Origin of the sequence: Saccharothrix xinjiangensis (assembly GCF_039527585.1) — a bacterium.
GTDB classification, from domain to species: Bacteria; Actinomycetota; Actinomycetes; order Mycobacteriales; family Pseudonocardiaceae; genus Actinosynnema; species Actinosynnema xinjiangensis.
In genome coordinates, this window is sequence record NZ_BAAAKE010000029.1 from 1 (window position 1) to 57,671 (window position 57,671).

The following is a 57,671-nucleotide window of genomic DNA, read 5'->3' on the forward strand; positions in this document are numbered from 1 at the left end:
ATGGCGAGCTTGTACTCGGCGGTGAACGCTCGCCGCGACGGGCGCGGCGCCGGATCGGACCGCTCTGCACCGGACGAACGCGGCTGCTTCTCGGATGGCGTGGACACGCGCACAAGGATCTCCGATCCCGCCCTTGGTCAGGACCCCCACTCACACGAGGTGTCTCACAGCAGTCTGACCAAGAGGGATGTGGCGTTGGCGGGGATGGCCGGTGTTGTTAGTGGCTGTGGCCGGGATGTTGGCGGCATTGGCGGCGTCGGCCGTAGCTGTGGCCATCAACGTGGCCACTGGCGGCACTAGCCCTTGGTTCCCACCCCTCCAAACCCACCCCCTGCGCTGGAGCGCGGCGGGCACCGCCGCAGTAGCCGGTGCCGGAGTGCTGGAGTGGTGGGGTGGTGGGGTGGTGGGCCCAGCGTTTGGTCGATCGACGCCGCACCGAGTTGATCCCGGTGCCGCTGCGCCCGCTATCGTGGGTGGTGGATCGTCCCGACGAGGTCGAACGGATTGTCGTGGCCTTGCAAGACGAGGGGACGGTAGGGGTCACCACCGCAGTGCACGGGGCTGGAGGATTCGGCGAGACCACCGTGGCGCGGCTGGTGCAGGCCGACCTGCGGGTGCTGGACCGCTTCGACGGCCGCGTCTACTGGGTCACCCTCGGGCGGGACGCGCGAACCTCGGCGGGGATCGCAGCTAAGGTCAACGACCTGCTTACCCGCCTGGACCCAACCACGACGACAACGTTCACCGACTCCCGCGTTGCCGCACCAGTGCCGTCATCGAGGAACACCTGCAGATCAGACTGCGCCAGGGCAGAGGGAAGGTGATCACCGGCAAGGTCAGCCTCGGGATCGACGTACTCACCGCCGCGGAACGACGCTCGCCCATGTGCTGGACGACGTTCACCCTGCGAGCTTGTTCCACCAGGGCTGGGCCAGGGCGCCGCGGACTCGGTCGACGGCGGCGAACGTCCGTGGGCGCCGCATCAGTCGCCAGCGGCGTGATGCCGGCGGTTCTACAACAGGGTGTCGTAGGGAGCGGGTGGTCCGGTGTAGACGATGTGCTCCTCCAGCAGGATCGTCCAGGGTGGCCGGAAGGCCGGTGCGCGCCGGTTCATCTCCGTGTCCAGACCGCCGGGCAGGGACAGAATGTCCTCGGGCATCCAGTCGGGCGTGGAGTCGTACCAGCGCCGCACGGTGTGACCGGTCGCCGTGGTGTCCAGCCGCAGGTGGAACCAGCGCCCGTGATCGCGGTGGGCTCCGGCTTCTCGCAGGGCCTCGACCAGCTTGTACGAGCGGGTCAGGTCACGGGGTGCGTCGGGGTGGTGGACGAACTGGGCGCCGTGGTCGTGCAGCATGATCAGCAGCGCGCTGCGGCCGTCACCGGCGGGCGCGTGGTCGCGTGCCCAGGTCACCAACGCGTCCAGTTCGGGGACCTGCGGCGGGGCTGGGCGGGGGATTTCCCGGGCGTTGCGCATGGCCGCGCGCAGCAGCCGGGCGAGCTGGTTGTCGCTGAGCACCCGCACCCGGCGGGCGGGCACCGTGGCGGACGCGGGCAGACCGGGTGGGCGGGAGTCGGGGACCAGACCCGCCAGGGCCGCAGCCTCCAGCCCCGCGGCAGGGTCGAACGGCACCTCCAGCCGGCCCAGCAGGCCGGTGAGCGCCGTCCTGTCGACCCGGCGGGCATGGGCGGCGGCGAGCAGGTCACGGGCGGCCTGGACGATCGCGGGTTCCTCGACGTCGCCGTGTTCGTCGTAGCGTCCGCTGTCGTAGCTGCACCAGTCGATCACGACCTCGCGCAGCAATTCGATGGTGGCCTGCTCGTCCAGCACCGCTGCGGCGGTGTTCTCCAGGCCGTCGGTCATCTCCGACGGATAGGGCACGCGCGACCACGTGCCGTGCTCGTACCAATAGACGTAGCCCAGACGACGTTCCCGGTCGCGCCGAATCAGCACCGGCCATGGCACCCACACCGGCGCGTCGGCCAGCAGATCCAGCGGGGGAGTGGCCCACGCGGTACGGCTGGTCCCGCGGTCGTACCCGACCAGCACCGCCCGACCGCCCTGCACCGGCAACAACGACATGTTGCCACCACCGCCGTCGTCGTAGTGGGCGCCCTCGCGGTCGATCCACCACACCTCCTGCCGGCCGATCGCAGCCAACGTCGCGGCCAGCGTTCCCCATCGGGCCAAGATCACCTTGGGCGGCGGCAGGAGGTGGCTCATACACTCGATCGTAGGGGCCCGATCCGGACAGGTTCCCTCTTGGCGCGCATCAACGGGCATCCACTCCCGGCGGGCGGTCCAGGGTGGCGGGCGCGAGCCTCGGCACGACGTCGACGGCGGGGTGTGGCGGCTGACCGGCACCCCGGTTCGTGACCGGGCGGCGGGGCGGGGTCGGCGGGCCCGGCACGGCCGCGACCCGCTGGAGGCGCTGTTGGCCTGGTGGGGCAACCTCGCGGTCGAGACCGACCGCGAGGTCTCCCATTGGCGTGGCGGCTGACGGTCGCCGGGCCGACGCCCGCCTGGCAGCACGGCGGGCGCCGCGGTGCGCTGGCGTGGTGAGAACTGCACCGGGCGCAACTGGTGATCCTGGTCCAAGACCTTGTGGAGCGGCGGTGGTGGACGCTGGCCGAGGCCGCCAGCGGCTGGCGGAGGTTACCGGCTACGCCTCGGCGCAGCTCACCTGCCACGGGCTGGGCCTGCGGGCGGCCGAGTCGGCCCACCACAACGCGGCCGACCAGGACGACCCGAACCGCACCTCCGCCTACCTGCTGCACAGGAGCGTATTCACCGCTCGGATGGCGCAGGCCCGCAGCGACACCGGCGAACACCCTGGTGCTGCGTGCGGCCGGGCAGGCCGTGGACACCGCCCGCCGGTCCGGCGACCTCCACGCCCTGGCGACCGCGTTCGCCGCCCGCGCCCACGCGACGCTGGCCGCCCAGGCGTCCGACCGCTACGACGACGCCATCCACGACCTGCGTCAGGCGCTCGTTCGACACCGCTCGCCAAGACCCGCACGGCCAGGTCCTGTGCCACCGGCTCCTGGCGGCCGCTGGCCGGCAGGGGAGGCGCTGGCCGAGTTCGGCCAGGCGGCCGAGCTGCTGCGCCGGGCCGCCGACCTCGTCGGCCGCGCCGTGGCCACCACCGACGCCGGGCACCTGCTGATCGACGTCTACCAGGCCGGCGAGGCGCTGCCCTGACTGCGCGAAGCGCTGACCGTGCTCGACGTGCACGGCATGCCGTGGGAACGGGCTCGGGTCTACTGAGGTTCCCCCGATAGCTCGGTGGCTTTGATCCTCACCCCGTTTGACGGAGTCGGGTTGCTGGAGTTCAGGCTACTGGAGCGATCCTGACGTGTCGGAGTTCGTACTCGATCGGAGTGAGCATGCCGAGTGCGGTGTGGCGTAGCAGGAGTGTGATGGCTGGCCCGAGTCCGGCCGCCAACAGCAGCGACCCAGGCCCCACGACCCCATCGGTCACTGCGGCGATCGGTCCCAGGGCCAGCCAGCCAGCCAGCAGGCACCCGGTGTCCGCGACGACGCGGATCATGGCCGGAGGTGTCGACGGGTGCCGGCAATGCCACTCCAGCATCAGGCCGTCGCGGGGGAGTGCCCCCATTCCGGCGCCCAGGTACAGGGCGATGCCCAGCGCGAAGAGCACACCGCCGACCGGAAGCAGCGTCAAGCGCCATCCGAGGGCGGGCTGCGGGAACAGCGCCAGGGTCACGTCGCACACGACCGCGGGTACCGTCGCGGCGACGACCGTCCCGACCCCCGGTCGTATGCGCAGGGGAAGGTAGGTCAGCAGCAGGATCGCCTGGACGGCGAGGAACGCGCCGCCCATGGTCCATCCGGTGTGCCTGCTGATCGCGGTGTGGAGCACGTCCAGTGGCAGCAGACCCGCCCGTGCACGCACCAGCAGCGCGATCCCCAGCCCCATGGACACCGTTCCCGCCAGCAGGCGCAGCACCTGCGGTCCCTGCGCCCTGAGGCGATGGTCGGTCCCGGTCATGCTCGCGGCCGTCCGTCCGGGTCGAGTCCGGCACCGACGGGTCGCGGTAGAGCGCGGTGCCGAACGGGCGAACATGCGGAACCCAATAGGTGATCGCGCATCACTGAGCCTTTCACATTTCATTGCATGGAAACATCGACAAGTGTGTCGGGTGTTGGCGGCGCGTCCGACACGGTAGTCGATCGAAAGCTCTTCGGGAAGAGTTTCACCAATTGAAAACGGGTGTGATCGCTGTGGTCGGGCATGTTTCCGTGCGGTGGAAGGGGGGTCTTTCGTCGTGTGGAAGAGTTTTGCTCAGAGAAAACGCGACGGTAGTAGGCGGTGGATAGTTTGTGCAGGTAGAGGACCTTTTCAGGTTTTCTTGCATTTTTTGCGTGACGTGGTGCCCGTGTCTATGTCATCGTTTTCGAGGCAACCGCTTCCGTGGTTGTCGATGAATGCAAAAAGGCGGACGGCGTCGGTGGTCCGTCCTTACGATCCGGGCTGTGGTCGCAGGTCTCGCCGGTCGTGCTCGACGGATCAATCGCTTTCCGGTCATCGGGAGCGGTCGTCGCGCGAACGCCGGCGAAGCGGTCACGTCGCCTGCTGACAGGTGGACAACAGGGGGAACGAGTGCAGACACGTCGCGCACGGTGGCGGCACACCGTGGACGGGCAGTTGCTGGTGGTGCTGGGACACCGCGCCGATCCGGTGCCGCAGGCGGTCGCCGAGCGGTTGACCGGAGGCGAGGCGCACCGGCAGCTGACCGCGGACGCCGCCGATGACCTGGTGCTGATGGACGCGGTCCTGCGACGGGAGGCGGCCGAGGCGCTGGACCGGGTCGACGCCGCTCAGCGGCGCATCGCGGCGATCCGGCCGGTGTCGGAGTCGGGTTCCGGCCCACTGACGCGGGCGGTGGCCGAGCACAACGAGGCGGTGCGGGATCTGGACCACGCGCGCGCCCTGATCGAGCAGTTGCGCGAGTTCGTGATCGCGCTCGATCCGCCGGCGGGACTGCTGCGGGCGGCTGCCCAGGGGTGGCGTCGTTCACCGGAGGTGCCCGCCCAGGTGGCGGTCTTGGACGACGAGACCACCTTCCTCGGTCTGGATCCCCGGCGGGCCACGGTCACCGGGCTGGGCGTGTTCGCGCTGGACGGGGTCGAGGAGTGGGGGTGGGCCTGGCGTCGGGACGGCGACGACGACGACCTGTCCGCCGACCTGCAGCCGGACCGCTGCGGCCGGTGGGTGCTGGGCTACCTGCCGGGCACGCGGGAGATCTACGCGGTGCTGCGCGCAGCGGGACTGCCGACAAGGATCTGGTTGCTGGGAAGGGACTTCGCTCCCGACACCGCCTATGCCGTCCTCGACGACCTGGCGCCGCGGATGGCCTGTCCGAACTCGCTGATCGACGCCGCCGGGACGATCCACTCGGCGTCGCTGTGGCGCTCACGCGAGCAGAAGATCGCGCTGGCCAAGCCGGCGTTGCGCGCGGTGAGCGCCCCCGCCGACGGAAGCGACCCGCGATGAGGCGTCACCGGCGAACCGGCTCGTGGCTGGCGATGTCGGGCGGTCTGCTGATGATGGCGGCCTGCGCGACCCAGCAGCCGCGGGAGACCGCCGTATCGGGCACCGTCCCGGCGGGGCGTCCCGACCCGCGGGCGGCGACCTCGGTGGCGATTCCGCCTCCGCAGGCACGCGGACCGCTGATCACCGTCGCTGGCAGCGTCGACTGGACCGGCCGCCGGCCGGGCTGCGTCGTGCTGGAGCTGCCCAGCGGACAACGATTCCAGCTCACGGGCACGGCCGCCGACGACGGCGAACGGCAGGCCCGCGCCGGTGCCCGACCGCCACGACAGGACGTCGAAGCCACCGGGCACATCCCACCCGTGGGCGCCACCTCCTGTGGACCGATCCGGGCGTTCTGGGCCCGGCACCTGATCGCCCGCCAACGCTGAACCCGCCCTACAACCACCACATCGGTCTCCGCCGAGCGTCGGTTCGCACCAGCGCCCCGCTCGGCGACAACCACAGACCACCGGCCCCGTCGAGGGCCGGACTCTCACCGCCGACTGGCCGGTGAGCACCAGACCGCCGGTCACTCCCGACCGGCGGGGTGTGTCGCGCCGCCGTTGACACCCACATCCCCCCTGGGAGCGCGGCGAGCGGCGCGGCACACCATCCCCACCAGTAGCGAGGACACCGATGACACGCATGTTCCTCTTGCGGCTGCTCGGCATCGCCGGCGCGACGATCGGACTGACGCTGGCCGTCACCGCGGGAAGCGCCTCGGCGCAGATGGCCCTGGGCGGCCCCTACGGGCCCACCACCGCCACCGAAAGCAACCCGGGCTCGCAGATCCAGGTGCGGCCCGCACAGTCCGGCGTCTGGCAGGCGTCCCACGCTGTGCCGGGTTCGCAGATCCAGGACGTCGGCACGTCGAACTCCGGTTCGCAGATCCAGACCGGCGGAGTCGGTGCGCAGGGCGGTGTGTCCGTTGCGGCGTCGTGCGGCTTCTTCGTCGACAGGAGCGACCACCACTACGTGAAGTACAACCACTGCGGTTCCGCGTCGAGCATCAAGATCAGGGTCAACCTCTGGTACGGCTGGAGTAGCAGGGACATCTGGGTCGGCCGCTACGTGACCAACCTCAGCACCCACTGGCAGCTCCGGGGAGTTGGGATGATCACCAACGCATGGTGCATCGAGCGCTGCTGGTGAGCTGCTTGTCTCTCGCCATCCGCACCTGGGTGACGAAACGTGTGTGCACCGCCGTCGTCGGGGGCGTCCGGCGCACTACATCCTGATCCGTTCCGCAGGTCGTCGCACCGTCGCCAACGGGGGCGTCCTGTGTGCTTACCCACCTTTATCCCGCGGTGATAGCCGGAGACCCGCCGGTCCGTCCGGGGCCGGCCCGTTCGCGGCCCGCGTCGCCCCGCCCACGCACTGCCTGGCGCGGGGCGGCGTGGGCCGCCACACCATCCACGTTCGTCCACGAGAGGAATGATCATGTTCCGACGGCTTGCGGCCGTGCCGCTGCCGCTGCTGGGGGCGGCGCTGCTGCTGTCGGCCTGCACCTCGGGCGGCGATGCCTCGTCGCCCGCCGACACCGGCCGACCGCCCGCCACGCCCGCGGTCGAGCAGGCCGTGCCGGAGAAGTACCGGCCGACCGCGCAGGCGTTCGCGAAGTTCCGGTCCATCGACGCCTGCGCGTTGCACGACATCGCAGCGGCCCAGCAGGTCACCGGTGACCAGGGCGACGAGATCGTGCCCGGCCGAGACGGGCTGCACCAGTGCGTCCTCCGCCTGCACAAGTCGGAGTTCGAGAGCACCTGGACCTTCACCGTGGAAGTCGGCGCGTTGTTCGAGTCACAGCGGCGCCGTGACGCCGCCCCGGAGACCCTCGCGGGAATGGAGATGTTCATCCGCGAGGACGACCACGGCTGCACCGTGTCCAAGGCGCTGGACGACACCCACGCCATCGAGATGCGCACCGGCAGTGTCACCGACGCACCCCGCAGGCCCTGCGACGTGCTGCGCGAGTACGTCAGCAAGCTCGCCCCGCTGTGGACTGATCCGCCCGCGCGTGACAGCGGCGCCACCAGTCCGCGTCTGTCGCTGGCCGGGATCGACCCCTGCGTCACGGCCGCCGCCGTGCTCGACGACGCCGGTGCCGGTGCCGAGCTGCGCCCGCGTGACGTGTTCGGCTGCACGGTGATCCCGGCGCACGAAGCGAAGACCGCGCCGTCGAAGACGCGTACCGACATCGAGGTCGTGTTCACCCTGGACGAGGATCCCGCGGCCTTGGTCACGTCCGGTCAGGGGGCACGCGGGATCACCGTGGGCGGCCTGCGCGCCGTGATCCACGAGCGGGCCACCGGGTGCGCTGCCTACGTGGTATGGGATCCGGACACCACGGTCGTGGTCGACCGGCAGTCCGAGGACGCGTTGCCCAGCTACCAGGTGATTCGCGTGCAGGCCGGTACGTGCGATACCGCCCGGTCCGCCGCGGAGAAGGTCGTGGCGAAGGTGGGGTCGCGATGACGCGCGCGGCCGCAGTGGTGGCCTTGGCCGTCGGGACGCTGCTGTCGGCGTGCACGACGACGGTCTCCGGCAACGCCAACCCCGCCGGTGGTATGTCCGGCAGCAGCACCGGCGACGCGTCGGCGACCACCACCCCGTCCAACGGACAGAGCTCCGGCCAGGCCGTGTGTGAGCGCAGCTCCGAACCCGACGAATGCACGGAGTGGACCGACACCGAACCGGCCACCGGACAACAGCTGCTGACCACCGTCCGAAACAATCCCGCGACCGCCGCGCAGATGCTGTGCTCGGCGCTGACGCAGCAGCAACTGAACACCTACCTCGGCCCGAGGCATTACCGGTACGTCGAAGCGGGGACCAGCTGCGCGATGTGGTCGGCCGACGACCAGCTCGCCATCCGGGTGGGCGTCAACGCGCAGTACCCGCTCTCGGAGTACCTGGCCAGGTTCCGCAACGACGAGCGCCTGGCCTCCCAGGTCTCCGAGCTGACCATCGCCGGCGCGCCGGCGATGCGCTCCGGGCTGCCGTCGGCAAACGACGGTGTGGGCACCGACACCGAGGACCTCGTCATCGCCGCCGGTGTCCCCGAGCAGCCGGGGGTGATGCAGGTGCAGGTACTGCTTCGACAGCCGCGCGGCAAGTCCGACAGCACTCCGGTGGACCGTCGGCGCCTGGACATGCGCGACGCGGCCGTCGCAGACCTGCTCGACGCCCTTTTCCCGCAACGGTGATCCTGATTCAAGGGGGACTGTGTCATGACCGAGTTCAGCAGGCTGGTGCGCTCGGCGGCGATGCTGGCGACCACCGGCTCGTTGCTGCTGGGCGTTCCAGCAGTCGCCGTAGGCGAGCCGTCGAGCGGAGCCCTCGCTCCCGGCACCGCCTCCAATGACGGCGCGCGCATCGTGCTGGGCGACCTCGACCCGGTGGTCGACGCCGCAGCCGTCGGCGCGCCGTTCGACCCCTGCCGGCTGGGCTGGCAGGCGTTCCCGGAGCAGGTTCGGCCGGACACACCGAAGTCGCCGCGTCTGCGCCCGCCCAAGGACTCCGACATCTTCAGCACCGCCTGCCGCTACGACAACAGCGGCGCGGCGGTGTTCAAGCCGGGCGAGCAGGCCACGGCCGGCGCGGCGTTCATCACCGTGGTCGCCTGGGCCGCGGTCGACGACGGAATGAGCGCCAACCCCGCCGACCACTCCAACGCCGCCCCGGCGCGGTTCGGCGGCAAAGAGGGCCTGCTCAAGTCGGGCGCCAATGCCGGTAACGGCGCCCCGATGTGCACCGCCATCCTGTCCCTGGCCAACGGCGTCGCCGGCATCACCGTCACCAACGCGCGGTTCCCGGCCGTGGACACCTGCACGATCGCCCAGACCGTCGGCAATGCCGTCGCCGCCACCGCGCCGTGACCGGCCCCGACACCTGCTCCTCGACCGGGCAGACGGGTGGTGCGACCGTATCGATCGAGAAGACGGCAACGGAGCAGACCCGGCCGATGCCCGCCCTGACCCGCGGCGCGCTGACGGCACACCGGTTGCGTCGCTGGGCGCGCACCGGGGACAACCTGAGGTCGGCGGTGCAGGGTCTAGGCCTGATCACGGCGGTGACGCTGGTCGGGGCGGTGCTGCTGTTGCGGGAGGACACCACCGCCGGGGTGCGGGCCGGGCGGACGGTGACGGCGGCGACGACGGTCACGGTGACCGCGACCTCGCCGACGCCGGTACCTGCGCAGGCGGACCCGAACGCCGTCGCCCCGCGACCGGTGCCACCCGAGCAGCTCGCGACACTGCCGGTCGCGCTGGTCGGCATGGCACCCGGGCAGGCGATCGCCGACCCCGCGCCCGGAGACCAACCGGGCACCGTCGTGCTGCACCCCACCCGCGACACCGCGGTCTACGCCGCCCCTGGCGGGTCACCGGTGGCGGTGCTGCCGCCCTACCAGTTGCTGTCGCCGACCTGGGTGCCGGTCGTGACCCGACAGCCCGGCTGGGCGCTGGTGCTGCTGCCGACCCGCCCACACCCCGGCGGCACCGCCGCGGCCGGCTGGATCCACCTTCACCCCGAGATCCAGCTGGCCGAGTCCGACCGGCGGGTGGAGATCGACACCGCCATCGGTGAGGTCGTGGTCCTGGCCGAGCTGGGCCGCACCGGCAGCGTCCCACCGGTCACGCAGTCCCCGGCCGCCGCCGGCACCGGCGCACCCGGTCGCCGCAGCTTCGTGGCCATCGGCACCACGGCGATCCACGCCCACTGGCTGATGCGGCTGATCCGGCCCCTCACGGCGGATCCGGCACGACTGTGCACCGGCCCGCTGGGCGGGCTCGCCGTGCCCGGCCTGCCTACGAACTCCGGGCTCGGCCCGACCGACGAGGCCGGCTGCGTAAGGACCCCGCAGGCCGTACGCGAGTCGATGGGCGAGGTGCCTGCGGGAACCGTGGTGCTGTTGCGATGACCCGACCCCATGCCCGATTCGCACACCGACCCGGTCCCCACCGGATCGACCCCCGACGTGGGTGAGGCGCTCCGACGCCGTCGGGGGCGGACGCGCTCCACCCACCCCAGCCTCCCAACAGAGGCGAAAGGAGGTCCAGGTGAACGACGACGGCAACCGGTCGCACCGGGTCACGCCCGGACAGGCCCGGACAGGCCCGGCAGGCTGCTGAGTCCGCCCTGGACACCGTCCTCGCCGTGTGGCCCGCCCTCACTTCCCCGCAGGGCGGGCCACGCCCCTACCACCGCCGCACCCCCGGCAGGAGGAACACCGTGTCCCTGGTCGACATCGACATGCGCGGCAACACCGAGCACGCGGCAGTGGCCGCGGACGTGCACGAGACCGCAGACGAGGACCTGGAGGACAGGGCGGCGCGGCTCAAGCGGATGATCAACGTCGCCCCGAGCTACACCGCCGCCCTGTCCTGGTGGACCGGCCTCACCGTGCGCAGGACCGCACGGGTGCCCGACACACGCCGAGAGGCCGACGAGTTGGAGGCCACGCTGCTCGACGTGCCGCCCGGCACCCGCGTGACCGTGCGCGACGGCCACCTGGTGCCCGCCCTGGGCGACTCGACCGTCCGCCTGGCCGCGGTGACAGCGCTGGTGTACGAATCGGCTCTGCGTCTGGACCTAGACGGGAGCGCTGCCTTGCGCGAGGGCAGCGTCCCGCTGGGCGAGTTGCTCGGCGCGGCGGTGCACCGCGCCACCCAGGTCACCGTGCGCGTCGCCGGACCGGTACATCCGGATGCGCCGGTGCTGTACTCCCAGGCTCGCCTGCTGCTGGCAGGCCGCCCGGTCGCGGTGGTGACCGAGACGACCTACTGGTGTCCGCTGCTGCGACGCGCGCCCGCGACGATGCCGCGGTACGTGCAGGCCGATCCGTGGCCGACCCGTCCTGGACGACGGAGCTGAAATCATGCACGGTCCGGGACTGGTGGCGACACGCCTGTTGGCAGCCGACCGTCGCAGCATGGAGGACATGGTGGCGCGGTGTTCCGACCGCACCGTGCTCCACCGGTCCGGCGGTGGCTCTCCCGACAGCGTCCGCCGCTGGCTTCGGTCACTGCCCGACCGGACCGGGCACACCACGGTGGCGGGATGGCGGGACCGCCGGCTGGTGGGTATGACCACGGCCGTCCAGGACGACGGCCGGATCGAGCCGGCGGTCGTGGTCGAGGACGCGTGGCAGCGCCGTGGGGTCGGCACCGCCCTGGTCAGCCGGCTGTGGCCGGCATGGCAGAGCCGCTGCCGCTGTATGCGCATGTCGCAGTGGCCAACACCGAGGCCTTGGCCCTACTACGCCGCGTCGCCCCGACAGCGCGGTACGGCACGCCCGATGCCGGTGTGATCGAGATCGAGGTCACCCACGCCCCCCATGACCGTATGAGGAGCACCTCGTGGCAGTCGACCGGACCAGGCCCACACCGGAACGGATGATCACCCAGAACGCCTATCTTCGTCCGCACGGGATCTACACCTTCTCCATCCCCGCCCTGGCGGGCAGGTTCGACGACGGCACCCCCTACGTCACCTGCCCGGCCGCGGGTGTCTGTGCCGCGGTGTGCTACGCGCGTGTCGGTACGTTCCGCTTCCCGAAGGTGCTGGCCAAGCACCAGCGCAACCTGCGGCGCATCCTGTCCGATCTTCCACAATGGAGGCAGGACATGCTGGCCGAACTCGCCGCGCCGCGCTTCCGCGGAGGCAGGTACCTCAGGATTCACGACGCGGGCGACTTCTTCAGCGACGCCTACCTCGATGCCTGGCTGGCCATCGCCCGCGCCACCTCCGGCATGACCTTCTACACCTACACCAAGGAGGTCGCGCGGTTCAAAAGGCTGGTGGAACCGGATCCGCCGCTCAATTGGCGGTGGGTCTACTCCTACGGCGGCAAGCAAGACCACCTGATCGCCCCGGGCGACCGCGTCGCCGACGTCTTCCCCAGCGAAGCAGCCATCACCCGCGCCGAACACCACTCCAACGACGCCTCCGACCTGCTGGCGGTACTGGGGCCCTCGCCGGTCGGCATGGTGATGAACAACCACCCGCACCTGCGCAAGCGCATCGGCGAGCGGACATTGCGGGAATGGCAGGAGCAGAAGCGGTCCGCACGCCGACACGGACCGGGCCGACTGAACGCCCGACCCTGCCGGTCGGAGCAAACGCAGGCGTGCCACGAACCCGACCTGCCGGAGGAGCGGGCCGATGACCACTGACCCGTCACGATCGGCTCGCCGCGACTCCTTCCTGGAACGCTGCCTGTGCGTGCTGGAGGTCATCGCCGGTGAACCGGGGCCGTTGACGCTGGTCCGGATCGGCGAACTGACCGACCTGCCAGTGACCACGGTCCACCGCCTCGTGCGCGCCCTGGAGGACAGCGAGGTCCTGGAACGAATCGGCCGTCGATACCGGATCGGTGGGCGCCTGGTCGCGATCGCCACCCGCCACGCACCCGGCACGACGGGGTGACCCGGCGGGACGACACCGTATACCGCATTCATCGGCGTCAGGCCGGCGCATGTCATGTGGAGCGGGGTGTGCGGGAACCGGATGACGACTCCCGTACACCCCGCTTTCGGCACGTGAAATGTGCCGACGGTGCGAACGTGATGAATTGCCGACGCCCCCACGGCCCGGCTCTTCACCGGTCGTTCGCTTCCCCGACGGTGCGCGGACCCGGTCGCGCACCAGGGTCATCATGGCATGTCAGGCGTTTCATTGCACTCGATTGTGTTCGGATGGGGATTTTTCATCCAGTGACAGCGTGAATTTCCGATCCACGGGAAAAACTCTTCCCATTGGTCGGCGGCCGGTTATGGTTTCTGTATCGCGCCATGCGTCCGAGTTGTAGAGATACGGCCATGCGGTGTTCACAGGGGGCTTGATGTCTGCTCTTTTCATGAGGTTGTCGGTCGTCCGGAGGTGGGGTAGTGGCCGGTGACCTGCTGTGGCGGTTGATGGCGGGGAAGGACTACCGCCGGGTTCGTGCGCGTTGGCTCGGCCGACGCGTCGGCCGAGCGGCACGGGCCGCCGGCGCCACACTCGGCGCGGCACACAGGCATGCCCGCGTGACCGTGGGGCAGCCGATGCCGCGGGTCGACGGCCGGTGCGGGCCGCCGTCCCGGCCGCCCTCGGCACCGGCAGGTCCGGGAACGCCCGGTGTGCGGGCAGCAGCTCCCGGTGGGACTGGACGGTGGATACCGCCACACCCGATGCCGCCACCGCAGACACCGCTGCCTCCGGTCGACACCGTGTCGACACCGGGGACGTCGTCGCCGCGACAGGCCGCCTTCGACGTGATGGTCGACGGTGTGCGCGAACCGTGGTGGATACGGACGCGCCGCCTGGTGGTCCTGTCCGCGATCATCGTGCTGACGATCCTGGGCGCGCTCGACGTGATCACCACCGTGATCGGCCGGCTGCGCCCGTCGAGTCCGATCTCGGCACCCGGCATCGCCGACGGGGCGCTCGACGCGGTGGCCGAGGGTGTGGCGGTGGACTACCTGTCGTGGGACGCCGAGGACCGGGCACGGCGGGAACAGGTGCTGAGGCGGTGGGCGGTACCCGGTCGCGACGTCGACGGCTGGGACGGTCAGGGGCGCCAGTCCGCCGACAGCGCCACCGTGCTCGCGCGTGCCCGTCAAGACCTTGGGAACGCCGTGGTCACGGTGCGCGTGCGGGTCGTGCCCTACACCGTGGACGGCACCTCCGGGCCACCGGATCAGGCCCCACCGCAATCGCCGGACCACGATCCCGGCCCTTCCTCGCCGGACACCGAGCCCGGTGTTCCCGCCGCGCAGCCCGCACCGCAGACTTTGCCCGGGTGGCGGGCACATCCGGCCCGCTGGCTGATCGTCGCGGTGCCCCTCGCACTGCACGAGGGTCGTCTGCTGCTGGCCGCGTCTCCCGCTCTGGTCGGCGACCCCGGCACCGACGCGCCGGAACTCCTGCCCGCGGGGAACGCGACATCCGACGACCGGTTCAGCCGCGACACCCGTTCTTCCGTGCGGACCTTCTTCGAGGCGCTGGCCACCGGCGACCTGGACTTCGTCCGGGCACCACGGGCCCGGATCGCGTCGCTGCAGGGCGCGGCCGTACTCGTCGAGGTTCGACAGTGGCGCGGTGTCCAGGCACCACCGGGCAAGTCACCGGAGCAGCGCATGGGCGTGGCGAGCGTGGTCTGGCGCACGGTCGAGAACGCCGGGCAGCTGACCTGTACCTACCGCCTGAGACTGCATCGCCAGGACGACCGCTGGTTGCTGGCAGCCATCGGCATCGACACCGGGACATCACCGTGACAAGCATCGTGGGCGTCGTGGCACTGGCGCAGACCGTGGAGCTGGCGCAGACCCAGCCGCTGCAGCAAGTCAACCTGGAGGGCATCAAGCAGGCGATCTTCGCCCTGCTCGGCGTGCTGCTGATGATCGTGCTGGGCGTGCGGGCCTTCTGGAGCTACATGGAGGACAAGCCGGGCAAGATGGTCGCGCAGATCGTCGCCGCCCTGGGGTGCGGGGTGTTCGTGTTCTTCCCCGACACCGCCGAGAACATCATCAAGGGCATCATCCAGTCCGTGATCGGCGGTACGACGTGAGGCTGCCCACCGACACCGTCCACCTGAAACTCCGGACCCGTCAGTACGAGCTGTTCGGCAGGCCGCTGGGACGCGGTGTGGAACGGCGGATCATGCTCATCGGTGTGGTCGGTGCCGCGCTATGGTGGGCGATCCTGCTGTTGCTGGGCGTGCCGATCCTGCACCGCCTGGCGCCGCTGGCGTTCCTGGTTCCGCCGGTGGTGTTCGTGCTGTATGGCACGCGGCGTGAGGACACCGGCCGGATGGTGGTCGCGGCCTGGTGGGACTGGTTGCTGTTTCGCGCGCCGTCCCGTCGACGTGCGATCGGCAACCCGTTGCTGAGCCTGCACGGTCATCGAGCCCGACCGGTGCCGCTGATGGTCACCACACAGCTGGTCCCCACTTCTCCGGCATCCCGGCGGGACGGGGGTGCGTCGTGATGCGCAAGGCGCAGGCAACCCGCAGGATCGCCGATCCGCCTGTCGCGCCGTTGCTGATCGCCGACGGCATGGAGGTCACCGACGAGGCGGTGTGGACGTGGGCGCAGATCCCGGACGGCTCCACCGACCTGATGGAGGACGGCGAACTGGAGGCCGCCACCTGGGCCACGGCCGCGGCGCTGCACACCCTGTTGCCGGTCGAGGCCGAATACCACCTCAAGATCATGTGGACGCGGCACTCCGGTGAGGACTACCGCCGGAGCTGGAGGTCCCTGCCCGGAGTCCGTGCGCCGGGCGCGGACTACTACGTCGAGTTGGGCGCTCACCGCATCGACCGCAACGCCGAGGTCGGGCATTTCCGGCGTCGTGTCGTGCTGCTCGGCGTGTGCTGGCCCACCCGCGACACCGGATCGCCGTGGCAACGCCGCCGACAGGCTGTCGCCGCGCAGTTGCGGTCCCGCGCCGCGCTGCTGCGCGAGGCGCACGATCGTGTGGAGGAACTGCAGCCTGCGGTGCGGCGCTGGTTCGGCCAGGTGCAAGACAGCCCGCTGCGCGGTGTTGCGGCCCCGGCTGCGGTGATCGCCTGGGCGTATGCCCGTGAGCTGCGCCGCACCGCCGACCTCGCGCCGGTCGGCGAGGGCGATCTGTCCGGTGCGCGGCTGGTGTCGCTCATGCACGGCGAGGTTGTGCCCAGCGCCGACGGCCGTCACGTGATCACCCGGGATGCGGCGACCGGTCTCACCCGGCACGTGGCGGTCCTGGTTCCCGCCGTCAACGGCTTTCCCGTCGACGAGCTGGAGATCCCCGGAGGGGAGTGGCTGGCACTGCTGACCGAACTGAGCGGTGTGGAGGCCTCGGTACGCGGGGTCAACCACGGCCGCACCGGGTCGCTGGCCATCCTGCGCACCGGCCGCAAGTGGACCAGGTCCCAGAGCCTGGAGGCCGGTGAAGCAGGCACCGTCCCGCCGGAGGAGATCGACGAGGCCGAGCTCGCCCTGGCCGAACGCGACCGCGAGGTGCGGCGGCGCATCGACGTGCTGACGACCTCGCACCCGCGGTGGGTGGTGCACGCAGAGTCCGTGGAGGAGCTGACCGACCGCATCGAGGCGCTGCGTCGCCGCTACACCGGCATCGTGGCGCTGGAGCTCGCCCCGAACATCCAGGACCTGCTGTGGAAGGAGCTGCTGCCGGGCGATCGGGTGCGCGTGCCGGAGTTCGGGCAGGTCCAGCCCCTGCGCACCTTGGCCGGCAGTTGGTTTCACGGTGGCTCGATGGTGGGCGACCTCAGCGGTCCCTATATCGGAGGCAACCTCGGCGCGACGCCCGGACCGGTGCGGCTGCATCTGGTCTCCCGCACCGCCGAGGACCGGCGAATGCCCACGACGATGTCGTTCACCGGCCGCTCCGGGTCCGGCAAGTCGACCGCGGTGATGTTGACGGTGCTCGCCGCGTTGGCGGAAGGTGCCTGGTGCCTGCTGGCCGACCCCAAGGGCGACCTGGCCGGCATCGTGGAGGTCGCCGACCGCATCCTGGGAGTTCCGGTGCAGGTCGTCGACGTCACCGCGCCGGCCGCGGCCGGATCGATGGACCCGATGCGGTGGGCGCCGACCTCCGACGAGGCCCGCGCCCTGACCCTGGACGCCCTGTTGGGTGTGCTCAGCGGTGAGGACCGGCGAGGCAGCGAGGCGGCGTTGGAGTCCGCGATCGACCGGGTGCTGGCCCGCCCTCGTCAGCGGTGGTCGGTCGCCGCCGTGATCGGTGAACTCGTCGCCACCTCCGGCGACACGCCGGGCGCACGGTTGGCACGGACGCTGGGGGAGATGCTGGCGGTGCGTTCCCGCCAGTCCGACGTGCGCGCCGTGCTGGGCACCCCGGCGGAGGGGGCCGCGCCGATGCTGTCCGGCCGAGGCCTGGTGTACCTGCGTCTGGACGGCCTGGGGCTACCGCAGCCGGGCAGCGTGACCGATCAGTGGACGGTGTCGCAGCGCTGCGCCATGACCACCTTCCGGACGTCCACGGCGTATGCGCTGATGCAATCACGTCACGTGCGGGAGCTGATCAAGCTGGTCGCCCTGACCGAACTGCACCGCATCACCGCCTACCCGGAAGGCCGGTCGCTGGTGCAGTGGCTGGCCCGCACCGGCCGCGCGCTCAAGACCTACCTGCTGCTGGACTCCCAGTCCGCGGTCGAGATGGCCGCCATCGAGGGCCTGGTCGAGCAGTTGGTCATGTCGGCGGCGTTCGAGGCGCTGGGGCAGGAGGAACAGCGCGCCCAGGCGGTGCTGCTGCACCGGCCGGACGCGGGCCCTCGTCTGCGACAGGCACAGGGAATGCTGAGGCCGGGCGAGTGCGTGATGCGCGACCGGCACAACCGGCTCGGCCTGGTGGCCTTCGACCGGTTGACCGAGTGGATCGCCAGCGCCCTGTCCACCGACGCCGCCGAGGACTCCGCCGACCTCTACGCCTACGACACCAACACCGATCCGGCAGACACCGCCCATCGCGGCGACCGCGACGACGACCAGGGGAACGAGACCCCGGCCGACAACACAGCGCCCGACGAGGCAGTTGCCCACCACGGTGTCGAAGACCTGCGGGCCGACGAGCAGGAGCGTGTGCAGTGATTGCCGTCGCACCTGCTCGGGCGTCGATCGCAGGGCGGGGTGCCGGCTGGTTCACGACGGCGGTGTCCGTGGCCGCGTTGGCGAGCCTGGCCACGATCGCGGTGACGTGGCCCGAGACACCACCCTCGGCCCGCGCGGTGCCGCTGGACGTCGCCGATCCGGTGTCAGTGGCGCTGGTCTTCACGCAACGCCACCAAGCGCACGATCCGGACGCCTGCCTGCTCACGACGCCGCAGCAGCGTGCCCTGCTCGGCCGTCACGCGCGCTGCCTGCCCACCGGACACCGGTCGCGGCCGGAGGTCCGGCTGCTCAGCGCGAGCAGGTTCGCCGAGTTCGCGGTCACGATGATCACGGTCCGGGCGCATGACGAGGTGCTCCAGCAGATTACGGTCAGCCTCGTCCGCGCCGAGGACCGGTGGCTGGTCGACTCGATCACGCTTACTCCGGTGGAGGCGCGATGAGCAGCCACGTCATGTCCACTCGCCTCATCGGTTTCACGCGGGACGCGGGCCGGTACGCGCTGCTGCTGGTGGCGTCGGTGCGCGAGCGCGCCCCGCGTGCGCTGCGCTGGTTGTGGCAGCGGCCGGAACGCATGATGACCCTGGCCTGGCTGGTGGGGCTGCTCGTCGCAGGGCACGCGCGCGGTGCGGTGGCCGACGACGTGATCACCGGCCCGGACCTGGCCGGTCGCGGCCCGAAGACGCTGTTCGAGACCTACTCGTTCTCCGACTACGGCATCACGGTCAAACCCGATGACTCGGCGTCGGGCTGGCTCGATGTCGCGCTGCCCGTGTACCAGATCATGGGCGTAATCACGCTGCTGCTGATGTGGCTCGTGCTCGGCGTGCTGGAAGGCGCGCTGACCCTGCTGGAGTGGCTGCTCAACCTCACCGTCTACGCCGAGTCCAGCGACAGGATCGACCAAGCGGTGAACGCGGTCGCCTACCACGTGTTCTGGCCGCTGATCATGGCCACCGTCGCGATCGGCGCGGTCATGATCTACGCCCGCTGGCGCGGCGAAGGCAGAGGTTTCGCCACCGACCTGGGCTGGGTCATCGCCACCGCCGCCACCGCGATGCTGTTCGCCTCCGGCCCTTCCACCGTGATGACCACCGTGGACGGAGCGCGGCAGCAGATCGCCGACGGCGTCATCGCCGGATCCACCCAATTCGTGGCCCCCACGAACAACCCGACGGGCTTCCCGACCCCGTCGATCGCCGACGGCAGCCCACACGCAGGCACGCGGCGGCTCGTCGACAGCATGTGGTCCAACTTCGGCGCCACCCCTTGGTGCCTGGCGCACTTCAACTCCCTGGAGGTGTGTGGCAAGGCCGGTCACCACGCGCTCGCCAACGACGACACGTGGAAGCGGTGGATGGAACTCCTCGACAACCAGGGCGCGGTCGAGGAGTTCGGCCCCTACGGCGACTACATCCGCGGCCAGGACCCCGCCCGGTTGGGCATCGTGCTGCTGCTCGCCCTGCTGGTGCTGCCCCTGGCGCTGCTGCTGATCCGCCTGGTCATCGCCGGACTCAACGCTGCGGTCGGGCTGCTGCTCGCCTTGGTCGCCGGGCTGGTGTTCCTCACGCTGTGGCCGATACCGGGCTGGCCACGAGCAACCGGCACCCGCTACCTCGTCTACACCGTCGGCCGCAGCCTCCAGGCCCTGACCATCACCACCACGGTCTCCGGCGTGACCGTCACCTCCGCGATCATCGCCACCCTCGTCGGCCAACACGGCTTCTTCATCGTCACCGTGCTCAACATCGCCCTGATGACCTCGGCGGTGCAGATGCAGTCCTGGGTGGACTCGCTCACCGGAGGTGAGGGCGCACGGACAATGGGCGTCGGCTCGGCGTTGATCGCCCGGTCGGTCGCGCGCACGGCGGTCAAGGCGATCGGCGGCGTCGCCCGCGCCGCCGCCGGCGCGGCGCGGGTCGCGGGTGGAGCGGCGATCGGCGCAGTCGGCCTGGCCACCGTCGCGACCCGCGCGGCCGGCAACCAGCTCAAGTCCCAGGCAGGCAAGGCAGCGGACATCGACCGCGGGCCGGTGGAGGCGACCGCCACCCGCATCACACCGTCCACCGCCGTGCAGCCCTACGCACAGGGCCCTGGGGGACGACGAGCGCGCCCGCACGGAACCGGACCGTCAACTGCGATTACCTCCGGGCCCGGCTTGGCGGTGCGGACGAAACCGACTCCACGCCCTGACCCGGAGGCACGATCCGGCACGACGTTCGACGCCGAACGCGCCACCGCGGTCGGCCCACGCCGCTGGATCGCACCGCCCGGCGGAACCGACACCGAGCAGGCTGCTGGCGATACGCGCCGGGTCTGGGTCGTCCCGCCGGGCGGACGCGGCCTCGCACCGCCGGACAAGACCCCGCCGCCCCCGACTCGCAGCCGCCGCGGAGTTCACCGGATCACCACCGGAGACGTGCGACCGCTTCGACAGGTCAAGCAGGGCGGGGCGGATGCGGCCCGGCCGCAACGACCGCATCGAGTGCCTGGACGCCGACGCGACGACACCGACCCCGGTTGACCAGCGAGAGGAGACCAGCGCCGATGGCACATCCCGACCCGGTACGTGGGGACTCGGAGCCGCACGAGGCCACGCCGCCCACCCCCGCAGGCCACCAGTTCGATGACGACGCCGATCGTCCGGCGCAGGTCGCACGACAGGTGCGCCGCGCACTGTGGGGAGGCGACCTGCTCGGCCCCCGACCCGGATGGTGGCCGTGGGGTACCGGTGCCCGCGCCCGAGCGCAACGGCGGCGCGAGCTGCGCGAACTCGGCGCGCAACGCCGCGCCGAGCTGCACCACCGGTTCAGCCACGGCCACGACCGGGGCGGTGATGGCGCTCGCGCGCCGTGGCGCTCCGTGCCGACCAGCCGTAACATCGCGGCCCTCGCCGCTGTCGTCGCCGTGGTCGCCGCAGTGGTGGCCGTGGCCTGGTCGAGGGCTGACGAGCCGGATGCAACCCGCGAAATTCCGGGTGAGCAGCGTGACGAATCAGCGCCCACGCAGGTCGTGTCCGCCACCTCGACAGCGTCGACGGTTCCGCCTTCCGCCGCCATCTCGTCGTCCACGTGGTCGTTGCCGGAGCAACCGCCCATCCCAACCTCGGGCGTCGCACCTGCAGAAGCCCAGCCCCGGACCGCGACGGACCCGGCGACGATCGCCGTCGTCACCGCTCCAACCGGCCCACCCACACGCCAGGAACTGGCCGGTCCAGAGGACGCGGCGGGTGCGTGGCTGGCCCGGTGGTGCCCGTTCACCACCGGCGAGGAGCGCTTCGGCGACGCCGAACGGCGAGCACAGTCGGCGATGACCGACGCCGCCTGGTCGCTGTTCGACCCCACTGGTGACGAGCGAGCCGCACGAAGCTGGGAGCAGGCCAGCGCCGCCGGAGAGACCGGCAGGTGTTCTGCGGCCATCGCCCAGGTCGTGCCCAGCGCGCCCCGCACCCCGGAGCGGGTCGTGGTGAGGGTCACCGCCGACCGGGTGGTCACCACCGCCGCAGGGACGCGCTACGTCGAGTCGGTCTTCTCGACCCGGGTCATGCTGCGCCAGACCGACGGCACGTGGCGGGTCGACCTGGCTGCGGTGGGCGGCTGAAGGTGACGGTCAAGGGCCTTCTCGGCGGCGCAGCCGCCCTGTTCAGCCTGCTTCTGCTGGTCGCCCTGCTCAGCGCCGGCGCACAGGACGCGGAAGCGACCCCGCCACGTGGCGGCTGCACGGTCACCACCCCACCTGTAGGTCAGATGGACGGGCAGGCAACCGCTTCGGGTGAACAGGTGGAAGCCACCCTGAACGCCGACCAGATGGCCGTCGCGCGGACCGTCGTCGCCGTCGGTAAAGGCTTGGGCGTGACGCGACGCGGTACCGCGATCGCCCTGGCCACGGCGATGCAGGAGTCGACACTGGACCCGAACGCGGTCTCCGGGCGCAGCCTCGGGCTGTTCCAGCAGCAGGGCGAGCTGTACGCAGGCGTCAATCGGACCGATCCGGCCGACACCGCCAGGGCGTTCTACGAGCAGCTGTTCAAGCGGGTTCCGAACTACGACGACCCGGCGGTGGCGCTAGCCGAGGCGGCGCAGGCCGTGCAGGCATCCGGCGCCGGAGCCTCCTGGTACGCCCGCTGGGAGAGATGGGCCACCGCGTTGGCCGCCCGGCTCTACGACGGCATCCCCGCCCAGAGCGGCACCGACGGTGCCGATGGCATCGTGTGCGCGCCGGGTGGCGGGTCCGGGCCGATCCGCGTGCTGGTCAGCGGCACCACGATCACCCTGCCGCCCGAAGCCGGGATCCTCGGCACGCTCACCATGCCCCACGAACAAGCCACCACGGTCGTGGCCGCGGCGTTGAGCTACCTGGGCACCCGCTACTCCTGGGGCGGCGGCAACGCCAGCGGCCCCACCATCGGCATCCGCGACGGCGGGGTGGCCGACACCTACGGCGACTACGCGGCGGTGGGTTTCGACTGCTCCGGGCTTATGGTCTACGCCTTTGCCCAGGTCGGCATCACCCTGCCGAGGGTCTCGCAGGACCAGCAGCGGTTCGGCCGCTCGCTGCCGTGGGCGCAGGCCCAGCCCGGCGACCTGCTGTTCTGGGGGCGCCCGGCTACCCACGTCGCGCTCTACCTCGGCGCGCTCCAGGGCGTGCACTACATGGTCGAGTCACCCCAGAGCGGCGACGTCGTCAAGGTCAGCCTCGTGCGCACCCGCGCGGGGTTCGACTCCACGGTGGTGCGGGCATGGTGATCCTGCGACGGCACCGCACGACGCTGGAGCAGCGCCGACGCCGTGCCGCGGGCCTGCTGCTCGCTCTGGCCGGCGCGATCCTGGCCGTGTGGCTGGCCGCAGGGCTGCTCGCCCTGCTCGACGGGCAGGGCTGGCGCCCACCTCGGCTCCAGCTGCACTCACCGGTCCACGGTGACGGCGGGCTGCTGGGACTGCCGACCTACCGGCCCTCGTCCCCGACCACCACCGTTGCCGAGCCGGACCCAGCCGCTTTCCCGGAGGACGAGGCACGATGGCCGGTGACCGTCCAGTGGCCGGTGCGCCCGCTGTGGTCGGCGGCAGCTGCTATGCCGCTGTGGGCGGCGTGGCTGGCGTTCGTGGTCGCCCCCGTGGCCGGGTACCGCCGCGAAGGACTGGCCAGCGCCCGCGAAGTCCGGCGCGCGCTCGGCCGTGGGCAGGCCCGCGGCAAAGGTCGGGTGACGTGGCCGCGGAGCCGGTGGTGGACCCGGCTGACCATGCCCACCGCCGCGTTCGGCTACCGCCTGGGCCGCCCCCTGCGCCCATGGGCGCCGTGGGTGCCGCTGTGGGCGCACTTCGAGCACAACATCCGCATCCTCGGCCGCACCGGCTGGGGCAAAACCCTGCGCCTGCTCATCCCCATCATCCGCGACCTGCCCGGCCCGGCGATGGTGTTGAGCATCGAACCGGCGGTGTTCACCCACACCGTGCTCGCCCGGCAGCACCGCCCCGCACGCCCCGTGCGGGCACCGTTGAGCCGGCTGCCCCGCCACCGCCGGACCCGCGAGTACCCGGTCGCCGCGGTGGACTTCTCCGACCCGGTCGACCGGTTCACCGCAGGCTTTCCGCAGGTGCGCTGGAACCCCATCGACGGGTGCGGCGACTTCGCCGTGGCCACCCGACGCGCCCACGCCCTGGTCGCAGGCTCCGACACCGCGGGCACGCAGCGGCGCGGCAGCGAGGACGACGTGTTCTTCCGCAACTCCGCCGCCGAAGTCCTGACGGCATGGTTGTACGCGGCGGCGCTGGGCGGCTACGGCCTCGACGAGATCACCCAGTGGCTGTCCGACACCCAGCACACCACCCCACGCCGCGTGCTCGCCGAACACCCGCACGCCGACCGCACCGCCCTGCTCGCGCTCACCACCCACCTGAGCACCCGCTCCGACCGCACCACCTCCGGCGTCGAGCGCTACCTCGCCCTGACCATCAACGCCCTCATCAGCCGCGAAGGCCGCGCCTTCTGCGACGTCGATCCAAGCCGGTCGTTCGACATGGCCGGGTTCGTCCGCGACGGCGGCACCGTCTACGTGCTGGCCGACCCCGACCGCGTCCACCGCGTACGCCCGCTGCTGTCGTTGTTCACCGCGGAGATGTTCATCGCCGCCCGCACCGCCGCACTCGCCCATCCCAGGGGCCGGTTGCCCGTGCCGTTCGTCGCGGTCCTGGACGAGTTGCGGCACAGCGTCGTGGTGCCCAACCTGCCCTACGTCGGCAACACCATGCGCAAACACGGCATCCACTACCTCTACTCGGTGCAGAGCAGCAGCCAGGAAGACGAGCTCTACGGCGCCCAGGCCGACAGCCTGCGCGCCTCGGCCGGCGTCACCGTCGTCGGAGGACTGGACATGACCGTCGCCCCCGAACTGGCCACCCGCGCGGGCAACGCCGCCCTCGTCGAGCGGGCCCGCGAACAGGGCGGCGACCAGGTCACCCGCGTGGACAGCCTGCCGGTCTCCGAGCAGCAGCGCCTGGCCGACGGCCGCGCCGTCATCACCCCCCGAGGCAGTGGCCTGTTCGTCGCCTCCGTACCCACGATCCACCAACGTCGCCGGCTGCGCCGCCGCATCCACCGCGAGGTCGCCGTCGTCGACGCGACCGTGCGCGAAGCACGCAGCCGGGAACATAGCCGCTTCCGAGCGGCCGTGGACGCCGCCGACGCACGAGCCACCTTCAACCAACTCGGAGGCACCCAGCCGTGACCGACCACCCGACGGATCCCGTCTCGGCGGCACTCGAACCGTCTGCCGAGCAGGACGTGGCAGTGTTGCTGGCTCTGCTGGACGCCGAACCCGCCGCGGTGCGACGCACCCCGTGGACGTGGGCTGCCCTGTCGGACGAGGAGGCCGCAGCGCTACGACGAACAGTGTGGCGGTGGGTGGCTGACTACAACCTGGTGCACGCGGTGTCCAGTCGCGAACGCATTCCCGACTGCTGGCCACAGCATCCCGGCCTCGCCCACGACCTCGCCGTCATGTTCTGGGTCTACTACGACAGCCACCACGACCGCCGCACCACACCACTGATGGCCGGCGACTACCACCTGCGCTACCTACCCGGCTTCCGCTCCCGGCTCGATCACTGGCTGGGCAGCGACCCGACCAGTTGCCGCGCGGGCGAGCACCCCGCCTCCTGGCGCACCAGCCCCGGCGAGGCCCTCCGTCCAGCCGACCGTCATCAGCTCGTGGACGCCGACGACAGCAGGACTACGCGCTCCTCATTCGGCTTCACCGCGACAGGCGAACCATCGAACGTGGGCTCGGCGTCCGCATCGGTCAGCAGGTAGAAGGATCGCCGCAGACTTCTCGGCTGAGCAGATGACGATGCTAAAGCAGGTCTGAGCGGCTGGCACACGCCGTCGCCGACTACCGGGTGCCCATCGCTGTGGATTGACCCGGCCTGCACTACGTCGCCGGCACTATGGCAGCTACATCGAACGGCCTTTCGGTGTTAGTTCATGTCCGGCGCCCCGGTCAGGTACTTGCGATTCCTGGCTGAACCTCGATCGACCGATACTGCTGGACTTCGATCGGTACGTCGTCGGGATCACCTCACGTTCAGCGTGTCCCAGGGCGACTCCGCGCACCGATCAACTGATGCCCGCAAGGGCAAGCTTGACGCCAGCCGCGAGCTGACCGCAGCCAGCGCCCCGCCAGTGTCCGCGTCAGCTGAGCGTGGCGTAGCCGTAGTCGTAGGCGTAGTCACCGTTGTTGCACGAGGCGATGCTGCGCCCTTGGCCAGGAGACAGCCAGGGGCCGTACTTCTTGTAGTCCCGGGCCAAGAAGGCATCGCACCACGTGTACGCCCGGTACTGGCCAGTGCCCGAGGTGCACTCAGCCCAGCTAGTGGAGCCGTAGCTACGGCCCGTACTGCAGTTTGATGGGGCGGCGGCGGCAGATCCAGCCCCCATAAGGCCGACAGACGTCACCGTCGCAGCCACGATGCCGGCTGTGGCGAGAACTGTCCGCAAGGTCCGTCGTCCGGACGTTACTGATGCGCTCATGAACTTCCCCGTTCCCATAGCCATTCCAGGTTGTGCGGCCCGAACCATGACTCTCTCCTTCGCGGTCGGTCTTATCGGCTGATCCGGACGTAGTACACGGTGGGCTCCCGGTTCGTCGTGGCGTCACCACGTTGTGGCAATCGCCTGGTCAGCGGTCGTGAGACGGTGTGCGTGCAGAGTAGGAAGGGGCCCGGGGAGGTGGGCACCGTGGCACCAGAACTGTGTGTGCTCGGACAGGTCGAGTTGCGGGTCGACGGCCGGTTGGTGGAGGTCGGTCACGCGCGGCAGCGATGTGTGTTGGCGGTCCTGCTGATGGAGGCGAACCGGGTCGTGACGATGGAGCAGCTGCTGGACCGGGTGTGGGCGGATCGGTTGCCTCATAAGGCTCGGGCGGTGGCCAGCAATTACGTGTCGCGGCTACGACGGGTGCTGACGCTCGCTGGTGACGTCGCGGTCGTGCGGCGAGGCGGCGGATACGTCCTAGAGGTGGATCCGGAGGCGGTGGACGTGCATCGGTTCCGCCGACTCGTGCAGCAGGCACGCGGGCGGGACGATGCGCGGGCGCTGGCGCTGCTGGAGGAGGCGGAGGGGCTGTGGCGGGGTGAGCCGTTCGCCGGCCTGGACACCCTGTGGCTGGCTGCGGTGCGCACTGGGCTGGAGCGGGAACGCATCGCCGCCCAGCTCGACCGCATCGACGTCGCGTTGCGCTGCGGCCAGCACACCGAAGTGCTGCCTGAACTGTTCGCGCTGGCGGAACGGGACGACCTGGACGAACGCGTCGCCGCCCAGTTCATGCTCGCCCTGCACCGCACCGGACGCACCGCCGACGCCCTGGCCCACTACCGGCAACTCCGCGACCGGGTGGTCAAGCAACTGGGCACCGAACTCGGCATCACACTACAGAACCTGCACCAGCGCATCCTCGATACCGATCCCGCCCTCATCCTGCCCTCGGCGGCGATCACGAGTGAGACAGCGGCGGGGACGGAGAAGCCGGTGCCCCGGCAGTTGCCCGTGCCGCCACGGTGGTTCACCGGCCGCAGTACCGAACTGGCCCGCCTGGATGAGGCGCTGACCGCCGAACTGGCCGAGGGGCCGCAGCCAGCCAGTACCCGTTCGGGGACACGAGCCGCCAACACGGTGGTGATCTCGGCGATCGGCGGGGCAGGCGGGATCGGCAAGACCTGGCTCGCGTTGGCGTGGGCGCACCGTCACCTGGACCGATTTCCCGACGGGCAGCTGTTCGTGGACCTGCAGGGGGTCAGTCCCACCGACGAGCCCATGACTCCTGCGGTGGCAGTACGGGGGTTCCTTGACGCACTGGGAGTCGATCCGGGCCGGATCCCAACTGATCCGGAGGCCCAGGCCGCGCTGTACCGCAGCCTGGTCGCCGGGAAGCAAATGTTGATCGTGCTGGACAATGCCGCCACCAGCAAGCAGGTCATCCCGCTGCTGCCGGGCAGCCCGACCTGCGCCGTGTTGGTCACCGGCCGCATCAGGCCCACGTCGCTGATCGATCGGCACTGCGCCTCCTACGTCAACCTCGGGGTGCTCTCCCCGGCCGAGGCGCGTGCCCTACTCGCCGCGCGCCTGGGCTCCGACCGGGTCACCGCCGAGCACGACGCCGTAGACGAGCTGCTCGAGTTGTGCGGGGGCTACCCGCTCGCCCTGTCAATCATCGCCCGCATCGCCGCCACCTGCCCCGGTCTTCCGCTGACCGAGCTCGCCGCCGAGCTGCGCGAGCTGGGCCTGGAGATGCTCGACCACGACATCGATCCGGCCGCCAGCTTGCCTACCGTGCTGTCGTGGTCCCTGCACCGGCTCACCGGCGAACGCCGCACCGTGTTCGCGCTGCTTGGCATCGCCCCCGGCCCAGACACCACCCTGCCAGCCGTGGCCGCCCTCACCGGCCTGCCTCAGGCCCGTGCCCGCAAGGCGCTGACCGCGCTGGAGGAGGCGTCCCTGCTCGATCGGCGGCCGGGCGGCCGGTTCGCGATGCACGGCCTGATCCGCGACTACGCCGCCGCCACCGCCCGCGACCTGCCCGACGACTTGCGGGAAACGGCTCTGGTCCGGGTGCTGGACTTCCACCTGCACACCGCTCTGGCCGCCGACCGCGTCCTGGACCCTAACCGCCCGGTCGTGCGACCCGACCCGCCCGCGCCCGACGTGCACCCGCTCCTACCAGCCGATTTCCCGGCCGCGACGGCCTGGCTGACAGCGGAGCACGCCACCATCCTGGCCACCCAGCGCGCCGCCGCAGCGCTCGGTCGCCACCACGTCGTCTGGCATCTCGCCCGGGCACTGGACACCTTCCATCGCAGACAGGGGTACCGGCACGATGCCCTCGCCTCGTGGCGGGCCGCGCTGAACGCCGCCGACCACCTGCCCGACCCCGCCACCCGCAGCCGCACCCACCGGAACCTCGGACGTGCTTGCTCGCGGTTGGGCCTGCACGTGGAGGCCGCCAGGCATCTGGATCGGGCACTCGTCCTGGCCGTGCAGTGCTGCGACACCGCCGAACAGGCGCACACCCGCCAGCAGCTCGCGATCGCCTGTGGGCAACAAGGGGACGACCAGCGGGCCCTGGACCACGCCCGGCACGCCGTAGACCTTTACCACACCCTCGACCAGCCGGTGTGGCAGGCCCACGCGCTCAACGTGGCGGGCTGGTTCGCCGCGCGCCTGGGTGAGTTCGACGCGGCCCGTGAGCACTGCTCCGCCGCCCTCGCCCGGTACCGGCGTCACCAACACCCCAACGGCGAGGCGGCCACCCTGGACAGCCTAGCGTTCGTCGCCTACCGCACCGGCGACCACCGGCAGGCCGTCGACCACTACCACCGAGCCCTCGCTCTGTTCCGCACCCACGGCGACGCCTATGAAGTCGCGAACACCCTCGACCGCGTCGGCCACCCCCACGCCGCGCTTGGCGAACACGCCCAAGCCCATGCGGTATGGCAAGAAGCGTGGCGGCGGTATCAAGAACAGGGCCGCGACGACGACGCCGAGCGGGTGCGACGACAACTTGATGACCTCATCCTGACGGTCGCAAGTGCCCGCTCAAAGAAGTCGTGGGACCGGCATGGAGATGCGTGGGGCAGCTGAGTTCGCCCTTGGTCGGCTTCCTGTTCGTCGGGATGGGTCGCCTGATGGCGGCCCGGCCGGATCTGCGCACCTGCTCGAGGCGTCGGGCTCAGGCGCGCGTCCACCACGGGTTGGCTTGGCCGTTGGTGACTGTAGGGTGATAGAACTCTGCGCTGAGACGCTGAGCTGGGGCGATCACGCACCACGTGCTGCAGAGCATGATCACTAAGAGCCGGTCTCACGTGGTGGTGCGCGGGCTGGGATGATGTGGTGCCGTGGTCGATCAGTTGTCGTCGCGGTTGGTGCCGGACGAGTTGTGGGCCTTGGTGCAGCCGCTGATTCCGGGATTCAGGCGGCGTCCACAGGGTGGTGGGTCGGTGCCGGTGGATGATCGGGCGGTGTTCACCGCGATCGTGTTCGTGCTGACCATCGGGTGCCGGTGGCGGGATCTGCCGCCGTCGTTCGGGGTGTCGGCACCGACGGCGCATCGTCGTTTCACGCAGTGGACGCAGGCCGCGTTGTGGCGGCGGCTGCACCAGGCGGTGCTCGACGAACTCGGTGCCCGGGGCCTGGTGGACTGGTCGCGGGCGATCCTGGACAGCGCGTCGGTCCGGGCGAAAAAGGGGGCGACATGACCGGCCCGAACCCGGTTGACCGTGGCAAGCCCGGCTCGAAGATCCACGTGGTGACCGACCGTGCCGGGCTGCCGCTCGCGATCGGCGTCTCTGCCGCGAACCTGCACGACAGCCAGGCACTCCAACCGATGCTCCGGGCGATCCCGCGCATCCGCTCCCGACGCGGTCCGCGCCGCTTCCGACCCGCCAAGCTCCACGCTGACAAGGCCTACGACACCGACCGCCTCCGCCGATGGCTGCGCGACCGCGGCATCATCCCGCGCATCGCCCGTAAGTAGCTGTTTCCGAGCTACTGATGTCGGGTGAGTCGGCGGCTGGTGATACGGATCATGGACCAGCAGACCATGGCCTCGTGGTGGTGGGGGGTAGGCGTTCGTAGTCGCGGACGCAGCGGCGGTGTCCGGTGATCCATGCCAGGCTTCGTTCGACCACCCACCTCCTTGCAACACGGTGAAGTACCGTACCTGCGGGCGCTGGACGATCTCCACCGCCAGGCCGAGGGTCCTGTGGGTCCAGGTGAGCAGAGGACCGGTGTAGCCGCCGTCGGCCCACACCAGTGCGACCCGTCTACCGGCGGTGTCGCGCAGTCGGCGCAGCAGGCTGCGCGCACGTATAGGATCGCGTCCACGATCAGGCGGTGGCTGTGCTTCTCCCACCGCCCGCTCCGACCCGCCAGACACGCCGGATCGGGCAGCAGCGGGTCGAGCTCGGCCCACTGAGCATCGGTGAGGTCGGTGGGATACCGCCTCGCCCGCCGAACGAGCCGGTGGAAGGCGGCCAGACGGCAGCAACGGGTACCCGTGGTGACACCGCCCGCGGGCATCGGGCATGACAACAACGGAACTCCTGGTGGAACGACGCATAGACACCGTCCGATCTACCAGGAGTTCCCCCCCAGCGCACCAAAGGCCCCTCCGCCTGCCCAAGCTCGGAAACAGCTATCAAGACATCAGGCTTCCCCGACGTGCTCATCGCAGCCTGCTCGCCGCACCGTGGTCGGCCGCTACCGGTCGCCCGGTTGAGGTTCGATCTCGCCGCCGGGCATCGGGGGTTCGAGGTCGTCGAGGTGGGATCGGCGCTCGATGGCCGGCTCCGGTGCTCGGCTGGCTCGCTCGTGGGCGGAAACCAGTTCGTTGTGACGTTCCTGTCGTTCGCGCTCACAGACTTCCTCAGGTTGGTGCGCGCGCAGTTCGACCTCGTTGCGCAGGCCGTCGATGCGTCGGCTGAGGTTGTGGTGTTCGACGGCGAGGCGTTCGGCGCGGTGCTGGGCGGTGGTGAGCGTGTCGAGGTCGCGTTGGTGGGCTCTGGGGCGTGCGTGTTCGTGGTCTTTTTCGGCTGCGTTGGCGCGGGTAAGGGTGTGGCGGCGTTGCTCGGGTGGCCCTGTGCGCTCGTGGAGCCGGGCCGCCTGGGTGGCGAGGTCGCGGACGTGTGCGTGTGCGTGTTCTTCCCGTTCGACGTGCTGTCGGACCTGCTCGGACAGTTCGGTGCGGCGGGTTCGGGCCAGCGGACCGAGGGCATCGAGGGCGTGCTGGGCGCGTGCGCGGTCGGCGGCGGCGTTTTCTGCCTGCTCCAAGGCCGCCTGCCAGCGCGTTTCGAGGTCGTCGGCTTGACGGATCAGGTCAGCCTGTTCGCGGAGCCGGTGCAGGTGTTCGTCGAGCGCCTGTACGGCCGGACCTGCTTGGGCGTCGACCTGTATCCGCAGTTCGTCGGCCCGCTGGCGTGCTTCGTTGAGGGTGCGGTCGAGAACGTCGAGGCGCTGTTGCCCCTCCGCGAGCAGGCGGTGGAGGTGCTCGTCGTCGTGGACGCCGTGTTCGCGCTCCGTCCAGTGCTGCGCATGCCGCGTTGCGGGCTGTCGGGTTTCCGGTTGGCGGGCGGAAGCACCCGCAGTAGTCTTGGCAGGTTCGGTCTGCTGCTGTGCAGCGCGCTGGAAGGCGGCGGTGGCCAACGCCGAGGGGTTCTTGACCCGCCTGCCGCTGACCTCGGTGGGTGAGACCTGGCGCAGCGCGGCGTGCACGTCGACACCGGCTTCGGATGCTTGCTTGATCCGCTGGGCGAGCGCCCCGAACGCAGGCCCGCCAGCGACGAGGTCGACGACCTCAGGATGGTCCGGCCACGCCTGACGCAGGTGTTCGAGTGCGATGCGGCGGCGGTGGCGCTCGGCTGCGGCCCGGTCGCCGCCCCGCTGCGCCTTGTCCGCATCCCACAGGAGGGAGCCGGCGGTACGCTTGATGAAGTAGGCGGTCAGGAGGGCCGGGTCCTCGACGTTGTCGTGGCCGACCTTGGCCAGCGGGACGCGGCCCAGCAGGGTGCGGGTGTCCAGTCCGCCGACCGCCTGGCGGTCGAGTTGGCGCACGACGGCGTCGAACGTGGAGCTGGTGATGACGGCTTCGGCCAGTTCGGGGCGTGCGGTCCAGGTCTCGCGCACCAGATCGGCGACCTGATCGCGCAACAGCTGCCACTGCTGTCGACGTTCGGTCCGCTCTTGCGCGGCCTCGACGCGGCCGTCGGCGAGGCGTTCGGCGGCGTCACGCACGGCCCACGCGGCGAACGCCGCGGCATCGGTGACCGCGTCGGAGGCGACGGTCCGCAGCGGTACCTGGGCCAGCACCTCGCGCACGTCGAGTGCCGAGTCTTCGACCTCGGCCAGCCGCCGAGCCACGGTGGTGAACGCGGCGGCGGAGATGAGCCGCTCCACCAGGTCGGGCTCGTGGCGCCACACCTCGCGCAGCAGGGCCGCCGCACGGTCTCGCGAGTGCTGGTCCCGTTCGGCGCGTTCGGCGCGTGCCTGCGTGGCTTCGGCGTTGTGCTCGGTGCGCTCCTCACGGCGGCGGACGGTTTTGCGTTCGGCGGCTTCGGCGTCGCGGGCGTGCTGCTCGCGGGTCTGGGCTTGGGTGAGGTCCTGGAACTCGGCGAGCCCGAGTTGGACGACGACGGGCAGGTCGTCGGGTGAGGTTTCGGTGGCGCGGACGCGGCGGGCGAGTTTCTCGACGGCGCGTTCCATCCGCTCCGCGCGGGTGCGCGGCTCGGGCCGGGAGGTGACTTCGCGTTCGGTGTCGAGTGCGTCGAGTGGCGCGAAGAGGTGCATTGCGCTGCGGTGGCGGCTGGTGGCGACGTGGGCGGCGGGGTTGTCGGTTCCGGCGGCGTGGAACAGCACGGTGCCGCCGGACCATTCGCCGTCGGGTCCGCGCCACTGGTCGCCGACGGTGAGGCCCTCGCTCTTGTGCACGGTCATGGCGTAGCCGAGGGACACGCCGCCGCGGGCGATGTACTCCGGTGTGAGCCTGCCCTGGCGGATGGTGCGGCCGTCGGCGCCATCCTCCTGCCACTCGACGGTGAGGGTGCCGTCGTCGGCGATGGCGGTGACGACGGCGCGGTAGCCGTTGAGGACGTCGGTGTCGGCCAGCGTGCGGCGTTGTACGGCGTTGATGCGCATCAGCACGTGGTCACCGATGTGGAAGCGGATCTCGCCGCCGCGTCGCAGCGCGTAGGTGTGGCCGCGGCCGAGTTGATCGTCGGCCAGACGCAGGGCCTGGGCGCCGTGGTTGAGCCGGTCGACCATGTCGCGGGTGGCGCTGAGCATGACCAGACCGCGGATCTCGGTGTGCGGGTCGGGTGCTCCGGCGCGCATCCGTGCCCAGGTGGCGAGCATGGCGACGGTGGCCTCCGAGGTGGTGTCGGTGGCGACCAGCCTGTTGTTGAGCATCCAGATCGCGAGTGCCTCGCTGTAGCGTCCCTCGCGCCACAGCGCGATGGCCTCTCGTTCGTCCTCGTGACGCTGCCGGCGGTTGTCGACCAGTTCAGGGCCGTCGACCAGGCGGTGGACGTGCCCGAACAGCGAACCCGCGCCGACACCACGCAGCTGGAGCTTGTCGCCGACCTCGATGATGCGGGTGCCGGTGTGGGCGGCTCGCTGGTAGAGCCGGGCGCGGTCGCGATCGTCGGTGAGGTTGGCCTCGTCGACCACGAGCACGTCTACGCCGACGAGCACCGTGCTGTCCGGGGCCTCGACGCTGGTCAATAGCGAGGTCAGAGTCCGGGAGGGGGTACCGGATTCGGCTTGCAGGTTGCGGGCGGCGACTGCCGCACTGGCTGCACCCTGCACCACGTATCCGGCGGCCTCCAGGACCGTGCGCAGGGCGCGCAGCAGGGTGGTTTTGCCGGTGCCGGGGGCACCGTTGACGGTGTCGATCATGCGGCCGTCGGTGGCCAGGCGCGTCACGGCGGCGCGCTGCTCGTCTGAGAGCGGGTAGCCCTGGCCGGCTTCGACGGTGTCCAGAGCCATCTGGAGCAGGTCCGGGTCGGTGACGCGGACTGGCGACTGGTCGGGGTGGCTGGCCCGCGCGGCGCGCAGGATGATCTTCTCGGCCTCGACGACGTCGGTGGTGGTGAACTGCTGCGCGTTGGCCATGTGCTGCGCGGCCAGAGAGCGCTTCGCGCCCACCCCGTGCACCAGCTCCGCGCTCTGGGGGAGTCGGACGAAGCCCATGTAGGCAAGGACCCGGTCGGTCATGGCCTCGATCGCCTCCGGTGACTCGTAGCCGCCGGGCATGGCGTCAGCGACGTGGCGCAGTGCGTCGGCGCGGGTGAAGCGGCGGCTGTGGGAGGTCAGGCCGGCAGCGGGGTCGAGCAGTTGCCGCGCGATGGTCTCGGCGGTGACGACCGGTTCGGGTTCGGGTTGTTCGCTCTCTTCGGGCAGGTGGCCACCGGCGAGGACACGCCGCAGCTGGTCGGCCGGATCACGTCCTGCGGCCAGCTCTTGGCCTTGCCAGATGTCCTGGAGAGTGGCGTCGGGTGCGTCGGCGTAGTCGCCGCGGACGCGTCCCGGTGTGGGCTTGGGGCGGCGGGTCAGGCGTGCTGCGAGGTCCTGCTGGACGCGGCTGGCGGTGTGCGGGTCGTGTCCGAGTTGGGTGAGCAGTGCGCGGATGTCGGTGTTGCGTTTGCTGAACTGCCGCAGTGTGTCGTCGGGGATGCCGGCGATTTCCCAACGTCCGGTGCGTTGGCTGCGGCGGTAGCGCACGCCGAAGCGAGTGGTCATCTGGTGGCGGATCAGGGCGTGCACCATGTGCTGCACGACCGGGGCGTGGCGGATGAGGTCTCGGCCTCCGGCGGCGATGGTGCTCCACTTGCCGTCCTGGATGCCGCGGGTCATGTTGGCCAGGGTGAGGTGGACGTGCCAGTGCGGATCGCCCACGGGCGTGTCCTTGGCGGGGCGTGCGGTGCGTTCGATCATCGCCCAGCCGAGGAAGCCGGAGCCCGGAACGGTGGCGGCGGTGTGGCCTTGGCCGTGTTTGCCGCGCATGCCGTAGGCGGTGCGCGCTTCGAGCCAGTCGAAGGTGCGCAGTACCTGCTGGAGGTACATCGGTTCCGCCTGTGCGGCCAACTCGGGGGTGGCGATGGCGAGGAAAGTCGAGTCGCTCTTGGGGATGTCGACGGTGAGGTCGTAGGCGGCGTTGCCGGTGATCACCCGCCGCGGTACCCGCTTGGAGCGTGGCTTGCCGGTGTGACCGGTGGTCTGTACGACGGTGAACAGGTTCGCCGTCGCCCGCTCGAAGGCACCGGGTTGCCACACCTCGTCCGGCGCGAGGCCCAGTGCGTCGAGTAGGAGACCGGCATGGTCGGCGCGCAGGCGCGCGGTCTCGCCGTCGGCCCGCCACACCCGCTCTGCGGTGGCGAACATGTCGCGCAGCTTGCGGTCGGTCAGTACCTCCGACACCGGTACCCCGGCTTGGGCGGCGATGCCGTGCACGGCGCGCACCAGCGGAGAGATCGGCAGCTTCGCGTCCTCCGGGACGGCCTTCTTCGGCTCGACCAGTACCTCGCCGGTGTGCGGATGGCACCCGGTGGCCAGGGCTCGTGCCTGGGGGAACTGGTCGCGGGTGAGCGGGCTGAGCGGGGTGATGCCGACCTCGCGCAGCCCTTGCCCGATCCACAGCAGACCGGGAGGAGCGCCATGGGGGTGTGTCGAGAGCAGTCGTTCGCGGTCGGAGCCGCTGCATGAGCCGTGCATGCCGAGGCGGTAGTCGATCTCCACAGGATTGAACCCGATGGGCTTGACGTAGGCCACGCGACCCCTTCCCATGCGCTGCTCGACGACAGTGGTGTGCGTCCTGTCGCCTGTTGGGCTCTTGGCGTGGGGGCCGAGATGACCACACCGGGCGTGGCAGCTCGACGTGGAAACCTCGTGAATACCATAGTGCAAACTGATTGATCTTGCTTTGGTTTGTTCGCGGCGGACTGAGCGGTGCGGACTTTTCGTTAGGAGAAAAGGCATCCCGTGCCGGACGCGGCCGGATGTGCCACAACGGTGCTGTGCTGCTGTGGTAGCTGTTGTCTGTGCTGGAGTTGGGAGGAAGCGGCGTTTACGGTGGAGGTGCTCCCAGGGGGACTGTGCGGAGCGGAGGTCACGGCGTATGGCTGTGTCGGCGAAGGACATCGCCCGGCGGGTGTTGGAGGAGGACAGGCGGCGGGCGCGGCTGCGGACAACGGCGATTCGTGATGTCGCGCGGGCCGCTGAGGCTGCCGAGGATGTGGAGCGCGGTAGCGACGAGCGGATCGCGGGACTGCGGAGGCGGCACCGTGAGCGGGTCGCGGTGTTGCGGGAGCAGCTCGGGAAGGACGTCGAGGCGGAGCGGGCGAAGAAGCAGGTGGCCCGGGTGGGGTTGGCGCAGACGGTGGTGGCGGCGCTGAAGGTGTTCGACGAGGTGGAGTTGGCGCGCTATACCGGGATGTCGGATCAGATGGTCGCGTCGCTGGTGCGTTTGGCGCGTTCGGCGTCGGCCGGAGGCGAGGCGGTTGAATCGGAGAAGGTCACTGACGGCGCGGGCGGTGTCGGTGAGGACGTCACCGGCGTGGGTGTCGATGGTGAACCGGACGTGGTGAGTGGTTTCGGTGAGGACGTGTCGAGCGGCGTGGTGCTGCCGGATGGTGAGGGTGGCGGTGATGCTCCTGCGGTGGGTGGGGGGCATCGCTGGGGTGCGGGAGGTGTGGGGGTTGGCGGGGGTGAGTACCTGCCGGAGGCGGGTTCGATGTCGCCGTGAGGCGGTCGGGGGTGGGTGGGTGGGGCCAGCTTGTGGCGGGGTGGCCAGCTTGATGCCGGCCACCCCGGTTACCCGCCGAGTGCCGGCGAACGGGGCCGCCCCCGTCCGCCGGCGGGTGAGGGTTAGGCGGCTTCCTGTTCGGTGTGCTGCTGCTGGGTGGTCTGCTGCTCCAACCGTCGGCAGTCTAGGCACAGGCCCTGTCGGACCTGCTTTACGTCTCCGCACGTCTCGCACGAACCGCCGTCCACCGTGGGCGCGTTCTCGGGCTCCGGTGCGGTCTGCGGCTGCGGCTCGGCTTCGGGCTGGGGTTCCTGTTCCTGGTCGGGCTGCGGCTGGGGTTCGGGGGTGTCTTTGGGGGCGGTGGCGGCGTCGGCGCAGGTTCGGGAGCAGTAGCGCGGGTCATGCGGTGCGGTGCGCTCGTCGTGTTCGTTGGGCACGTCGAGCGGGTTGGGGCTGTTGTTGAGGTTGGCGTCACAGTGGGCGCAGCAGGGCACGCCTTCGTCCACTGTGACGGCGGCGTGCCGCTGTTGGTAGGTCGTCGCCCACTGCTCGATGGTGGTGGCGGTGAGGCGGCGACCTTGCCGCATGGCGCGTCGCCACTCGGCGCGCACGGCGGGCATTCCGTTCTGCGTCGCGTGGTAGGCGCATCGGGCGTGGATGGCGTCGGCGTAGGTGTGGCCGGTGGGCAACTCGGGGATGCCGGGGCGGTCCAGCGAGCGGCACTCGGTGCACAGCCCGTCGTCACCGTGTCCGGCCTTGACGCGGTCGGTGTAGACGTCGACGATGGCGCGTTCTCCTGCACACCACACGCACGGGCGGGTGCGCAGGTCGGCGACTGCGGCGCGGTCGTAGTCCAGTTCGTAGGCGATCGGCCGCTCTGCGCGTGCGGGGGCGTCGTTCACCCCGGCGCGGGTCTGGCTGTACTCGGTCACGGTGCGCGGTTCGGCTTGGGCGCGGGAGCGGCGGCGCTGCTCGGGCACGGTGCGGCGGGCGCTGCGCTCGTAGCGCGTGCTGCTGTTGCGCGGTGCCTGGTAGTTGCCGTGACCGTAGCGGGGCGCGTCGGCGGTGTCGGTGTCCGGGCGGTAGAGGCCTGGGTCCTGGGCGGGGATGCACGCGGCGATGACGTCGCGGTCCTCGTCGCTGGTGGTGCGCTGCCAGGCGTTGCGCAGCTTCGCAACGGCGGTGCCGTAGGGGTAGCTGCTCAGCGTGGCGGCGCACTTGCCCATCAGGGCCAGCGTCTGTGGGTCAACGTGGTCGATCACGGTGCGAACGTGACGCTTGGCGGCGGTCAGATCACCGGAACTGACCAGGGAGGCGATATCGGCAAGGGCCGTGGGAATGGAAACGCGCTGCGACATGGATAACCTCGAAAATCGGATCCGTACGTTCGCCGGGTTTGGTCTTCCCGGCGTTTCTTGCAGTTTTAATCCTAGTCGCGATTCTTGCAATTCGCAAGACGGAAGGCGTTTCGTTCAGTCTTGTTGTTGAAGCGTTACCTCCTTTTGGGTGCCCCTGAACTGCTGTTTTGTCTCCGTGGAACGTGAGATGCGCGCATTGGCGGCCTGTCGGAAATGGTGGATAACCTTTTTCTCCCGCCTCCCTCGCGTAGTGCCGGTTTCGTGTCGCGTAGACCGGGTCAAGGTGGGCCCCGGAATAATTGTTCGGAGCTTGCGGAGAAGAATTATTTTGGGTGCCTTGAGGCGGTCGGAGCGGCATGACAGCCTCAAGGCACGAGGGGGGCGCTGGTGAGGCGCGGCTGCGGAGACGATGTTCGCTTGGTTGCGTACGCAGCTGGAGGCGCGGCAAAGAGCCAGGTTGGACCCTCTTCAGGATGGGGCGGTGCCGTATGGCGCCAGGGCTGTGTGGTGATCTGTTGGGTCGGTACACTGGAGCGCGCGCATCGGGATAGGGCCCTTCGGAGCCTGTACGGTCCTGGTGCGTTGTGTTCCCGCATTTTTGGTCGAGCCACTGCCTGCGGCGGTGGTAAGCCTTCGGGCTTGTGCGGGCGACACCGGGCGTGCCTGGCTTCGGCCAGGCACGCCCTTGCCGTCTCTGCCAAATTTCTCAGGTTCCGCACCTCCCACCACGCTCTTGTGGCTCGCCGATGCGCCGTCGGGGCGCCGTGGGCAGGGGCCGGCGGCGGACTACTCGTCGGCCTCGACTCCGTCGGTTGTGCTCATTGTCTGGGCCAGGTCGGCTACGGCTTGAACTGCTGTGCGCTGCAACCAGTCCAGGAACGTCTCCGGCAGCCGGGTGCTGGTGTCCTTGGTCTCGTCGCGTCCCAGGAGCAGGCATGGCCCGGAGATGCGCAGCCTGCCCGCAGCGAGCAACCGGCGGACGAAGGCCCGGTCGTGGTCGGTGGCGGTGTAGGCGCCGGAGGCGATGTCGTAGAGCAGCTCGTCGAGCAGGATGTTCACGGTCAGATTGGGCGGGTGGTTGTCCAGGCTGCGGTCCCCGATCCAGAAGTCGATGCCGCGCACGACGTGGACGCGGTCGGCGAAGGGGTCGCCGACCAGGCCGATCGGCAGCAGGGCGAGTTCGTCCGGATCGTCGGGCAGGGTGAGGAAGTGGACCTGGTCGTTGTGGCAGAACATGCCGAGCCGGGAGCGCGGTCGGGGTGTGAAGCTGGAGCCGTCCGGGTCGGTCCTTTCGGCGACTGGGCCGTGTGTGGGGGCGGCAGTGAGGAGCTGCTGGATCGGGGAGGTCGGCTCTGTGACGGAGTCGTCCATGACGTGGTGTCCCTTCGGTGTGGCTGGAAGGTGGGTGTGGTTGGCCGGGTACGGGCTCTGGGGCCGTCGCGGCGTCGAGGCGCTCGCGCGAGGTGGTTTTCCGGCCCGAACGGCTTGTCGAGCCGAGCCGCTGTCGCCGCCCGGCAAGGATTGGGCTGTCCGGCGTCGAGCGGGTGGTCGCTACGTGGCGTCCAGACCGCAGCCGGGGCAGAGCAGGAAGACGCCCGCGTCGGTGTCCGACCTGTTGAAGTCGACCGGAAGACCGTGGTGGTCGAACCACATGCCGGTGGGCGATTCCCAGGTGCAGACCTCGGGGCGCTCGGCGGGCCAGGTGCGGTCGGGCACCTGCACGACCCGCCTGTCCGGGTGGACGTACTCGCGGGAGAGGCCGTGGAAGTCCACGGGCCGGTCGCTCAGCACGACGATTGCGGTGTCGTGCGCCGGCGTGAGGAAACGTGTCATGCTGCTGCGCCTTCCGTGATGTGCTGCGGGCTGCGGGTGTTACCGATTTGTGGGGCGGTCCCAGACGTGGACGGTGTGGCCGGTCTTGAGCGGCTTGTCCTGCGGGCCTCGGACCTGTGGGTTGATCCAGACGAGGCGGCGCAGGGACCGGTCGGGGCCGTGGGCCTGGTTGCGCCAGTGGCCGCGTACCAGCCAGCGCACGGTGTAGCGGCGCTCACCGCTGCCGGAGGACTGGCTGCCGGTGGGCTTGTCGCGGTGGCGACGGTGGACGTGCACGATGCGGACCTCGGAGCTGCGCACGCCCTCGCGGGCCTCGCGGCGCTGGAGGCGTCGGTTGGGGGTGACCTGTTCGGTTTCGCTGATGCCCGGTTGGGTCATCAGCAGCCAGGCGGCGTAGAGCACCTTCATCCACGGCACGACGGCCTGGCCGACGACCAGCGTGGTCAACTGGCCGATGAGGTCGAGGTCGGCGATGGTGTTGCCGTGGTGCAGGGTCATCTCGTTGTCCCACATCCACTCGGGCGAGGCGCTCAACGCTGCGTCGAGTTCGGCGCGCTTGGGTGGTCGGCCGAGGATCCGGGTCAGGCAGTGGCGGGCGTAGTCGAGGTCGCGGACGCTGTAGAACGTCACCCCGGTGGCGTCGGGCACGCCCGGTAGTGGTCCCCAGGAGGCGGCGGCGATGTCGACGCGCCGGTCGCCCAGCGCGTCGCCGAGGTAGGAGCCGATGGGCTCGGCGAAGACGATGAACCCGTGCTCGGCAGGCTGGTGGGTCTCGTCGACACGCAGGTCCTCGGGCAGGGTGGTGGCGGCGGCGGTGACGACTTGGGTCATCTCCGGGGAGACCCAGTACAGGGCGGCGTGGGCGAGGCGTTCGCGTTCGCCGTCGAGGATGAGCCGCGCGGCCCGCTCGGGGTGTGGTGAGCGGATCAGGTCGCGGGAGAAGCGGTCTTCCTTGACCATCGTGGTGTGGAAGGCGAGTGCTTCCGGCTGGGCGAAGACCTCGCGCAGGTAGAGCCGCACGGCGGGCAGGTCGTGAGGGGTGGGTGGGGTGTAGCTGCTGTCCCAGATGCCGGTGTCGGGGTTGAGGGGCATGACGGTATGGCTCCCGGAAGGCGGGGAAGTGGTCGAGGAGGGCACCGCGGAGCTACGCGACGCGGGCCCCGGCCGAAGCCGGGACCCGCGGGGTGGAGGTGCTGTGGGAGGCGCCCGGTGACGCAGTTCGCCGTCGCGCCTGTCGTGTTCGAGGCCGGCGTCTGCTCCCGCCACTGTCGGGCGGTCGACCCGGCGAGTCACGTGCTCCGGTGTGGGGAAAAACCTGCCAAGGGCTGGTGATGTCCGGTGGTTCGGCGTCGTCATGGCCGGGGCGGGTAGGCCGTGCCCGGTCGGGCGACCGCGTGGCGAAGTGCCGGGGTCAGTGTCGAGTTTCGGGTGACCGCGGGTCGGTTCCCGGCACGGGGCGCTGGTCGTGGTGCAGGGGCGTGGTGCCGTGCCGCCGCTCGTGCAGCTGCCTCGGCTCGGTGATGCGGCGCCACCCGATGCGCTGGCAGGCGTAGAAGCGGCCGTCGATCGCGACGACGTCGCCGATGGACAGCGACCGGTTGCCGCGGCGGCGGTAGCGGACGGCTCGTGGGTCGGGCCGGCCGAATTCGGGGTCGTCGCCGACGTTGCACAGCTGGAAGGCCGACTCCGCCAGGTCCACGTCGCCGGTGCGCGATGCCGGCGGCTCCTGGTAGGTGAGGACTTCGACGACCGGCTGTCCGAGGTAGCCCGACAGCATCGCGCGGTCGCTGGAGTTGTGGAAGACCCGGATGCCCACGGGGCGGCGCGCCCAGCGCAGCAGGGTGTGCCTGTACCGGTCGAGTGCCGTGGTGAGGTGGTGTCGGGTCGGTCGGATGTTCATCGTGTCGCACCCTCTGGGGTCGGGGCTGGCCCGCGGTTGCGGGGTGCGTCCGCCGGAACAGGGGCAGTGGGTGGGGGCGGCGTTGTGTGCCGCCCCCACCCACTGGTCCTGTACGGTGCGGCGCACCGCAACCACGGGCCACGCTGCCCCTCGGGGCACACCTTCACTGCGTGGTCGGGGCGAAGGGGACGAAGCCGCTCCTGGGGATCGGTTGGTCAGCGCGGGTCGGTCAGGCTGCGCGGTCGGGCCATGCCCCAGGCCAGCCCGTCGCGGATGGTGGTCTCGGCTTCGTGGACGCTCCAGCCTTCGACCCCGTTGTGCTCGGCTGCTGCGGCGTGCAGGACGGCGCGGGCTTCGTGCTCGTTGAGTTCACCGCTGCCCACCCACCGGCCGAGTTTGTTCGCCGCGCGCAGCAGGGTCCGGTGCCGCTGTCCGCAGGCGGCGTTGCGCACCTCGTCGGCTTCGCCGGTGACGACGGCGTCGAGGTAGGCGTCCCGATGGCGTGGTGCCGGGCTCGGTGGCCGTATCGGCGTCGGAGGCTGGGGCGGCAGCAGCAGCGGGATCAGCCACCCTGGTAGCGCGGCGATCGGTGCGCGGTTCATCGGTCGGTAGAGGCCACGGGGGCCTACCGATCCGGCGGCGACGATGTAGCCGCCCGCACCGCGGGAGTCGATCCGCCACCCGAGGCGGCCGATCGTGTTGCGCAGCTCGGGCTCGGCGGGTGCCCGGAAGTACAGGTGCAACCCGCCGGACGGGGTCCGGACCGTGTAGGTCCGGTTGGGATAGGGCTGCCCTGCTGCTGCGGCGAGGCGGATCAGGACGTCGCGGCCGTGCCGGGCGCCTGCCCACTGCGGTGGTGGCGGGTGGCCGTGGGCGTCGTCGAGGTCGAGCACGTACAGGCCGCTGGGGCGGCAGGCGATGCCGACGTTGAACGGCCGGGTGCTCCAGATGCCGCGTATCCGCTGGAGGTCGCGGGTGGCGAGGGTTTCCCAGCCCTTGTCCTTCGGGATTTTGCTGCGCGGCCACAGTGGGATGACGTGGTGGCCGTCGCGGGCGGCGTTGAGCGCGACGCGCATCAGGCGCGGCGTGGCGGGTGTGCGGGTGCTCGGCGATCGGGCGGTGGCTGCGGTGCTCAAGGAGGTCCTGTCCTTTCTGCCGGTACCGGTGGTGTTCAGGTTCGCCGTGGGTGAGCTGTCCGGTCGGGCCGGCTGGTCGACCGGTGGCGGGACTTTGGGGTCCCCGGTGGGCAGGTTCGCCGATCCTGTGCCCCTGAGGCGCGCGGTCTGGTTCCCGAACCGGTGCGATCGCGACGATCTGCTTCCGGTGCGTTCTGGTGGGGCCGACGCCCGTGCCCCCGCGGGGTGAGTGGCGCAGCACGCTGGTGTGGCGACAGGCGTGGGGTCCTGTGTCGTGTGCGCAGCGCAGGCCCGCTGTCACCGGGTGAACGCGATGCGGCCGGGGGTTACTCGGGCTCTTCCAGTTCCATGCGCTCGACCTCCGCGACCGCGTCGTCCACCAGCAGGCGAAGGGTGCTGGGGGGCATTCGGCTGTCCAGGGCGGCGCGCAGCAGACCGACGAAGTGGTGACCGGGCCACGCCGCCTCGGCGCGGTCGAGCGCCAGGGCCGCCAGCACGCCGTCTCCGCGTAGGTAGGCGGACGTGGCCAGCAGTGCGGCCGGCTCGGCGCACTCGGGAGTGGGGCACTGCCGGGCGAGTTCGGTCCACAGGCGTTCGGCGGCCTGGGCGTGCTCACCGGCGGCGGTGGCGATGCATGCGTCGCGCACCCTCTTGTCCGACAAGGCCACGGCCAAGGCGGCGATGTCGGAGTCGGAGAGTGCCTGGGCGCGTTCACCGGTGCGCTTCACGTACTGCATCACCAGGCGATAGGACTCACCCACCGATCGTGACCTGCCACCGCGGTCGACCAGCTGGTCGACGAGGGCAGCTCGGCGTGCCAGGGTCTCCTGGGGGTCGGGACGCAGTACCGCGGCGAGGTCCTCGCGGCTGTCAAAGGTCCGCCGGCCCTGCACCGTGGAGGTTACGGCGAGCATCGAGGTCTTCGGATCCGGCACGGTGCCGGTGTAGGAGGGGTTCTCATAGCTGCGCCACCGCGCTCCGGCCGTGATGGCCTCGGTCCAGAACATGTGCAGGGGCACATCGTGTTCGGCGAGCGCGTCCTGGATCCGCGTGACCAGGATGGCATGCGGCAGCAGGTCCTCGACGGGCTCGCCGCCACCGACGACGATCCCCCTGACGACGGCGCCGGGGTGGCGCGCCGCGGCTGCGACGGTCTGGTCGATCAGGCTCCGGGACAGCGCGTCGGTGGGCAGTGTGAAGCACAGCGTCACCTCGATCGTGCCACCGACGACGTTGACCACCAGGGCGTCGGTCGGGTAGTAGCACAGCAGGTGTGGCACGGCGGCGATCAGATCGCCGGGCTGGTTCAGTGTGACCGGCGTGACCTGATCCAGGCGGAAGGTGGACGGGGTCGGCTCGGACGTCGGGTCGGACATCACGGATGTGCTCCTTCAGGAAGGGGGTGGACGCGGCACCTCGCGGCGTGGATGCCGCGAGGTGCCGCGCTCGGGTACCTGGTGAGCGCGGCGCCGGTGCGCGGCAGGGCGTGGGTGGTCGGCAAGGTCAGTCGTGTCGGGTGGTGCGCTCGACGCGTACACCGGCGTGGTCGGCCAGCAGCGCGTAGACGTCGTCGGCGACGCAGAAGCCGGTCAGTGCGTGCCACGCCTGGCCGTCGTAGGGCACGGGGGTGCCGTCGGGGCGCTGCATGACGCCTGCGGGTAGGTACGCCAGGTGCGAGGGGCCTCGGGTGCAAACGCGAAGGACACCGCTTCGTCGGTGGTGTCGAAGCGCACGATCGGTATCCCGTCGGGGATGGCGAACTCGTCGTGGCGGCGCAGGAACTCGGCCAGGGTGTTGCTCGAGCGCAGGCTGGCGACGCCGTGGTGGTGATCTGCGGCCTGGGTGTCGTGGACGGTGCTGGTGACCTCGTCTCCGGTGGCGGCGACCACGATCAGGCTGATTCGGTAGCGGTGCGAGGGCATGGGCTGGTGACCCGTCACAGGTGGGATGGCCGTAACCGATCGCGTCGATGCCGCTTCGGCTCGATTCCGCGGGGAAACGCACTCGGCGTGGCAGGGACCGACTACGGATACTGTCCACTGGGTACTTCTCGTTCAACGAAAAGTCGGCACCGGGCCGCCGGACGCGGACACGTCAATCTAAGATCAACAAGTTTGCACTATGGTATCCACGGGTTTTCGCGCCGGGTCGGCGCGCCGGATGTGCTCATCCGGCCCTCACCCCGTGAGTCGATGAGGCGACAGGTCGCGCGGCGACGTGATCGGGCGGCGTGTGGCGAGGTGGTCGTGCGGCTTACGTCAAGCCCGTCGGGTTCGCCCTGAGGATCGACGACCACCTCGGCGGGCACGGGTCGGTGCGGTGGGTCCGGCCGCGGACGGCCTTTCCCACCGCACGTGCGAGCCCGGTGTCGGCGGGCTGCCGGTGGGTGTCGAGTGGCGGTGGGGCGCCCTCGCGTCCGCGTCGGTGCCGGACGTGCAGGTCGAGCCCGTGGGTGTGGTGGCCGGTGAGTTTGCCCCCGCTCCGGTGTCGCCGCCAGAAGGCGGATGTTCGCTTCGGGGAGCGGGAATGGTCATCCGATGCCGGTCGGGTCCTCGTCGCCAGGGGGCGGGTGGTGCCGTCTGCGGTGTCGGTCAGGGCGTCCACGAGTCGTCGCCGACCGTGATGACGACCGCCTGGGCGCGTTGCTGGAACTGCTCGGAGGTGATGCAGCCGACGGTGGCTTCCAGCGACAGCAGGTAGTGCTCGGCTTCGGCGTGCCGGTTGGCCGCGACCACCTCGGGCACCTTGAACAGGGAGTTGACCAGCAGTTCCGGCAGTGTGTCGCCGTACTGGTGGTGGGCGGCTGCCCGAACGGTGGCGAGGCGCTCGTGGAGGTTGTGCACACGGTGCGGCGGGCCGTCGGGGATGAGCGTGAAGGACATGCGGCGTACGTGGGTGAGGGCGATGTAGTCGTGGTCGTCGACGAGTTCGTAGCGCAGGCCGTCGGCGGTGTCGCTGAGGAAGGTGATCCGGTAGCGCCCCCAGTGGTCGTCGAGTGAGCCGTGGTAGTCCACCCATCGGCCTACTTCGGCCTGGTCCTGCGACGTGGCTGGAGAGTCGTGGGTTGCGGTCACGGGGATGTGCCTCCTCGAGGATGCGTGCGCGGGCACTGGTCGAACACGGCCCTGCCCGCCGGCGTGGTGGGCACTGGCGGCAGGGCCGTGTTCGGATGTCGGGAAAGAACTGAGCGAGGTATGCGGCCGGGGGAGTTGTATATCCCGGGACGTGGGGGAAGTTCGTGTGGCCGGTGGTGGTGATGGGCGGTGGGGTGACGGCGCCGCGCCGGGTGGCGTGTGGTGCTCAGGGGCGGGCGGTGTTGTCGAACTCGTGGACGGCGCGGTGCGAGAGGGCCAGGAGTCGGGTGGTGACGGTGTCGTGGTCGGCGCCGGCGAGGCTGGAGGGCAGGATCGCCCACCGGTCGGTGGCGATGTGTCCTGCCTTCATGAACGGGTAGTGCGGGCCGTCGACGATCTTCAGTTCGATCGGCGGGGTGTGGTCGGCCGCAGGGTTGATCATGAGCAGTCCGCTGATGCGTGAGGGCGGGGTGGTGACGTCGTTGACGGGAATGGTGAGGCGTTCGGTGCCGCCGGCGGTGCCCAGCGCCAGGTACTGCACCGGGCCGGTCACCTGCATGACCCGGAGTTGCTGTTCCTGTGTCGGCTGGTGGAGGACGGCGATGACGTCGCCGGGCTGGACCCGGCGCAGCAGTTGCAGTTCGGTCGGGGCGGGGGAGAACAGTTCCGCCAGCAGCAACGCCAGGTTCCGCAGCATCGCGGCACGGTCGGCGGGGATGTACCAGGTGTCGGTGTCGTCGAGCTGGTCGGCGCGGTGGCGCAGCGCGTCGACGGCCCGGTGGGGTTGTCCGCCCAGGGCGGTCAGGGCTGCTTCGACGATGACCGCGGTGGTGAGGTGGTCCTCGACGCGGGTTTCGGCGGGGCGCTGGTCGTCGCGGCCGGTCTTGCGCCCGCCGTTGAGTTCGCCGAGTGCGGTGCCGATCGGGCGCAGGAACGGTTCGGGCTTGCGGCCGTGTACCCAGGGCAGTGGCCCGTCCAGGATCTCGCGGGTGAGGGTGATGATGCTGTGGCCGGCGGCCAGCGCGTGCAGCATCGCCGCGGTGTGCAGCGCCCGCGCTCCGGCGGCCAGGTCCGGGTCGGCGGTGGCGTGCCCGACCTGCAGCGGGTCACGCCAGGAGGCGACCTGCTCCAGGACCTCCTGCGGCGGGCGGCCCCAGTCGATCGGGGTGCCGGTGGCGTCGGGCAGGCGCTCCAGGGCGTCGACGTAGTCGACGAACGCCTCGACCGACAGGTCCAGGCCGGCGTGGGTGGCGTCGGCGAGGCCGTCGGCGAGGTCGGCGAGCGTGGGCACGTGGGTGGCGGTGGCGATGTGGACGACGTGGCGGCGGCCGCGGCGGGTGGCGGGGGTGAAGCGAGCGGTGAACGACAGCAGCTGTCGCGAGGGCGACAGGCGCAGGTCGGTGGCCGAGCCGATCATGCCGATGGTGCGGGCCCGACCGGCCTGCCAGGACTCGGTGCTGCCCATCGAGGCCGGTGGGGTGGCATCGCGCAGCACACGCAGCACCTCGTCGATGCTCGTCCACGGCGCTTCCCGGGAGGTGGCCCGGACCAGGGTGCGGCGCCGCAGCAGCGGCAGCGGGGCGTCGGTGACGGCGGTGATGTCGGATTCGATGGTCATGGCGGTGTTTCCTCTGCTGGTGGGTGGTGTCCGGGCAAGCGGGCGTGCGTCGTGGCGGTCCGCCGGATCGTTCACCGGGAGGCGGGCCGGCATTGCAGACGCAGCGCGACGGCCTGTTCGACGTGTCGGGGTTCGGGGCGTGGGCAGGCGTCGAGGTCGGCCAGCGACCAGGCGAGGCGGCGGACCTCGTCGACGCCGCGTTCGCTGAGCACCCCGGCACGGTGGTGGCGGTCGAGCAGCTCGCAGGACGCGCGGGGCAGGACGCTGCCGGCGGCCAGGGCGTCCTCGGGGACCTCGGCGTTGGTGGACACACCGGTGTCCAGCCACCGTCGTGCGGCGCGCAGACGGGCGGCGGCGACCGTGCGGGCCAGCACCGGCAGCGCCACCATGTCCCCGTCGAGCGGCTTGTCGTCGGGCCCGTCCTGGCCGGGCGGCTCCTGGCTGGGCGGCTCCTGGTCGGGCCGGTGGTGGTGATCGGTGCGGGTGACGTGCAGTCGGACCGACACCCGGTCGTAGATCATCGGCGGCACCTGCCGCATCTGGGAGGGCAGGCCCTCCATGGACAGCACGAGCAGTGGGTCGGCGGTGAAGAAGGTGGGTGTGCCGTTCACGGGCAGGATCACCTCCCGGCTGTCGATGAGTTGCCACAGCTCCTCCCACTGCTCCCGCGGGCGCCCTCCGGCGTCGGGCAGGTGCAGGACGCCGTAGGTGGCCAGCAGTGCCGCCCCGGGGCCTCGGGAGCTGCCGATCAGACTCGACAGCGAGGCGTCGCGGTGGGCGGCCCGGTAGGGCGGGAGGTGATCGGGTGGTGTGCTGTCGGCGGGGCCGCCGTAGCGTCGGTTCTCGGCCAGGATGAACGCCTGCTCGTCGGTCAGCGCGGGCAGCAGCGCGGTCAGCGCGTGGGCGAACAGGCTCCGGTCGTCGGGATCGGGGCCGGTGAGCAGGACGTGGTGACCGCCCGCGGCGGGCGCCGCCAGCCCGCGCGCCACCCACGGCGAGAGCACCAGGCCGTCGAGGAAGGGCGGAAGGGCGCATGCGGCAGGCGGCGGGAGGGACAGGGCCGGGATGAGCGCGTCCCGGCGGCCGCGGGCATAGGCCACCACGTCGGCCACCGTGTCCGCGCCCAGAACCGCGACGTGGTCGAGCGTGGGCGCGGTGACCAGGTCCGCGCCGGGGATGATCACCCGGCGGACATCGGTGCGGTTCCGCAGCGCCAGCAGGCACTGCCGAATGCCCACAGCCGGGCGCACGCTGCCGTCCAGGCCCAGAGCCCCCACCACGACGGTGTCGTCGAGCCGGGGCATGCCTCCGGCCGCGGTCAGCACCGCGATGGCGACGGCGAGATCGTGGATCGGGTGCCCGCCGCCGGTGGGCAGGTCGCCCTCGACGGTCACCGGCGTGGTCGGGTAGGGCAGGTCGGTGTTGCGCAGGGCCGTCTTCACCCGGTCCAGTTGCTCCGGGGTGACGTGACGAGGGCCCGGTGGCGGAGTGTGGACGGGATGGTGGTCGGCGTCGAGGGCGGCGGTGATCGTCAGATCCCGGGCGCCGCCGGTGACCGGCGTGAGGGAGCGGATGGGCGAGAGGGTCATGGTCTTCCCTGGGGACAGGCTCGGAGAAGGATGTCGTGCGGCGCAGTGCGCGGACGGTGGCCGGATCGGAGACGACGGCGGAGCCCGGCGGGGGCGTGGCGAAGGTCGGTCGTCGCGTCGTGCGTCGGTGCTGGCCGGTCAGTGATGGCGCGTCACCTGCGGTTTCCTGCTCGGTTTCCGCTCAGCGCGTCGGCGGGTGATCGCAGGGGTCCGCGCGCACCCCGGTCGGGTGCGCGCGGACCTTCGGTGACGGGTGGTTCGCCGGTGCCGGGGACAGCCGCCCGGTGTGCGGACTGCCGAGATGACTGTCGTCTACCTGGCCAGCGCCATCGCGCGCAGGGCGAGGTCGTCCAGCGCGTCGGCGCGGGCAGGGTCGGCCACGGTCTGGCTGTAGCTGGTGATCGCGTGGGCGATGCCCGCCGCGGTGGGCTGGGCCCCGGCGATGAAGTGCCGCAGCACGCCCTCGCGCTCGGCCTCGGTGAACCCCAACTCGCGGCCCAACACCTGCACGGCTGCCTGCGGCTCGGTGACCGGCGCCCCGGCCTGCTCCTCCAGCTTCGCCACCTGTCGGGCCAGAAAAGCCGGCGAGAGCCACTCGCGGACGTGGTCGCGCGCCTGGGCGGCGATGACGTCGAGCTGCTTCTTGACGGTGTCCTGCGACCAGCTGACCGTGCCGCCCTCCATTCGCTGCCCGAGGTGGACCTTGCGGAACGACAGGGCGGGCAGCGTGAGGCCGTTGCGGCAGATCTGCACGTACAGCTCCGGCTTGAGCGTCACCGACCCGGAGCCGACCTCGGAGTTGGAGAAGCGGAACCCGGCGAACACCACCGGCTCGCTGCCCGGCTCGTAGCCCAGGCCCTCGGCGGCGGCCAGGCGGCGACCGACATCCAGGTCGGTGGTGACGCGCTGCCGGTCGGCCTCCAGGACGGGGTCGGCGAACGGGTTGCGGTAGCCGGCCAGCAGGTGCGGCGCCAGCCGCTCGACGGCGGGGGAGTAGACCTTGCAGTGCATGGAGGAGTCGGTCAGGTCGCAGGAGCGGATCTCGACCTGCACGTCGGCCTGGCGGATGCCGTCGAGCACGGCGGTGAGCAGGTCGAGGTTGTCGACCATGCCGAACCGGTCCGACAGCAACGCGCGCAACACACCCGGCTCGCCGTCCTGACCGCGGAACAGCCGCAGCAGGAACGACCGGGAGTCGGCCGGGTAGATCACTCTGGTCGTGCCTTCGGCGGTGCGCTTGTACTTGCCGTGCAGCAACCCGTTGACGTTGGCGTCGAACAGGTCCGGTCGCTCGGTGCGCATGAAGCGCAGGTACTTCGAGCCGATGCCCAGCTTTGTCGCGATCGTGGCGTCCGCGGTCGTGGTGGGCACGTACAGGCCGTCGACCAGGGTGACGCCGTGGCCGTCGACGACCGGCTCGACCCCGGACAGCTCGATGGCGCCGCCCCGGGCGCGCAGGGTGGTGGCCGGGGCCACCACGTCGATCTTCGCGGCGTTCTGGGCGCGCAACATGTGCAGCATGTGCTCGAAACCGGCGTTGCGCACGGGGGTGGTCAGGGACATGGGAACTCCAATCCATCAGGGTGATCGGCACGCGGCGCACACGGCCTTCGTGCTCGGTTGATCGACGGCACCGGCGTGGCCGGGGCACCGTCGCCTGGCGTGATGACGGTGATGTTCGCCCTGGGTTTGGCGGGGTGCGCCTGGTGGGTCGTGGCGGCGGCAGGGGACAAGCCGTCCTGTTCGCGGACTTGCGCCCCTACCATCGCGTCGGTAGGTCGCCGTCGATTCACCGACACGGGGGACGGCGGCCTTGACCGGGATTGCTTTGAGGTGGGATGGCCGGCCCGGTCCGGCGGGTCAGTCGCAGTCGCACTCGGCGCTGTCGGCGCCGGTGACGAAGGCGCAGTGCGGGGGGTGGAACTTGGTCAGGATGACGCCGCGGTCGGAACTGCGGATGGTGATCACCGGGTGGCCGTTGCGTTCGACCCACGTGAACTGGTCCGGGTCCAGGAGCTCCGGGTCGGCGTCGTCGCCGAACATCGTGGCCACCAGCGTCTGGACGATCGCGAGTAGATCCGGATCCGGCGTACCGGGCAGGTGTGGTGTCGACATGCGCTACACCGCCAACGCGGCGAACATCGGCAGCCGGTATGCCTGTGACGCGGGGATCAGGTCGATGATGTCGCGCTGGCCGGTCCACTGTTCGACGAACCGCAGGTGGACCGACAACCACTGGCGGGCCCAGCCGGGCAGGGCGTCGGTGACGGGGCGATGACCGTTGCCGCCGTAGAAGGTCATGAAGACGCGGCCCTCGTCCTGCCACGCGAATTCGGCCCCGATCCGGGCCGGGACGGAGGCCAGCTCGGCGGGGTGCCATCGGCCGCCGTAGGCGTTCCAGGCGTCCCCGCCGACCACCTGCGGCTGCACGATCAGTCGCAACGGCTCGTCATGGCCGACCAGCCTGCCCCTGGGGTCGACGGGACGGACCTGACGGCAGTGCGGGCACCGGCCGTAGACGGAGGTGGGGCGGCGGTCCGATCGCGGTCCGATACTGCCGTGCAGCGCTGGCCGGCGACGACCGGCGCAGCGGATGGTGTCGATGAAAAGTCCTTGAGAGTTCTTCCAACGCATGACGGTCTTCCCGCTGGGTGCTCGAACCCGGATCGATGTCGCGATGACCGGGAGGGTGGACGACTGCCCGATCGGGCACGAATGACCGGCGGGGAGCATCCCCGGTGACGGTCTTCTTCGTTGCCTGATCGGACGACAACCGGTGCCCTTGTGTCGGGGGCCGGGCCCCGTCCGGTGGGGCGCACTCGGATGGCGTCCGCGGCGGGGTAAGGGGGCAAGCCGCATCTTTTCCGCGGCTTGCCCCCGGCCCGACGCGGGCGCAGAGTGCGTCCGCCCCACCGGACAGGGCACGAGCCCGGCTCCATGCCCCTCGTGGCCAACACCGGGTTGCCACGGGATGCTGCCGTCCTCGCCAGGTGGGAAGCCCGGTGTCACCCAGACCGCGGACGTGCCAGGGTGTGCTGGGTTGGGGTGATCGCGTCTGGTGACGGTGCGGCCCGCCCTTGACAGGGTGATGCGCCAGTCCTTCGCGTGTGGTGCTGGTGGAAGGTGGTGTCGCCGGCGGGCAGATGCAGCTGCCGCGAGCAGCATGTGGCCTTGAGTCCGCTCGCCGTCGGTCGGCGCTGCCGGCCTTCCTGCACCTGCTACCGGCCCTGACCCGGCTGCCTCACCGAGAGCAGCGGCCGGATCAGGGGCGTTCGCGGAGGATGCGGCGCCGTCGCGTTCGGATGTGGATGCCGCTGCGTTCGACGACGATGCCGATGGGGAAGTCCGCGGCGACGCGGGCCACCTGGTGGGCGTGCTGCTTGGCAGCGGTCACTGCATCTGTCACAGGTCAAGGCGAGGTCGACCAGGCGGACGAAAGACACCGTCCCGGCCGTCCAGGACAGGAAGCCCGGACCGAGGAGACGGGATCAGGGCAGGGCGCGTACGGTGTCGGGGTCGACCTCGATTCCGACGCTGAAGATCCGGTCGCCGGCCTCGGCGAACCGCTCGGCGAGGCCGCGGCTGCCGAACGGGGCGGTTTCCAGGGCAGTGTCGCGGTCGGGGCCGATGAAGAACAGGTTCACCCTGGTGGGACGGGCGGGTGCGGTATCGAGCACGACCGCCGTGGGGTCGGCCAACCTGCCGATGACGTGAAGGCCCTCGCTGGTGTCGCCGGCCACGCACGCCAGGTAGTCGTCGATCAGCTCGCGGTTGTCGGAGAGGTAGCCGCCGGTGAGGTAGTCCGGGTTGAGCAGCAACTCGTTGAGCCTGTCGGCGGGTACCGGAATCGCCGCGGTGAACCGCCAGTGGACGTCCTCGCTGGCGTGGATGCGCATCGGCACGGCGACCTCGTCGGCCTCGTCGCCCGCGGTGGCGGTGACCTGGAGTCGCGTGCCCGGCCTGGCGCCGGGGCCGTGAAGCGACCGGTGGGGTCCGTCGACCAGCCGGGGCAGCGGGTGTTCGGCGTTGGGCACCGGGTCGTGCAGCAGGTGGTCGGTGTAGTGGCGCAGCGAGGCCGGTCCGACTTGGCACAGCACGTCGGCGTCGCCGTGCAGACACAGGTAGACCACCAGCTCGCACACCCGCAGCGGCGACAGCGCGGCGAACTCGGCCGCGTGCTCCGGATCGGTGTGCGGGCTGGTGATCCAGTCGATCAGGGTGCGGGCGGCGGCGCGGATGCCGACGGCGACGGCGGGCTGGTCGGGGTAGATCCCGCTGGTGAGGTCGCAGCGGGCCAGGGCGGACAGCGCCAGGTGCGCGGCGGTGCCGGTGTAGGTGACGCCGTAGGCGTCGGTGAACCGGTAGTCCGCGCCGGTGGCGGCGGTGATACCGACCGAGGCACCGACCTGGGCAGGGTCGATGTCCGGACGCGGATCGGGCAGGGGAACGCGGGCCATGACGGGCTCCTTGCAGGCGGCACGATGTGACCGTCGGTGCTGGGCAGAGTCGGGCGGTCACGGGATGGAAACGGGTGGGGGCACCGATGGAGCCACCGGAGGCGGCTCAGTCGGCGGGGTGGACGACGTGGGCGATCTGGTCGCCGGTCGTGTCGAACACCATGGCGCTGCTCTGCCCACCGAGGCCGCGGACCAGCGCGACCAGATAGGGGTGGGCGTCGGCCACAGGGCGGCTGTTGTCGGTGCGGACGTGGACGATCAGGCCGGGTTCGTCCGCCGTCGGAGCGGTGAGTGTGGAGGCGAGCCGGGCGGGCGTGCGCAGCGACCGGGCGGCGGCCACCACGTCGGCGTCGACGTCGATGCCGAACTCGGCGAACCACAGGGAGAGCACGTCGACGGTGTCGCCTGCGCTCCAACTGCCGTCATCGGCCTCGACTTGCTTGATCCGTGTGAACAGGCCCAGCACCGCGGCGGGGGACGCGAGGTCGGCCGCGGTGTCGGTCGAACCGGCGCGCGGCCCGGGTATCGACCCTCCGACCTTGACGGCCGGTGCCGCCGAGCGTGCGCCGGTCGCCGTGGCGGTGTAAGCGGCGGCGAGTTCGTCGAAAGCGGGGTGCCGACGTCCGACGACGACACGGGCACCGCCGCGCCGGCGTCCTTCGTCGGGGCAGTCAGGGCGGGAGGCCGGTCCGGTTCGGTGAACCGACGGTTGACGCTGGTCATCATGGGTCTCCGATCGGGATCGCAGGGATGAGGCCCTGGCAGGGCAGGGAGGATGGTCGATGCGCGCTTGCGCGCGACGCGCGGATGGGAGGTGCGCGAAGTGGGCGCCGACAGAGACTTCCGTGGGGATCTTCGGGTGGTGGTCACCGGGGGTCCGCCCCGCCCGGTGGGGCGGGCTCGGGTGGCGTCGATGACCGGAGTGTGGGGCCAAGCCGTGCCGACCAACGTGACCCCGGTCCGGTGCCGGCGCACTGTGCGGGTGTCCCACCAAGCGAAGCGGGTGCCGACGTTCGCGGGTGTGCTTCCGCGGATCGGTCAGGCAGGCACGGAGACGGCCTGTTCCAACTGTTCGATGCCCCAGGGGGCGCGGTGGTAGGAAGGAAGGGTGGCGTAGCGGTGGGTTTCACCGAACGGTCCCGCCACCCGCTCACCGAAGTCGGGGTGCCGGTCCAGAATCGCGGTGCGCAGCGCGGACATCAGTTCGTGGGCCTCGCTGTCGTGCCAGCCCGGGTGCTCGCAGCTCTGGTAGTGGAAGTACGCCACCGCTTTGAGCACCACGATCGGGTCGAGGGTGGCCTCGGTGGTGCGCAGCCGGTAGCGCGGCGTGGGGGGTGTCCTCGTGGTAACGGTGGTTGATCGACGTGTGGTTTTCGTGCCACAGCCTCTGGCCCAGCTCACGGAACCCGTCGGCGCCCAGGTCGGGAGCGACGACGCCGTACTGCGCCAGTGCGTGGACGAGAACGTCGATGTGGCCGCTGGAAACAACCCATGCGGACATGCGGGGGTCCTCCTGGAAGATAAGTTGGCAGGTCCCCCACAGGCAGTACCGGCCGGCGCCGCCTGTGGGGGACCTGCGGTTGGTTGTCATCGGGTGGTGCCGCCCCGTTCGGTAGGGCATCCGGGTGGTGGCCGTGCCGAACGAGGCGGGGTCCGGACGGGTGTGCCGGTTCAGTCCAGAGGAATCAGGACGACGTGGTCGATCAGCTCCGGCGGGATGCCGAGTGCGTTCACGACGGCGGCGACGAGTGCCTGGCGCCTGTGGGCGATGTCGTCGAGCAGGTTGGTGAACCAGTCGTGGAAGTTCTCGTCCAGCGCAGCCGCGCCGCCGTCGGGTCCGACGCCGGTGACCAGACAGGGGCCGTGGACCACCGGAATGCTGTCGGGCTTGTCGAGCAGGGCCCGGACGTGGTCGTGCTCCTCGTCAGTGGCGACGTAGTGGCCATCGCGGACGTCGGTGAACAGTCGGCGCAGGAACCGGGTCGCCCCGGTGTTGACTGGGCTGGTGGCGACGCTGTCGCCGCCGATCCACATCTGCACCCGGCGCAGGTGGGTGATCCGGTCGACGTGGGGATCGCCGACCAGGCGGGCGATGTCGCCGTCGGGGTCGGTCAGGCTGATGTCGACCCGTCCGACTCCGTCCATACCCAGCTCGATCGCGGTCGTGGCGCCTTCCGCGGATACTGCCCACGATGGGAGGGTGTGCTCGCCGGAGGCGGTCCAGCTGGCGGTGTCCGCGGTGAGGTCGTCGATGCGGTCGATGATGTCCGGACCGTCGGGTTCGTGCATGCGATGTCCTTTCGTGAGATCCCGGTGCGGGCCGGGAATCGGCATGAGTCGGCCGTGCTCCGCAGATTCAGAGGTGGTGTTCCGCTCCGGGCGGGGCGCTTGCCGCTGGGCTGGCGCAGGGGGCCGGGTCAAACCGCCGGGGCGAGCACGGGCCGCCACCCGACCGGAGGGAGGGTGCAGCGGCGCGGGCTCGCGCGGTTTGACGCGGACACCGGAGTCGGCCAGCGTGCGCCCGCGCTGCCCGGAGCGGAACACTCGCAACTTTCCTGCCCCCGGTGACGCTGTGAGTCCGGCCGGCAGTGTTGTTTTCCGGTAGCAAGTCAGGATCGCGTCGTCCTCTCGCAGACCGGTCAGCGACTGGACTGCGGCGAGCTGGAGCTGCTGGTCGGGGGTGAGGTCGGGCAGGAGCTGGTGCAGCCACTGCGCGACCGGCAGGGTGCCCGCGCCCTCGGCGGCGTCGAGCAGCAGATGGTGCCCGCCGTTGGCGGCGGCTTCCACGGCGCGCAGCACCGGGTCGGTCAGCGTCCGCCACGGCGGCTGCGGGATCTCGGCGGTGAACCCGGCGGGCACGCCGGGCCGGTGCAGGGCAGTGTCCTCGCCGCGCACCCAGTCGGCCGCCTCTGCCAGCGTGTGCGGGTCGAGCACCTCGACACCGTCGACGAGCACTGCCTGGTCCAGGGCATCCGCGGGCATGATGACCTGCTGCGGGCCGTGCGCGCACGGCCCGCAGGCCCGCACGGCGGGCAGCACGCCGCGGGTGGGCGCAGGCTGCCGTCCAGGCCGACCGCGCCGAGCACCGCGGTGCGGACCAGCCGCCGCGCGGGAACCCTCAGGACGGCGCAGAGGGCCGCGACGGCCACAGCGGCAGCCTCGGGCGCACCTCGATGCGCAGATGCCGATTGAGCTGGCCGGAGTTGGCCAGGACCGCGTGCACCCGGTCACGTTGGTCGCGGCTGTTTGCGTCGGTGAGCAGGATCGTGGGCGGCCCGTCGCCGTCGGTGGCGGTGGATACCTGGCAGGTCAGGTCGCGTAGGACACGGTGTGAACGGTGCACATGACAAACTCCCCAGAGTGACGTCGTTCGGGTACGTCCCAGAGCATTGGGGTGGGGGATGATCGGGCGCCCCGATGCGCGCAACCGTGGACGGGAGCGGCCGCGGTGTTGCGTGAATCGGTCGAGCACCTTTCCGGCGACACCCCTGCCATGGCTGCATCCGTGCTGTGCAGGCGTGCACGTGACCGGGAGCAGATCTGGCGGGCCGGCCGGCGGGCCGCAGCCGTGTGAGGGTTCAGTCAGCGCGCCCGGCGCGCCAGGCTTTCCGGGTCGAGAATCAGGACGCTCCTGCCCTCCAGGAGCAGCCAGCCGCGCTGGACGAAGTCGGCCAGTGTCTTGTTCACCGTTTCGCGTGAGGCTCCGATCAGCTGGGCGAGCTCCTGCTGGGTCAGGTCGTGGGTGACCCGCAGCAGGCG

At 70.9% G+C, this 57,671-nt stretch carries 49 protein-coding genes and 1 pseudogene (1 of these 50 running past the window's edge); 27 read left to right on the forward strand and 23 right to left on the reverse strand.

What is annotated here, in order from left to right; genetic code table 11:
- Positions 1 to 395 precede the first annotated feature (395 nt).
- Positions 396 to 824 carry an NB-ARC domain-containing protein gene (locus tag ABD223_RS36315; RefSeq protein WP_344041480.1) on the forward strand — a complete coding sequence of 143 codons (429 nt, stop codon included), beginning with the start codon at positions 396 to 398 and terminating at the stop codon, positions 822 to 824.
- A 188-nt stretch (positions 825 to 1,012) separates the two neighbouring features.
- Here ABD223_RS36315 and ABD223_RS36320 read toward each other — a convergent pair whose 3' ends face one another.
- Positions 1,013 to 2,221: a hypothetical protein gene (locus ABD223_RS36320; protein WP_344041482.1), complete on the reverse strand. Its 1,209-nt coding sequence runs from the start codon at positions 2,219 to 2,221 to the stop codon at positions 1,013 to 1,015.
- Between the two features lie 121 nt (positions 2,222 to 2,342).
- On the opposite strand from ABD223_RS36320, the gene ABD223_RS36325 reads away from it, so the two are divergent.
- The gene (locus ABD223_RS36325) at positions 2,343 to 2,498 is read left to right on the forward strand and encodes a hypothetical protein (RefSeq protein ID WP_344041484.1); all 156 of its coding nucleotides are present in this window, start codon (positions 2,343 to 2,345) and stop codon (positions 2,496 to 2,498) included.
- Positions 2,499 to 2,833: 335 nt separating this feature from the next.
- The gene (locus ABD223_RS36330) at positions 2,834 to 3,199 is read left to right on the forward strand and encodes a hypothetical protein (protein ID WP_344041486.1); all 366 of its coding nucleotides are present in this window, start codon (positions 2,834 to 2,836) and stop codon (positions 3,197 to 3,199) included.
- A gap of 130 nt (positions 3,200 to 3,329) precedes the next feature.
- On the opposite strand, the gene ABD223_RS36335 is transcribed toward ABD223_RS36330, so the two are convergent.
- Entirely contained in the window at positions 3,330 to 3,968 is a 639-nt protein-coding gene (locus ABD223_RS36335) for a YczE/YyaS/YitT family protein (protein ID WP_344041488.1), read from the reverse strand.
- A gap of 687 nt (positions 3,969 to 4,655) precedes the next feature.
- Here ABD223_RS36335 and ABD223_RS36340 point away from each other — a divergent pair.
- From ABD223_RS36340 to ABD223_RS36445, 23 genes and pseudogenes are all read left to right on the forward strand, one after another.
- Positions 4,656 to 5,516, forward strand: a complete 861-nt coding sequence (locus ABD223_RS36340) for a hypothetical protein (protein ID WP_344041490.1) — start codon at positions 4,656 to 4,658, stop codon at positions 5,514 to 5,516.
- Positions 5,513 to 5,944, forward strand: a complete 432-nt coding sequence (locus tag ABD223_RS36345) for a hypothetical protein (protein ID WP_344041492.1) — start codon at positions 5,513 to 5,515, stop codon at positions 5,942 to 5,944. Before ABD223_RS36340 ends, ABD223_RS36345 begins: the two co-directional genes overlap by 4 nt.
- Before the next feature lie 247 nt (positions 5,945 to 6,191).
- A complete protein-coding gene (locus ABD223_RS36350) occupies positions 6,192 to 6,707 on the forward strand; it encodes a DUF6355 family natural product biosynthesis protein (protein ID WP_344041494.1) in 516 nt (171 codons plus the stop codon).
- Between the two features lie 288 nt (positions 6,708 to 6,995).
- Positions 6,996 to 8,030 carry a hypothetical protein gene (locus tag ABD223_RS36355; RefSeq protein WP_344041496.1) on the forward strand — a complete coding sequence of 345 codons (1,035 nt, stop codon included), beginning with the start codon at positions 6,996 to 6,998 and terminating at the stop codon, positions 8,028 to 8,030.
- Entirely contained in the window at positions 8,027 to 8,761 is a 735-nt protein-coding gene (locus ABD223_RS36360; RefSeq protein ID WP_344041498.1) for a hypothetical protein, read from the forward strand. The genes ABD223_RS36355 and ABD223_RS36360 overlap by 4 nt, the downstream gene beginning before the upstream one ends.
- 24 nt (positions 8,762 to 8,785) lie before the next feature.
- On the forward strand, positions 8,786 to 9,433 hold the full coding sequence (locus ABD223_RS36365; protein WP_344041500.1) for a hypothetical protein: 648 nt from the start codon (positions 8,786 to 8,788) through the stop codon (positions 9,431 to 9,433).
- Between the two features lie 86 nt (positions 9,434 to 9,519).
- The gene (locus ABD223_RS36370; protein WP_344041502.1) at positions 9,520 to 10,476 is read left to right on the forward strand and encodes a hypothetical protein; all 957 of its coding nucleotides are present in this window, start codon (positions 9,520 to 9,522) and stop codon (positions 10,474 to 10,476) included.
- 311 nt (positions 10,477 to 10,787) lie between these two features.
- Positions 10,788 to 11,429 carry a hypothetical protein gene (locus tag ABD223_RS36375; protein ID WP_344041504.1) on the forward strand — a complete coding sequence of 214 codons (642 nt, stop codon included), beginning with the start codon at positions 10,788 to 10,790 and terminating at the stop codon, positions 11,427 to 11,429.
- A gap of 67 nt (positions 11,430 to 11,496) precedes the next feature.
- The gene (locus tag ABD223_RS43720; protein WP_380646221.1) at positions 11,497 to 11,865 is read left to right on the forward strand and encodes a GNAT family N-acetyltransferase; all 369 of its coding nucleotides are present in this window, start codon (positions 11,497 to 11,499) and stop codon (positions 11,863 to 11,865) included.
- An 85-nt stretch (positions 11,866 to 11,950) separates the two neighbouring features.
- On the forward strand, positions 11,951 to 12,730 hold the full coding sequence (locus ABD223_RS36380; protein WP_417750547.1) for a GP88 family protein: 780 nt from the start codon (positions 11,951 to 11,953) through the stop codon (positions 12,728 to 12,730).
- Positions 12,720 to 12,983: a helix-turn-helix domain-containing protein gene (locus ABD223_RS36385; protein WP_344041508.1), complete on the forward strand. Its 264-nt coding sequence runs from the start codon at positions 12,720 to 12,722 to the stop codon at positions 12,981 to 12,983. The genes ABD223_RS36380 and ABD223_RS36385 overlap by 11 nt, the downstream gene beginning before the upstream one ends.
- Positions 12,984 to 13,765: 782 nt before the next feature.
- Positions 13,766 to 14,812: a conjugal transfer protein gene (locus ABD223_RS36390; RefSeq protein WP_344041510.1), complete on the forward strand. Its 1,047-nt coding sequence runs from the start codon at positions 13,766 to 13,768 to the stop codon at positions 14,810 to 14,812.
- A complete protein-coding gene (locus tag ABD223_RS36395) occupies positions 14,809 to 15,105 on the forward strand; it encodes a hypothetical protein (protein WP_344041512.1) in 297 nt (98 codons plus the stop codon). The genes ABD223_RS36390 and ABD223_RS36395 overlap by 4 nt, the downstream gene beginning before the upstream one ends.
- Positions 15,102 to 15,524 carry a hypothetical protein gene (locus tag ABD223_RS36400; RefSeq protein WP_344041514.1) on the forward strand — a complete coding sequence of 141 codons (423 nt, stop codon included), beginning with the start codon at positions 15,102 to 15,104 and terminating at the stop codon, positions 15,522 to 15,524. Before ABD223_RS36395 ends, ABD223_RS36400 begins: the two co-directional genes overlap by 4 nt.
- Positions 15,524 to 18,148, forward strand: coding sequence for an ATP-binding protein (locus ABD223_RS36405; protein WP_344041516.1), 2,625 nt, complete (start codon positions 15,524 to 15,526; stop codon positions 18,146 to 18,148). The genes ABD223_RS36400 and ABD223_RS36405 overlap by 1 nt, the downstream gene beginning before the upstream one ends.
- 68 nt (positions 18,149 to 18,216) lie before the next feature.
- Entirely contained in the window at positions 18,217 to 18,609 is a 393-nt protein-coding gene (locus tag ABD223_RS36410) for a hypothetical protein (RefSeq protein WP_344041518.1), read from the forward strand.
- Positions 18,606 to 20,690: a hypothetical protein gene (locus ABD223_RS36415; RefSeq protein WP_344041520.1), complete on the forward strand. Its 2,085-nt coding sequence runs from the start codon at positions 18,606 to 18,608 to the stop codon at positions 20,688 to 20,690. Before ABD223_RS36410 ends, ABD223_RS36415 begins: the two co-directional genes overlap by 4 nt.
- 395 nt (positions 20,691 to 21,085) lie before the next feature.
- Positions 21,086 to 21,766 carry a hypothetical protein gene (locus ABD223_RS36420; RefSeq protein ID WP_344041522.1) on the forward strand — a complete coding sequence of 227 codons (681 nt, stop codon included), beginning with the start codon at positions 21,086 to 21,088 and terminating at the stop codon, positions 21,764 to 21,766.
- A 179-nt stretch (positions 21,767 to 21,945) separates the two neighbouring features.
- On the forward strand, positions 21,946 to 22,911 hold the full coding sequence (locus ABD223_RS36425; protein ID WP_344041524.1) for a C40 family peptidase: 966 nt from the start codon (positions 21,946 to 21,948) through the stop codon (positions 22,909 to 22,911).
- Positions 22,905 to 24,890 carry a type IV secretory system conjugative DNA transfer family protein gene (locus tag ABD223_RS36430; protein ID WP_344041526.1) on the forward strand — a complete coding sequence of 662 codons (1,986 nt, stop codon included), beginning with the start codon at positions 22,905 to 22,907 and terminating at the stop codon, positions 24,888 to 24,890. The genes ABD223_RS36425 and ABD223_RS36430 overlap by 7 nt, the downstream gene beginning before the upstream one ends.
- A complete protein-coding gene (locus tag ABD223_RS36435; RefSeq protein WP_344041528.1) occupies positions 24,887 to 25,474 on the forward strand; it encodes a hypothetical protein in 588 nt (195 codons plus the stop codon). Before ABD223_RS36430 ends, ABD223_RS36435 begins: the two co-directional genes overlap by 4 nt.
- Before the next feature lie 924 nt (positions 25,475 to 26,398).
- A complete protein-coding gene (locus ABD223_RS36440) occupies positions 26,399 to 29,296 on the forward strand; it encodes an AfsR/SARP family transcriptional regulator (protein WP_344041530.1) in 2,898 nt (965 codons plus the stop codon).
- Positions 29,297 to 29,550: 254 nt separating this feature from the next.
- Positions 29,551 to 30,185: pseudogene (locus ABD223_RS36445) on the forward strand (IS5 family transposase); the annotation flags it as partial.
- A 728-nt stretch (positions 30,186 to 30,913) separates the two neighbouring features.
- Here ABD223_RS36445 and ABD223_RS36455 read toward each other — a convergent pair.
- On the reverse strand, positions 30,914 to 35,974 hold the full coding sequence (locus ABD223_RS36455; RefSeq protein WP_344041532.1) for an AAA family ATPase: 5,061 nt from the start codon (positions 35,972 to 35,974) through the stop codon (positions 30,914 to 30,916).
- A gap of 346 nt (positions 35,975 to 36,320) precedes the next feature.
- Here ABD223_RS36455 and ABD223_RS36460 point away from each other — a divergent pair, with 346 nt between their 5' ends.
- Positions 36,321 to 36,947, forward strand: coding sequence for a hypothetical protein (locus tag ABD223_RS36460; protein ID WP_344041534.1), 627 nt, complete (start codon positions 36,321 to 36,323; stop codon positions 36,945 to 36,947).
- 122 nt (positions 36,948 to 37,069) lie between these two features.
- Here ABD223_RS36460 and ABD223_RS36465 read toward each other — a convergent pair whose 3' ends face one another.
- The 20 genes from ABD223_RS36465 to ABD223_RS36560 form a co-directional block, all read right to left on the reverse strand.
- Positions 37,070 to 38,305 (reverse strand): hypothetical protein, encoded by a 1,236-nt coding sequence (locus tag ABD223_RS36465; protein ID WP_344041536.1) that lies wholly within the window; start codon positions 38,303 to 38,305, stop codon positions 37,070 to 37,072.
- 786 nt (positions 38,306 to 39,091) lie between these two features.
- Positions 39,092 to 39,541, reverse strand: a complete 450-nt coding sequence (locus ABD223_RS36470; RefSeq protein ID WP_344041538.1) for a hypothetical protein — start codon at positions 39,539 to 39,541, stop codon at positions 39,092 to 39,094.
- 315 nt (positions 39,542 to 39,856) lie between these two features.
- On the reverse strand, positions 39,857 to 40,138 hold the full coding sequence (locus tag ABD223_RS36475) for a hypothetical protein (RefSeq protein ID WP_344041540.1): 282 nt from the start codon (positions 40,136 to 40,138) through the stop codon (positions 39,857 to 39,859).
- 39 nt (positions 40,139 to 40,177) lie between these two features.
- Entirely contained in the window at positions 40,178 to 41,230 is a 1,053-nt protein-coding gene (locus ABD223_RS36480) for an AcrVA2 family anti-CRISPR protein (protein WP_344041542.1), read from the reverse strand.
- A 319-nt stretch (positions 41,231 to 41,549) separates the two neighbouring features.
- Positions 41,550 to 42,038: a hypothetical protein gene (locus ABD223_RS36485; RefSeq protein ID WP_344041544.1), complete on the reverse strand. Its 489-nt coding sequence runs from the start codon at positions 42,036 to 42,038 to the stop codon at positions 41,550 to 41,552.
- Positions 42,039 to 42,253: 215 nt separating this feature from the next.
- Positions 42,254 to 43,174: a bifunctional DNA primase/polymerase gene (locus ABD223_RS36490; RefSeq protein WP_344041546.1), complete on the reverse strand. Its 921-nt coding sequence runs from the start codon at positions 43,172 to 43,174 to the stop codon at positions 42,254 to 42,256.
- A gap of 326 nt (positions 43,175 to 43,500) precedes the next feature.
- Positions 43,501 to 44,550, reverse strand: coding sequence for a DUF4192 domain-containing protein (locus ABD223_RS36495; protein WP_344041548.1), 1,050 nt, complete (start codon positions 44,548 to 44,550; stop codon positions 43,501 to 43,503).
- A 127-nt stretch (positions 44,551 to 44,677) separates the two neighbouring features.
- The gene (locus ABD223_RS36500; protein ID WP_344041550.1) at positions 44,678 to 44,821 is read right to left on the reverse strand and encodes a hypothetical protein; all 144 of its coding nucleotides are present in this window, start codon (positions 44,819 to 44,821) and stop codon (positions 44,678 to 44,680) included.
- A 944-nt stretch (positions 44,822 to 45,765) separates the two neighbouring features.
- On the reverse strand, positions 45,766 to 46,248 hold the full coding sequence (locus ABD223_RS36505; protein ID WP_344041552.1) for a hypothetical protein: 483 nt from the start codon (positions 46,246 to 46,248) through the stop codon (positions 45,766 to 45,768).
- A 226-nt stretch (positions 46,249 to 46,474) separates the two neighbouring features.
- Positions 46,475 to 47,866 (reverse strand): hypothetical protein, encoded by a 1,392-nt coding sequence (locus ABD223_RS36510; protein ID WP_344041554.1) that lies wholly within the window; start codon positions 47,864 to 47,866, stop codon positions 46,475 to 46,477.
- A gap of 71 nt (positions 47,867 to 47,937) precedes the next feature.
- Positions 47,938 to 49,455: an ATP-binding protein gene (locus ABD223_RS36515; protein ID WP_344041556.1), complete on the reverse strand. Its 1,518-nt coding sequence runs from the start codon at positions 49,453 to 49,455 to the stop codon at positions 47,938 to 47,940.
- 312 nt (positions 49,456 to 49,767) lie between these two features.
- The gene (locus ABD223_RS36520; protein WP_344041558.1) at positions 49,768 to 51,018 is read right to left on the reverse strand and encodes a hypothetical protein; all 1,251 of its coding nucleotides are present in this window, start codon (positions 51,016 to 51,018) and stop codon (positions 49,768 to 49,770) included.
- A 297-nt stretch (positions 51,019 to 51,315) separates the two neighbouring features.
- Positions 51,316 to 51,570, reverse strand: coding sequence for a hypothetical protein (locus ABD223_RS36525; RefSeq protein WP_344041560.1), 255 nt, complete (start codon positions 51,568 to 51,570; stop codon positions 51,316 to 51,318).
- Positions 51,571 to 51,573: 3 nt separating this feature from the next.
- A complete protein-coding gene (locus ABD223_RS36530; RefSeq protein WP_344041562.1) occupies positions 51,574 to 51,897 on the reverse strand; it encodes a hypothetical protein in 324 nt (107 codons plus the stop codon).
- 820 nt (positions 51,898 to 52,717) lie between these two features.
- The gene (locus tag ABD223_RS36535) at positions 52,718 to 52,861 is read right to left on the reverse strand and encodes a hypothetical protein (protein ID WP_344041564.1); all 144 of its coding nucleotides are present in this window, start codon (positions 52,859 to 52,861) and stop codon (positions 52,718 to 52,720) included.
- An 82-nt stretch (positions 52,862 to 52,943) separates the two neighbouring features.
- Positions 52,944 to 53,912 (reverse strand): hypothetical protein, encoded by a 969-nt coding sequence (locus ABD223_RS36540; protein WP_344041566.1) that lies wholly within the window; start codon positions 53,910 to 53,912, stop codon positions 52,944 to 52,946.
- A gap of 106 nt (positions 53,913 to 54,018) precedes the next feature.
- Positions 54,019 to 54,378 carry a hypothetical protein gene (locus tag ABD223_RS36545; RefSeq protein WP_344041568.1) on the reverse strand — a complete coding sequence of 120 codons (360 nt, stop codon included), beginning with the start codon at positions 54,376 to 54,378 and terminating at the stop codon, positions 54,019 to 54,021.
- A 572-nt stretch (positions 54,379 to 54,950) separates the two neighbouring features.
- Entirely contained in the window at positions 54,951 to 55,313 is a 363-nt protein-coding gene (locus tag ABD223_RS36550) for a hypothetical protein (protein ID WP_344041570.1), read from the reverse strand.
- A 270-nt stretch (positions 55,314 to 55,583) separates the two neighbouring features.
- Positions 55,584 to 56,771: an ATP-binding protein gene (locus ABD223_RS36555; RefSeq protein ID WP_344041572.1), complete on the reverse strand. Its 1,188-nt coding sequence runs from the start codon at positions 56,769 to 56,771 to the stop codon at positions 55,584 to 55,586.
- 723 nt (positions 56,772 to 57,494) lie between these two features.
- Positions 57,495 to 57,671, reverse strand: partial view of a Crp/Fnr family transcriptional regulator gene (locus ABD223_RS36560; RefSeq protein ID WP_380646199.1) — the 3' portion only. 483 nt of this gene lie beyond the right edge of the window; only the last 177 of its 660 coding nucleotides appear in the window; the start codon falls outside the window, past its right edge — the gene reads right to left on this strand; the stop codon is at positions 57,495 to 57,497.

Excerpts from the sequence above, each read along its gene's own strand:
- ABD223_RS36405 (WP_344041516.1), top strand. The coding sequence starts at position 15,524 with ATGCGCAAGGCGCAGGCAACCCGCAGGATCGCCGATCCGCCTGTCGCG.
- ABD223_RS36475 (WP_344041540.1), bottom strand. The coding sequence starts at position 40,138 with ATGACACGTTTCCTCACGCCGGCGCACGACACCGCAATCGTCGTGCTG.
- ABD223_RS36515 (WP_344041556.1), bottom strand. The coding sequence starts at position 49,455 with ATGACCCTCTCGCCCATCCGCTCCCTCACGCCGGTCACCGGCGGCGCC.
- ABD223_RS36540 (WP_344041566.1), bottom strand. The coding sequence starts at position 53,912 with ATGGCCCGCGTTCCCCTGCCCGATCCGCGTCCGGACATCGACCCTGCC.
- ABD223_RS36460 (WP_344041534.1), top strand. The coding sequence starts at position 36,321 with ATGGCTGTGTCGGCGAAGGACATCGCCCGGCGGGTGTTGGAGGAGGAC.
- ABD223_RS36470 (WP_344041538.1), bottom strand. The coding sequence starts at position 39,541 with ATGTTCTGCCACAACGACCAGGTCCACTTCCTCACCCTGCCCGACGAT.
- ABD223_RS36320 (WP_344041482.1), bottom strand. The coding sequence starts at position 2,221 with ATGAGCCACCTCCTGCCGCCGCCCAAGGTGATCTTGGCCCGATGGGGA.
- ABD223_RS36520 (WP_344041558.1), bottom strand. The coding sequence starts at position 51,018 with ATGTCCCTGACCACCCCCGTGCGCAACGCCGGTTTCGAGCACATGCTG.
- ABD223_RS36485 (WP_344041544.1), bottom strand. The coding sequence starts at position 42,038 with ATGAACATCCGACCGACCCGACACCACCTCACCACGGCACTCGACCGG.
- ABD223_RS36500 (WP_344041550.1), bottom strand. The coding sequence starts at position 44,821 with ATGCAGCGCCCCGACGGCACCCCCGTGCCCTACGACGGCCAGGCGTGG.
- ABD223_RS43720 (WP_380646221.1), top strand. The coding sequence starts at position 11,497 with ATGGTGGCGCGGTGTTCCGACCGCACCGTGCTCCACCGGTCCGGCGGT.
- ABD223_RS36345 (WP_344041492.1), top strand. The coding sequence starts at position 5,513 with ATGAGGCGTCACCGGCGAACCGGCTCGTGGCTGGCGATGTCGGGCGGT.
- ABD223_RS36360 (WP_344041498.1), top strand. The coding sequence starts at position 8,027 with ATGACGCGCGCGGCCGCAGTGGTGGCCTTGGCCGTCGGGACGCTGCTG.
- ABD223_RS36430 (WP_344041526.1), top strand. The coding sequence starts at position 22,905 with ATGGTGATCCTGCGACGGCACCGCACGACGCTGGAGCAGCGCCGACGC.
- ABD223_RS36415 (WP_344041520.1), top strand. The coding sequence starts at position 18,606 with ATGAGCAGCCACGTCATGTCCACTCGCCTCATCGGTTTCACGCGGGAC.
- ABD223_RS36480 (WP_344041542.1), bottom strand. The coding sequence starts at position 41,230 with ATGCCCCTCAACCCCGACACCGGCATCTGGGACAGCAGCTACACCCCA.
- ABD223_RS36350 (WP_344041494.1), top strand. The coding sequence starts at position 6,192 with ATGACACGCATGTTCCTCTTGCGGCTGCTCGGCATCGCCGGCGCGACG.
- ABD223_RS36465 (WP_344041536.1), bottom strand. The coding sequence starts at position 38,305 with ATGTCGCAGCGCGTTTCCATTCCCACGGCCCTTGCCGATATCGCCTCC.
- ABD223_RS36510 (WP_344041554.1), bottom strand. The coding sequence starts at position 47,866 with ATGACCATCGAATCCGACATCACCGCCGTCACCGACGCCCCGCTGCCG.
- ABD223_RS36385 (WP_344041508.1), top strand. The coding sequence starts at position 12,720 with ATGACCACTGACCCGTCACGATCGGCTCGCCGCGACTCCTTCCTGGAA.
- ABD223_RS36495 (WP_344041548.1), bottom strand. The coding sequence starts at position 44,550 with ATGTCCGACCCGACGTCCGAGCCGACCCCGTCCACCTTCCGCCTGGAT.
- ABD223_RS36355 (WP_344041496.1), top strand. The coding sequence starts at position 6,996 with ATGTTCCGACGGCTTGCGGCCGTGCCGCTGCCGCTGCTGGGGGCGGCG.
- ABD223_RS36380 (WP_417750547.1), top strand. The coding sequence starts at position 11,951 with ATGATCACCCAGAACGCCTATCTTCGTCCGCACGGGATCTACACCTTC.
- ABD223_RS36370 (WP_344041502.1), top strand. The coding sequence starts at position 9,520 with ATGCCCGCCCTGACCCGCGGCGCGCTGACGGCACACCGGTTGCGTCGC.
- ABD223_RS36365 (WP_344041500.1), top strand. The coding sequence starts at position 8,786 with ATGACCGAGTTCAGCAGGCTGGTGCGCTCGGCGGCGATGCTGGCGACC.
- ABD223_RS36525 (WP_344041560.1), bottom strand. The coding sequence starts at position 51,570 with ATGTCGACACCACACCTGCCCGGTACGCCGGATCCGGATCTACTCGCG.